The 55,432-nt window shown below is 53.6% G+C and carries 60 protein-coding genes, 1 tRNA gene and 1 pseudogene (1 of these 62 running past the window's edge); 38 read left to right on the forward strand and 24 right to left on the reverse strand.

Annotation, left to right across the window (positions count from 1 at the left end):
• The 5 genes and pseudogenes from NK55_RS13490 to NK55_RS06465 form a co-directional block, all read left to right on the forward strand.
• Positions 1-1,259, forward strand: a pseudogene (locus NK55_RS13490) (hypothetical protein); the annotation flags it as partial.
• Positions 1,260-1,365: 106 nt separating this feature from the next.
• The gene (gene rppA / locus NK55_RS06450) at positions 1,366-2,040 is read left to right on the forward strand and encodes a two-component system response regulator RppA (RefSeq protein ID WP_024124964.1); all 675 of its coding nucleotides are present in this window, start codon (positions 1,366-1,368) and stop codon (positions 2,038-2,040) included.
• Positions 2,041-2,051: 11 nt separating this feature from the next.
• The gene (locus tag NK55_RS06455) at positions 2,052-3,449 is read left to right on the forward strand and encodes a cell wall metabolism sensor histidine kinase WalK (RefSeq protein ID WP_024124965.1); all 1,398 of its coding nucleotides are present in this window, start codon (positions 2,052-2,054) and stop codon (positions 3,447-3,449) included.
• A gap of 112 nt (positions 3,450-3,561) precedes the next feature.
• The gene (locus NK55_RS06460; RefSeq protein WP_024124966.1) at positions 3,562-4,182 is read left to right on the forward strand and encodes a hypothetical protein; all 621 of its coding nucleotides are present in this window, start codon (positions 3,562-3,564) and stop codon (positions 4,180-4,182) included.
• 303 nt (positions 4,183-4,485) lie between these two features.
• Positions 4,486-5,106 (forward strand): bifunctional 4-hydroxy-2-oxoglutarate aldolase/2-dehydro-3-deoxy-phosphogluconate aldolase, encoded by a 621-nt coding sequence (locus NK55_RS06465; RefSeq protein ID WP_024124967.1) that lies wholly within the window; start codon positions 4,486-4,488, stop codon positions 5,104-5,106.
• Here the strand turns inward: NK55_RS06465 and NK55_RS06470 are convergent.
• Complete coding sequence (locus tag NK55_RS06470; protein WP_024124968.1) at positions 5,051-5,749, reverse strand: DUF1997 domain-containing protein; 699 nt, start codon at positions 5,747-5,749, stop codon at positions 5,051-5,053. The two genes, NK55_RS06465 and NK55_RS06470, sit on opposite strands and share 56 nt — an antisense overlap.
• Positions 5,750-5,825: 76 nt before the next feature.
• On the opposite strand from NK55_RS06470, the gene NK55_RS06475 reads away from it, so the two are divergent.
• Both NK55_RS06475 and NK55_RS06480 read left to right on the forward strand, forming a co-directional pair.
• The gene (locus tag NK55_RS06475) at positions 5,826-7,991 is read left to right on the forward strand and encodes a glycosyltransferase (RefSeq protein ID WP_162147173.1); all 2,166 of its coding nucleotides are present in this window, start codon (positions 5,826-5,828) and stop codon (positions 7,989-7,991) included.
• A gap of 71 nt (positions 7,992-8,062) precedes the next feature.
• Positions 8,063-8,455 (forward strand): DUF1823 family protein, encoded by a 393-nt coding sequence (locus tag NK55_RS06480; protein ID WP_024124970.1) that lies wholly within the window; start codon positions 8,063-8,065, stop codon positions 8,453-8,455.
• Here the strand turns inward: NK55_RS06480 and bioA are convergent.
• From bioA to NK55_RS06535, 11 genes are all read right to left on the reverse strand, one after another.
• Positions 8,443-9,741: an adenosylmethionine--8-amino-7-oxononanoate transaminase gene (bioA, locus tag NK55_RS06485; protein WP_024124971.1), complete on the reverse strand. Its 1,299-nt coding sequence runs from the start codon at positions 9,739-9,741 to the stop codon at positions 8,443-8,445. The genes NK55_RS06480 and bioA overlap by 13 nt on opposite strands.
• Positions 9,734-10,000, reverse strand: coding sequence for a YlxR family protein (locus NK55_RS06490; RefSeq protein WP_024124972.1), 267 nt, complete (start codon positions 9,998-10,000; stop codon positions 9,734-9,736). Before NK55_RS06490 ends, bioA begins: the two co-directional genes overlap by 8 nt.
• Before the next feature lie 2 nt (positions 10,001-10,002).
• A complete protein-coding gene (nusA, locus tag NK55_RS06495) occupies positions 10,003-11,202 on the reverse strand; it encodes a transcription termination factor NusA (protein WP_024124973.1) in 1,200 nt (399 codons plus the stop codon).
• A 40-nt stretch (positions 11,203-11,242) separates the two neighbouring features.
• Positions 11,243-11,716, reverse strand: coding sequence for a ribosome maturation factor RimP (rimP, locus tag NK55_RS06500; RefSeq protein ID WP_041429112.1), 474 nt, complete (start codon positions 11,714-11,716; stop codon positions 11,243-11,245).
• Positions 11,717-11,918: 202 nt separating this feature from the next.
• Positions 11,919-12,218, reverse strand: a complete 300-nt coding sequence (locus tag NK55_RS06505) for a hypothetical protein (RefSeq protein WP_024124975.1) — start codon at positions 12,216-12,218, stop codon at positions 11,919-11,921.
• A 156-nt stretch (positions 12,219-12,374) separates the two neighbouring features.
• On the reverse strand, positions 12,375-13,628 hold the full coding sequence (gene arsJ / locus NK55_RS06510) for an organoarsenical effux MFS transporter ArsJ (protein WP_024124976.1): 1,254 nt from the start codon (positions 13,626-13,628) through the stop codon (positions 12,375-12,377).
• Positions 13,629-13,638: 10 nt separating this feature from the next.
• Positions 13,639-14,649, reverse strand: coding sequence for an ArsJ-associated glyceraldehyde-3-phosphate dehydrogenase (locus tag NK55_RS06515; protein ID WP_024124977.1), 1,011 nt, complete (start codon positions 14,647-14,649; stop codon positions 13,639-13,641).
• A gap of 87 nt (positions 14,650-14,736) precedes the next feature.
• Positions 14,737-15,348 carry a DUF4033 domain-containing protein gene (locus NK55_RS06520; protein WP_024124978.1) on the reverse strand — a complete coding sequence of 204 codons (612 nt, stop codon included), beginning with the start codon at positions 15,346-15,348 and terminating at the stop codon, positions 14,737-14,739.
• The gene (locus NK55_RS06525) at positions 15,335-16,027 is read right to left on the reverse strand and encodes a hypothetical protein (RefSeq protein ID WP_024124979.1); all 693 of its coding nucleotides are present in this window, start codon (positions 16,025-16,027) and stop codon (positions 15,335-15,337) included. The genes NK55_RS06520 and NK55_RS06525 overlap by 14 nt, the downstream gene beginning before the upstream one ends.
• A gap of 44 nt (positions 16,028-16,071) precedes the next feature.
• Positions 16,072-17,421: a DNA methyltransferase gene (locus NK55_RS06530; RefSeq protein WP_024124980.1), complete on the reverse strand. Its 1,350-nt coding sequence runs from the start codon at positions 17,419-17,421 to the stop codon at positions 16,072-16,074.
• A gap of 153 nt (positions 17,422-17,574) precedes the next feature.
• On the reverse strand, positions 17,575-18,132 hold the full coding sequence (locus tag NK55_RS06535; protein ID WP_024124981.1) for an SPOR domain-containing protein: 558 nt from the start codon (positions 18,130-18,132) through the stop codon (positions 17,575-17,577).
• Between the two features lie 87 nt (positions 18,133-18,219).
• On the opposite strand from NK55_RS06535, the gene NK55_RS06540 reads away from it, so the two are divergent.
• From NK55_RS06540 to NK55_RS06580, 9 genes are all read left to right on the forward strand, one after another.
• Entirely contained in the window at positions 18,220-19,287 is a 1,068-nt protein-coding gene (locus tag NK55_RS06540) for a thiamine phosphate synthase (protein WP_024124982.1), read from the forward strand.
• Positions 19,271-20,455 carry a bifunctional 2-polyprenyl-6-hydroxyphenol methylase/3-demethylubiquinol 3-O-methyltransferase UbiG gene (locus NK55_RS06545; protein ID WP_024124983.1) on the forward strand — a complete coding sequence of 395 codons (1,185 nt, stop codon included), beginning with the start codon at positions 19,271-19,273 and terminating at the stop codon, positions 20,453-20,455. Before NK55_RS06540 ends, NK55_RS06545 begins: the two co-directional genes overlap by 17 nt.
• A 3-nt stretch (positions 20,456-20,458) precedes the next feature.
• Entirely contained in the window at positions 20,459-21,400 is a 942-nt protein-coding gene (locus NK55_RS06550) for a folate-binding protein YgfZ (protein ID WP_024124984.1), read from the forward strand.
• A 73-nt stretch (positions 21,401-21,473) separates the two neighbouring features.
• The gene (locus NK55_RS06555) at positions 21,474-21,884 is read left to right on the forward strand and encodes a Nif11-like leader peptide family natural product precursor (protein ID WP_024124985.1); all 411 of its coding nucleotides are present in this window, start codon (positions 21,474-21,476) and stop codon (positions 21,882-21,884) included.
• Positions 21,868-23,217: a gluconeogenesis factor YvcK family protein gene (gene yvcK / locus NK55_RS06560; protein WP_024124986.1), complete on the forward strand. Its 1,350-nt coding sequence runs from the start codon at positions 21,868-21,870 to the stop codon at positions 23,215-23,217. The genes NK55_RS06555 and yvcK overlap by 17 nt, the downstream gene beginning before the upstream one ends.
• Before the next feature lie 63 nt (positions 23,218-23,280).
• Positions 23,281-23,871 carry a DUF3177 family protein gene (locus NK55_RS06565; protein WP_024124987.1) on the forward strand — a complete coding sequence of 197 codons (591 nt, stop codon included), beginning with the start codon at positions 23,281-23,283 and terminating at the stop codon, positions 23,869-23,871.
• 2 nt (positions 23,872-23,873) lie between these two features.
• Positions 23,874-24,530 carry a class I SAM-dependent methyltransferase gene (locus NK55_RS06570; RefSeq protein ID WP_024124988.1) on the forward strand — a complete coding sequence of 219 codons (657 nt, stop codon included), beginning with the start codon at positions 23,874-23,876 and terminating at the stop codon, positions 24,528-24,530.
• Entirely contained in the window at positions 24,530-25,090 is a 561-nt protein-coding gene (locus tag NK55_RS06575; protein ID WP_024124989.1) for a 2'-5' RNA ligase family protein, read from the forward strand. Before NK55_RS06570 ends, NK55_RS06575 begins: the two co-directional genes overlap by 1 nt.
• 395 nt (positions 25,091-25,485) lie before the next feature.
• The gene (locus tag NK55_RS06580; RefSeq protein WP_024124990.1) at positions 25,486-25,851 is read left to right on the forward strand and encodes a PadR family transcriptional regulator; all 366 of its coding nucleotides are present in this window, start codon (positions 25,486-25,488) and stop codon (positions 25,849-25,851) included.
• On the opposite strand, the gene NK55_RS06585 is transcribed toward NK55_RS06580, so the two are convergent.
• Positions 25,848-26,555: a uracil-DNA glycosylase family protein gene (locus NK55_RS06585; RefSeq protein WP_024124991.1), complete on the reverse strand. Its 708-nt coding sequence runs from the start codon at positions 26,553-26,555 to the stop codon at positions 25,848-25,850. The genes NK55_RS06580 and NK55_RS06585 overlap by 4 nt on opposite strands.
• Before the next feature lie 441 nt (positions 26,556-26,996).
• On the opposite strand from NK55_RS06585, the gene NK55_RS06590 reads away from it, so the two are divergent.
• The 11 genes from NK55_RS06590 (at position 26,997) to psbZ (ending at position 34,493) form a co-directional block, all read left to right on the forward strand.
• On the forward strand, positions 26,997-27,515 hold the full coding sequence (locus NK55_RS06590; RefSeq protein WP_011057792.1) for a phycocyanin subunit beta: 519 nt from the start codon (positions 26,997-26,999) through the stop codon (positions 27,513-27,515).
• Positions 27,516-27,587: 72 nt separating this feature from the next.
• The gene (gene cpcA, locus NK55_RS06595; RefSeq protein ID WP_024124992.1) at positions 27,588-28,076 is read left to right on the forward strand and encodes a phycocyanin subunit alpha; all 489 of its coding nucleotides are present in this window, start codon (positions 27,588-27,590) and stop codon (positions 28,074-28,076) included.
• 113 nt (positions 28,077-28,189) lie between these two features.
• Complete coding sequence (locus NK55_RS06600) at positions 28,190-29,053, forward strand: phycobilisome linker polypeptide (protein WP_024124993.1); 864 nt, start codon at positions 28,190-28,192, stop codon at positions 29,051-29,053.
• A gap of 39 nt (positions 29,054-29,092) precedes the next feature.
• Positions 29,093-29,329, forward strand: coding sequence for a phycobilisome linker polypeptide (locus tag NK55_RS06605; RefSeq protein ID WP_024124994.1), 237 nt, complete (start codon positions 29,093-29,095; stop codon positions 29,327-29,329).
• Between the two features lie 7 nt (positions 29,330-29,336).
• On the forward strand, positions 29,337-30,167 hold the full coding sequence (locus NK55_RS06610; RefSeq protein WP_041429115.1) for a HEAT repeat domain-containing protein: 831 nt from the start codon (positions 29,337-29,339) through the stop codon (positions 30,165-30,167).
• Complete coding sequence (locus NK55_RS06615; protein WP_024124996.1) at positions 30,164-30,820, forward strand: HEAT repeat domain-containing protein; 657 nt, start codon at positions 30,164-30,166, stop codon at positions 30,818-30,820. The genes NK55_RS06610 and NK55_RS06615 overlap by 4 nt, the downstream gene beginning before the upstream one ends.
• A 15-nt stretch (positions 30,821-30,835) precedes the next feature.
• On the forward strand, positions 30,836-31,669 hold the full coding sequence (locus NK55_RS06620; protein WP_024124997.1) for a phycobilisome rod-core linker polypeptide: 834 nt from the start codon (positions 30,836-30,838) through the stop codon (positions 31,667-31,669).
• 3 nt (positions 31,670-31,672) lie between these two features.
• Positions 31,673-32,413 carry a phycobilisome rod-core linker polypeptide gene (locus NK55_RS06625; RefSeq protein WP_024124998.1) on the forward strand — a complete coding sequence of 247 codons (741 nt, stop codon included), beginning with the start codon at positions 31,673-31,675 and terminating at the stop codon, positions 32,411-32,413.
• 33 nt (positions 32,414-32,446) lie between these two features.
• On the forward strand, positions 32,447-33,202 hold the full coding sequence (locus NK55_RS06630) for a phycobilisome rod-core linker polypeptide (RefSeq protein ID WP_024124999.1): 756 nt from the start codon (positions 32,447-32,449) through the stop codon (positions 33,200-33,202).
• A 131-nt stretch (positions 33,203-33,333) separates the two neighbouring features.
• A complete protein-coding gene (locus tag NK55_RS06635; RefSeq protein ID WP_024125000.1) occupies positions 33,334-34,188 on the forward strand; it encodes a M23 family metallopeptidase in 855 nt (284 codons plus the stop codon).
• Positions 34,189-34,304: 116 nt separating this feature from the next.
• Entirely contained in the window at positions 34,305-34,493 is a 189-nt protein-coding gene (psbZ, locus tag NK55_RS06640) for a photosystem II reaction center protein PsbZ (RefSeq protein ID WP_024125001.1), read from the forward strand.
• Here psbZ and NK55_RS06645 read toward each other — a convergent pair.
• The 5 genes from NK55_RS06645 to NK55_RS06665 form a co-directional block, all read right to left on the reverse strand.
• Complete coding sequence (locus NK55_RS06645) at positions 34,490-35,266, reverse strand: RNA methyltransferase (protein ID WP_041429650.1); 777 nt, start codon at positions 35,264-35,266, stop codon at positions 34,490-34,492. The genes psbZ and NK55_RS06645 overlap by 4 nt on opposite strands.
• Complete coding sequence (locus NK55_RS06650) at positions 35,266-35,958, reverse strand: type 1 glutamine amidotransferase (RefSeq protein ID WP_024125003.1); 693 nt, start codon at positions 35,956-35,958, stop codon at positions 35,266-35,268. The genes NK55_RS06645 and NK55_RS06650 overlap by 1 nt, the downstream gene beginning before the upstream one ends.
• An 8-nt stretch (positions 35,959-35,966) precedes the next feature.
• Positions 35,967-36,437: a CAAD domain-containing protein gene (locus NK55_RS06655; RefSeq protein ID WP_024125004.1), complete on the reverse strand. Its 471-nt coding sequence runs from the start codon at positions 36,435-36,437 to the stop codon at positions 35,967-35,969.
• A 129-nt stretch (positions 36,438-36,566) separates the two neighbouring features.
• The gene (locus NK55_RS06660; protein WP_024125005.1) at positions 36,567-38,003 is read right to left on the reverse strand and encodes a circularly permuted type 2 ATP-grasp protein; all 1,437 of its coding nucleotides are present in this window, start codon (positions 38,001-38,003) and stop codon (positions 36,567-36,569) included.
• A gap of 25 nt (positions 38,004-38,028) precedes the next feature.
• The gene (locus NK55_RS06665; protein ID WP_024125006.1) at positions 38,029-38,256 is read right to left on the reverse strand and encodes a hypothetical protein; all 228 of its coding nucleotides are present in this window, start codon (positions 38,254-38,256) and stop codon (positions 38,029-38,031) included.
• Positions 38,257-38,513: 257 nt separating this feature from the next.
• Here NK55_RS06665 and ffh point away from each other — a divergent pair, with 257 nt between their 5' ends.
• Positions 38,514-39,923 carry a signal recognition particle protein gene (ffh, locus tag NK55_RS06670; RefSeq protein WP_024125007.1) on the forward strand — a complete coding sequence of 470 codons (1,410 nt, stop codon included), beginning with the start codon at positions 38,514-38,516 and terminating at the stop codon, positions 39,921-39,923.
• Positions 39,924-39,935: 12 nt separating this feature from the next.
• Here the strand turns inward: ffh and NK55_RS06675 are convergent, their stop codons facing one another.
• From NK55_RS06675 to NK55_RS06685, 3 genes are all read right to left on the reverse strand, one after another.
• Positions 39,936-41,525, reverse strand: coding sequence for a glycoside hydrolase family 57 protein (locus NK55_RS06675; RefSeq protein WP_024125008.1), 1,590 nt, complete (start codon positions 41,523-41,525; stop codon positions 39,936-39,938).
• 129 nt (positions 41,526-41,654) lie between these two features.
• On the reverse strand, positions 41,655-42,596 hold the full coding sequence (locus NK55_RS06680; protein ID WP_024125009.1) for a cobalamin-binding protein: 942 nt from the start codon (positions 42,594-42,596) through the stop codon (positions 41,655-41,657).
• An 11-nt stretch (positions 42,597-42,607) separates the two neighbouring features.
• A tRNA-Phe gene (locus tag NK55_RS06685) sits at positions 42,608-42,680 on the reverse strand.
• Between the two features lie 461 nt (positions 42,681-43,141).
• On the opposite strand from NK55_RS06685, the gene NK55_RS06690 reads away from it, so the two are divergent.
• From NK55_RS06690 to NK55_RS06710, 4 genes are all read left to right on the forward strand, one after another.
• On the forward strand, positions 43,142-44,776 hold the full coding sequence (locus NK55_RS06690) for an alpha-D-glucose phosphate-specific phosphoglucomutase (RefSeq protein WP_024125010.1): 1,635 nt from the start codon (positions 43,142-43,144) through the stop codon (positions 44,774-44,776).
• Positions 44,777-44,781: 5 nt separating this feature from the next.
• Complete coding sequence (sbcD, locus tag NK55_RS06695) at positions 44,782-46,071, forward strand: exonuclease subunit SbcD (RefSeq protein WP_024125011.1); 1,290 nt, start codon at positions 44,782-44,784, stop codon at positions 46,069-46,071.
• A gap of 700 nt (positions 46,072-46,771) precedes the next feature.
• Positions 46,772-47,659, forward strand: coding sequence for an MBL fold metallo-hydrolase (locus NK55_RS06705; RefSeq protein WP_051372811.1), 888 nt, complete (start codon positions 46,772-46,774; stop codon positions 47,657-47,659).
• 5 nt (positions 47,660-47,664) lie between these two features.
• The gene (locus tag NK55_RS06710) at positions 47,665-48,369 is read left to right on the forward strand and encodes a triacylglycerol lipase (protein ID WP_024125013.1); all 705 of its coding nucleotides are present in this window, start codon (positions 47,665-47,667) and stop codon (positions 48,367-48,369) included.
• On the opposite strand, the gene trmB is transcribed toward NK55_RS06710, so the two are convergent.
• Complete coding sequence (trmB, locus tag NK55_RS06715) at positions 48,366-49,007, reverse strand: tRNA (guanosine(46)-N7)-methyltransferase TrmB (RefSeq protein ID WP_024125014.1); 642 nt, start codon at positions 49,005-49,007, stop codon at positions 48,366-48,368. The two genes, NK55_RS06710 and trmB, sit on opposite strands and share 4 nt — an antisense overlap.
• A gap of 390 nt (positions 49,008-49,397) precedes the next feature.
• Between trmB and NK55_RS14020 the strand changes: the two genes are divergently transcribed.
• Complete coding sequence (locus NK55_RS14020; protein WP_200865500.1) at positions 49,398-49,553, forward strand: hypothetical protein; 156 nt, start codon at positions 49,398-49,400, stop codon at positions 49,551-49,553.
• 136 nt (positions 49,554-49,689) lie between these two features.
• On the opposite strand, the gene NK55_RS06725 is transcribed toward NK55_RS14020, so the two are convergent.
• Entirely contained in the window at positions 49,690-51,111 is a 1,422-nt protein-coding gene (locus tag NK55_RS06725; RefSeq protein ID WP_398508313.1) for an ammonium transporter, read from the reverse strand.
• Between the two features lie 297 nt (positions 51,112-51,408).
• Between NK55_RS06725 and NK55_RS06730 the strand changes: the two genes are divergently transcribed.
• Positions 51,409-52,272, forward strand: coding sequence for a Tab2/Atab2 family RNA-binding protein (locus tag NK55_RS06730; RefSeq protein ID WP_024125016.1), 864 nt, complete (start codon positions 51,409-51,411; stop codon positions 52,270-52,272).
• On the opposite strand, the gene dapB is transcribed toward NK55_RS06730, so the two are convergent.
• Positions 52,273-53,088 carry a 4-hydroxy-tetrahydrodipicolinate reductase gene (gene dapB, locus NK55_RS06735; protein WP_024125017.1) on the reverse strand — a complete coding sequence of 272 codons (816 nt, stop codon included), beginning with the start codon at positions 53,086-53,088 and terminating at the stop codon, positions 52,273-52,275.
• Positions 53,089-53,200: 112 nt separating this feature from the next.
• On the opposite strand from dapB, the gene NK55_RS12720 reads away from it, so the two are divergent.
• The 4 genes from NK55_RS12720 to NK55_RS06760 form a co-directional block, all read left to right on the forward strand.
• A complete protein-coding gene (locus NK55_RS12720; RefSeq protein ID WP_024125018.1) occupies positions 53,201-53,617 on the forward strand; it encodes a cupin domain-containing protein in 417 nt (138 codons plus the stop codon).
• 710 nt (positions 53,618-54,327) lie between these two features.
• Positions 54,328-54,882 (forward strand): protoglobin domain-containing protein, encoded by a 555-nt coding sequence (locus NK55_RS06750; protein ID WP_024125019.1) that lies wholly within the window; start codon positions 54,328-54,330, stop codon positions 54,880-54,882.
• Between the two features lie 63 nt (positions 54,883-54,945).
• On the forward strand, positions 54,946-55,341 hold the full coding sequence (locus NK55_RS06755; RefSeq protein ID WP_024125020.1) for a roadblock/LC7 domain-containing protein: 396 nt from the start codon (positions 54,946-54,948) through the stop codon (positions 55,339-55,341).
• 33 nt (positions 55,342-55,374) lie between these two features.
• Positions 55,375-55,432 carry the 5' portion of an ATP/GTP-binding protein gene (locus NK55_RS06760; protein ID WP_024125021.1) on the forward strand. It continues 509 nt past the right edge of the window, so only the first 58 of its 567 coding nucleotides appear in the window; the start codon lies at positions 55,375-55,377; its stop codon lies off the right edge, out of view.

The raw sequence follows: 55,432 nt of genomic DNA on the forward strand, positions 1-55,432 counted from the left end.
CAATTGTGGAGACAGGGAATACCCTGACCCTCAATGCCAACAGCAACCTCGGCAGTGGCAACCTCACCCTGATTAGCCAAGGGGGTGTGCAACAGAATGCAGGCGGCGGCATCACTGCCGGTGGCCTGGGCGTGAAAGGCAGTGGCACCTTTGACCTGAATAATGCCAGCAACGATGTGACCACCTTTGCTGCCAACGTCAGCGGCGGCGTCACCTTCAGCGATGGCAATGGGTTTAGCCTAGGTCAAGTCACAAGCAGTGTCCCTGGCAGCGGTGGGAATGATACCCAGACCACCACCGGCCTGACCACGAACAACAACGATGCCATTCTCGACAGTGGGACGGGTGGTCTGACCCTCAGTGCCAGCAGCAACCTCGGCAGTGGCAACCTCACCCTGATTAGCCAAGGGGGAGTGACGCAGTTTGGTACCGGTAGCATCACTGCCGGTGGCCTGGGCTTGCAAGGCACAGGCACCTTTGACCTGAACAACGCCAGCAACGATGTGACCACCTTTGCTGCCAACGTCAGCGGCGGCGTCACCTTCAGCGATGGCAATGGGTTTAGCGTAGGTCAAGTCACAAGCAGTGTCCCTGGCAGCGGTGGGAATGATACCCAGACCACCACCGGCCTGACCACGAACAACAACGATGCCATTCTCGACAGTGGGACGGGTGGACTGACCCTCAATGCCAGCAGCAACCTCGGCAGTGGCAACCTCACCCTGATTAGCCAAGGGGGTGTGCAACAGAATGCAGGCGGCGGCATCACTGCCGGTGGCCTGGGCGTGCAAGGCAACGGTACCTTTGACCTGAATAATGCACCCGTGATAACAGCAGTTTTTGCTGCTAATATAAATGGTAGTCTACTCTATAGTGGCTTGAATTCAGTTGCGATTGGTACAGTAGCTAGTACTGTTGGTAGTGATAGTGTTACAACCAGTGGATTGAATATTGGTGGTAGGCAGCTCCCCAGTAATAGCCAGGTTACTTCTGAAACGAAAGTAGAAATAGGAGGTAGCGCTACGGTAGCGACAGGAACAACCAAGATCAGTTGTTCTCGTAATATTGAGCAAGCTAAAGAGGAGAATCAGGAAAGTAAATCGAAGTCTCGTCTTGTCCTTATCAATGGCCGAGAAACCTCTGTTGACCCAGTCACACGACTTACAGTAGATGAAATTAACGAAAAGGAATCTACTGATTTTAATGATGATGGAAACTGCGTCAACCTTGAGCTAAATGCTGATAATGTGAGGCAGTAGCTTTCTCGGTGTTTGGAGACTGAGGCATACTGTAGGCTTATCGGTGATTGAATAAAGATGGCTTAAAGTGTTTTTCTCTTAGAGAAACTCAGCCACTGTTAGTTTTATGCGGATTCTATTTGTAGAAGATGATCCTGAGCAACTGGAGCCATTGAGTACTGCGCTCTCCCATAAGGGGCATTTGGTAGATGGAGTGCAAGAGGGAGAAACCGCTCAATGGTTGATTCAGGAGAAAACCTATGACCTGTTGATTTTGGACTGGATGTTGCCTAAGGTGAGTGGCGTTGAGTTGTGTACCCAGTGCCGCCAACAGGGAAAGAACACGCCAATTCTGTTGCTTACTGCCAAGGACACCACTGCCGATAAGGTGATGGGGCTCGATGCAGGCGCCGATGACTATCTGATTAAACCGGTGGATGTCATGGAATTGTTGGCACGAGTGCGTGCCCTTGGTCGGCGATCGCCCCAATGGCTGGGAGATCAACTGCATTTACAAGATTTAGTCCTTGATCTATCCTCGATGAAGTTAAAGCGGGGCGATCGCACCCTCTTACTCTCAAGACGGGAATACCAGTTTTTAGAATTTTTCCTGCGTCATCCAGGCCAAGTGATCACTCGTGAACAATTAGAGCTAAATCTTTGGGAGTGGGATAACCAACCAGAAAGCAATGCAGTGAGTACTCAAATTCGGCGGTTGCGCCTGCGTCTTGAGGAAGTGGGATGTGCCGATTGGCTAGAGACAATTTACGGCATGGGCTACCGCCTGCAGGCCAATTCCTAAAGAATCATCAAATGCTGCAGGAACTCCAGCTAGCAGCCCAGAGATGGCAGCAACTGCCCCCCACGCGGCGGGGGATAGTGATCATTGCGCTGCCAGTTTGTTGTCTTTTGGGTACCGTGGGGGTCCTGATGTGGTTCAGCGCCAGTATTGCTAGTTATGAGCGCTGGGTGCATCACACACAACGGGTGAAAATTGAAGGACGTGAACTATTAAATCTCCTCATTAATGCCAAAACGGGTGTACAGGGCTATCAACTGACTCGTCAGCCGGGTTTTTTGGGGCCCTATCATAGTGCTGTTGCTGAGCTACCCTTGACCCTAGAAAACCTAGAGAACCTAATCAGGGATAATCCTACACAACTGGCACACTTTCAGCAGCTCAAATCCCTAGTCACAAATGTCCTTGACATTCTGGCAAAACATGTTACGCTTCAGCTCAATCCATTCTCAGAGGATGCAACCCAACGCTACTACGTTGCTCAGCAACTGGAGCAGGCAGAACAAGCGATGGATCGCGCCCATGCAGCGATTGATGCATTTTTGATGGAAGAAGAACGGCTTTTGCTCGAACGCCAGCAACGCTCAGAAACATTGCGGCGAATGAATAGCTTTGTTATTGTTGTGGCGGTTGTTGTTGGACTAGGAAGTAGTGGCCTAGCCATATATTGGTTTCAACAGCTTCATCAGGAACTGGATCGACGGGGACGCCGCCTGGAGGCTGCGTGCGATCGCTTGGCTCGCTTTACGGCCAATGCGTCCCATGAATTGCGGGCACCCATTGCTGCTATCTTAAGCCATGCCCAAGTGGGACTCCTGCTGGCGCAAGAAGCCCCAGAGCAATGCCAACTTCGGCTAGAAAAAATAGCAACATTAGCCAAGTTCATGGGGCAACTAGTCAATGACTTATTGTTTCTCGCCCGCTATGAAGGAGCGTCATCTCCTAATTTTACAACATCTTTTGAATTAGTAACATTACTGGAACAAATTGCCCAAGAATGGCAAGAAACCTGCACAGCAAATCATGCGTTCCACCTTGAACTAGCCTCAATCTCTGCAGTGGTTAGGGGCGATCGCGACCTGATTAAACAAGCGATTCTTAATTTGCTCCATAATGCCCACCGCTATACGCCGGCGGGTGGAACAATTACCCTGCGCCTGGAAGTTGCAGAGCGTTTTGCTGTGATTGAGGTCAGGGATACCGGCATGGGCATTAGTGCCACGGCACTGCCCCACATTTTTGATTATTTCTACCGCGATGAACGGGTGCGGCAGCGGGGTATCCACGGTTCAGGACTAGGATTGGCAATTGTCCGCCAAATTGTGGATCTCCATCGAGGAAGGGTCGCTGTTGCCAGCCAAGAGGATCAAGGCTCAACCTTTAGCATTAGCCTACCCCTGGCCTCTAACTGAAGTTGTCATATTTGTGTCATTTTTGTTGGTTATCCTCAAGGTGTTCTGGAGAAAACACCAGGATTAAACACCCCTGAGCTATGACTTCTACCAGTTGAACGGAGGATAAAACATGCAGATTCAACGACTACAACCTCTGATGGTTGCCACCCTTACGGCCCTAGCGATCCCCCTGGCGATCGCCCCCCCTAGTCTTGCCCGTCCGGGTTGGGATGGGCCACCCATAATGGCGCGCGAAGCAGAAAAAGCATTTCGCGATCTTTCAAAAGCGGAATATGAAGGCACACGAGCCAAAGGCATCGGCGGTGCCGATACGACGCTCCTCAGTTTGGGCGATCGTCTGTTGGCCACGGCGCGCCAGCAGCAGCAAAGTAATAACTACTTCGCCGCCAAGGAAACAGCTAAGGCAGCTGCACGAGTTTATGAAGCTGCTCGTAACCTTGCCGAAGCTCGCACGGAGCAAGCTTTTCTTTCCCGGAGCTACTACGATGCTCCCTTCGTTGTCAGTCGTGAGTTAAGTCGCACCGAAGCAGAAATGGCCTACTATAAGGGTACTAACAGCACAATCCGCGACCTGTACAACCGGGGCCGCCAGCTCGCTCAACCAGCCACCGTCAGTGCAACTACACCCCCACAAACAAACGGGAACATTGCCTACTTGGCTACGAATCGCGCTGCTGTTCAACTCCTGAAAGCAGCCCGCCACCTGATGCGAGCCGAGCTAGGCTTTTAAAGCTTGATTAGATTAGTGGTAGGGGTAAGTGTCATCTTGCCCCTAGGGTTTTACCCCATTGCTCAGCCCCTCTCCCTAAATTACCCAAAAACTGGGTTTAATGTTTTACTCTGGGGGCTAGCCCTCGGTTTATAGAGCGGCACAAGAGTACCCATCCCCTTCAGGGGATATGGGAGCATCACGGTAAGGTAGGTACCAAGTTCTTGGTCAAGCCATCTTCCTTAGGATTTGGAGGGAACCTGCAATGGTCGGCAAGGTCACTGAACCCGTAACCAAATTTCGCCCTCTTTAGGGCAGGGGAGTATGTTAGCGCAGTTACAGTTCTTGCAGCCTTTGCCCTTGATTGCTGTGGTGCGCGCACCTGATCCGCTCCAAGCGATCGCCCGTGCTCAGGTCTATCTGCAAGCCGGTTTTACCTCTTTGGAGGTGACTTGGACAATTCCAGATGCCCCCATCGTGCTGCAACAACTGCGTCAAGACTATCCTCACTGCACAATCGGAGCCGCCAGCCTACAAACGCCACCCATGGTGGAGGAGGCGATCGCGGCGGGTGCCCAATTTTTAGTGACCCCCCATACAGCCATAGAGGTGGTGCCCCTTGCCAAGGATGCCAACTGTCCCCTGATTCTGGGTGCATTGACGCCCACGGAAGTTCTCTACGCTTGGCAATCTGGAGCAACGGCAGTGAAGGTTTTTCCAATCTTAGCAGTGGGGGGTGCGAGCTATCTACAGGCCTTGCGACCCTTGTTTGCTGAGATTCCCTTAATCCCCTGTGGAGGCATTGGTTGGGAAGATGTGGTGCCCCTCTGGCGTGCTGGAGCGATCGCCATCGCTATGGGCAGCCAACTGGGTACAGATTTGACGAGACTCAAACAGCAGGTGGCTCGGGCTCATCAGGCGTATCAGGCGCTGGGGCAGGGGTAAGGGTGCGCACCCGCTCAGCATGGAAACGTTTGCGTCGCCAGCGTTTGCCCATGTCCAAGCCAATGGTTTTGTGGAAGTCGTCTTGGACTTTGGCAGTTAGGCGGTAGGACACTTGGCGGACAATTTGAGCCAAGACGCGGTTACCGGTCCCCTGAATCAGACCATGGGGCAGACGGTAGATAAACCGCGGAAAGTACATTTTCACCCGCAAATCCAATTCCCAATTCACCCGGGTGTAGTCAAGGATGTTCAAGGCTAACAGGTCCCTGTCGGTTTCAGGTGTGGCTCGCATCGGTACCAAGGCCATAGCCGCTTGAAAATTCACCTCGTAGTTCAAAAACGGCTGCTCGGGCACCGGAATTGTTTCAATGCGATAGACCCCCTGCTCTTGGGGTAGCAGATGCAGTCCAATTTTAGGTTCCACTTCATAGCCATGGGAACCGTAGCGACCAATGGTGAGAATGTAGCCATGCTTGCCCACCGGCTCTACTTTCATGGGGTGGGCACAACGATGGAACCAGTCTTGATGGTTGTTGAGGTAGGTTTCATAGCGTAACACTGGAGCATAGACTTCCATCCAGCCTTGGAATTGGTTGTGAAAAATAAAAGGGGGTAGGTTCGTCCCGTACTGGGCGTCCGTCATAGCATTACATCAGCATTTGGTGATTTTGATCCTGACATACTGCTGGGGGCGATCGCTAGTGCGGGGAGCCTTGGAAATGTCATCTCTGTCCAACGGTTGGTTTAGATTTCGTTACATTACTATTCAGTTCATTGAGGCTCCACCGATGCCGCCTGTCACACCTTGGCTCGCCGTTGAACACTTAGACAAGCCATGGATTTTTTGGCCATTGTTCTTGATGGTGGTTCTCAGCAGTGTCGTTTTGCGCTGGGGAAACGTACAGCAGCAGTGGGCGCGGGTCATTGTTGTTGGCAGTTTGATAGCCTTAATGCTGCATTATCTGCTGTGGCGATCGCTAGCCACCCTCAATCTGCGCACTCCCCTAGAGGCTGCCCTTAGCCTACTCCTACTGGGCATTGAAGGTTTTATGATGGCGGGCTATGGGCTGCAACTCTACCTTCTCCTCCACATCAAAAATCGTCGTCCTGAAGCCGATGCCGCTGCCCTTGCGGTCAAAAGTGGCCACTATCAGCCTTGGGTGGATATTTTTATTCCCACCTACAACGAACCGCTGCCGATCCTACGGCGGACGATTGTTGGCTGCCAAGCCCTAGAGTACCCCCACAAACGCATCTATGTCCTTGACGATACCCGTCGGCCGGCGCTGCGGGAATTGGCCTGCGAATTGGGCTGTGAATACCTGAGTCGACCAGACAATCGCCATGCCAAAGCCGGCAATCTCAACCATGCCCTTGCCCAAACTCAGGGTGAACTCATTGCGGTCTTTGATGCCGATTTTGTTCCCACCCGCAACTTTCTCACCCGCACGGTGGGCTTTTTTCAGGCTCCCGATATCGGCCTTGTGCAAACCTACCAGAGCTTTTACAATCCTGACCCCATTGCCCGCAACCTTGGCCTAGAGGCGCATTTGCCCCAAGAGGTGGAGATCTTTTCGCGTCACTATCAAGTGCTGCGGGATGGCATCGAAACGGCGTTGTGCTACGGCAGTTCTTTTGTGGTGCGGCGATCGGCCCTAGAGGCCATTGGCGGCTTTGTCACTGCCTCCCTCAGTGAGGACTACTACACCGGAATCCAATTGGCAGCAGATGGTTATCGGCTGATTTACTTGAATGAAAGCCTGAGTGCGGGACTCTGTGCGGAGGACATGGCGGCTCACATTCGTCAACGCCAACGCTGGGCACGGGGGACGCTTCAGGGCTTTTTTATTGCCGCAAACCCGCTGCGGGTAGCCAATCTCACCTGGCTTCAGCGCCTTGCCCACCTAGAGGGCATGACCCAGTGGTTTCACAGTCCCCTGCGTTTGTTCTTGCTCCTGTTGCCCTTAATGGCTGCCTTTTGGGGGATCGTGCCCCTGGAAACAACCCTGCGGCAGTGGCTTTACTATTTTATGCCCTACTACTGGCTGCTACTGAGTACCTTCCGCTGGCTCAATGGTCAAAGCCGTTCAGCGGTGGTCTCAGATCTCTATGCCGTTGTCCAATGTGTGCCCCTGACATTGACCGTGATTCAGACGCTGTTGCGTCCCTTTGGTCATCGTTTTTGGGTAACACCGAAGGGGAGGCATGGCGATCGCTACCATTTTCAGTGGCACCTAGGGGCACCGCTACTCGTACTTTTTGTGCTCTCAGTTATGGCTGCTGTATTGAATTGGCAGGCGTTGCACACCAAGGGGCTACTCCTGGCTTGGGTCTGGAACCTTTACAATTTGCTGATTCTTGCCCTTGCCCTCTACAGCCTTATCGAACGCCCCCACCCCGATCCCTACGATTGGCTCAATGTACAGCAAACCGTTGAACTCCATCTAGCCTGGGATCAAACCACTGCCCTCTGGGGCAGGACGATTCGCCTTTGTGAAGGGGGGGCTCTCGTTCATCTGCATCAACCCCTCCCCCCCTCCGCAATGGGTGTGCCCCTCACCTGTCGGCTGTTGGAGGCCGGCATTGACCTCAGCGGCCAAATTGTGAACATGCCCAGTCCAACGACCCTCAAGATTGGCTTCGATCCCCTCACTCCGGCTCAATATCGGCAATTGATCACGTTCCTTTTCTGTGAACCCAACCGCTGGCAATGGCAACAAGCCCCCAGTGAATTGCAGACCCTATGGCTGCTCCTGCGAGCTCTCGTCTCGCCTCCCCTGAGTTGCCAGGGGCAGCACCGACACCCTGCCCCTCAAGCTAAGCAACATCAGGGCATTGTACCTGTTGCTATTGCCAAACAAAACCGTGGACGAGGCAACCATTAAATATAATAATTAATAATTAACTATAGAGTAATGACTCGGAGACCCCTCGGCGATCGCCAGCAGGACTAGCAATGAGCACTCCCGATTCGCAACTACCTCCCCTAACGGAAACGACCTTGTGGCAAATTCTCAATGAGGAACTGGATGATGCCACGGTCAATCGACTGCTGTGGCACTGCTTGGGCTATCGGTATGACGCCCACAGCCAAACTTGGCGGAGCGATCGCGTACCTCCAGAATGGCAGCAAGAGTATCCTCACCCCCCAGACTTCATTGGCAGCCGCCCCGCCATTGTCAAGCTCACCCGCTCTATTCCCCCTGCCCACAAACAACTTCTCAAGGAACAGTTGGGTTTTGGGGGTTACGAAATTAAGGAACTCAACCCCCGCCGTACCCGCCGTGCCACTGCTGTCAACTGGCTCCTCAGCTACATGGCCACTCAAGAGGAAGCTCAGGCAAAGTAACCCTCAGCCACCTCGATCGCCACTTGGCGGATAGCGCGATAGACGGTGGCCAGTTCCGCATCACTAATGCAGTAGGGGGGCAAGATATATAGGGTATTGCCCAAGGGTCGCAAAAGCACCCCCAGCTCAATAAAGCGGCGGCGCAGTTGGGGCACAAGGTCGCTAAAGTAGGAGGCCTCTGTTTCTAATTCCATGGCCGCGATCGTGCCACAGGTACGAAATTGCTTGAGATGACTCACATCCGCAAGATACCGTTGTTGACACTGCCAATGGCGCGCCTCCAGGCCTTGGTAAGATTCAGGGTCCGCAAGCAGCAACTGGAATGAAGCAACACTCACGGCACAGGCCAAGGGATTGCCCGTATAGGAATGACTGTGGAAGAAAGCACGGGCGGGGTCATCGGCATAAAAGGCTTGGTAAATTTCCTCCGTGGCCAATGTGACGGCAATGGGCAAGCACCCTCCCGATAGCCCTTTGGACAAACAGAGTAGATCCGGTTGCGTCGCTGCCTTTTCACAGGCAAAGAGGGCACCAGTGCGGCCAAACCCGGTCATCACCTCGTCATAGACAACTAAAACACCATAGGCTTTGGCCACCTCAGAAACTGCTCGCAAAAACTGGGGACGACACATGCGCATGCCGCCAGCTCCCTGTACCAGGGGCTCAATAAAGAGCGCTGCATAGGCGTCGGGGTCTGTTTTGAGGGTGGACTCCAGTTGAGCGATCGCCTGTGTCTCCTTGGTCTCGACCTCTGGATCTCCCGGATAGGTCGCTGGGTAGGGCAGAATCGTCAAGGGAGGGAGGAGCGGTTGAAAGGGTTGCCACCAAGGGGAACTTTGGCCGACAGTCATTGCCCCCAGCGTATCGCCATGGTACCCGCCGGCAAAGCCAATGAAGCGCGATCGCTGGGGCTGATCTCGCTGCTGCCAATACTGATAGGCCATCTTCAGCGCCACTTCCACAGCCGTTGAGCCATTGTCGGAAAAAAAGACCCGTTGTAATCCTGCTGGGGTGTGGGCACACAGGAGTTGAGCAAGCTGCTCCGCTGGCTCGTGGGTAAAGCCCGCAAAAATCACATGCTCAAGGGTTTGCGCCTGGGCGTAGAGCGCTTTTGCCAGCACAGGATGGCTATGGCCATGGAGCGTCACCCACCAACTGGAAATGGCATCAATAATCTGACGGCCATCGCTTAGTTCAAGGCAAGCCCCCTGGGCACGCACCACCTTGAGCGGCGGATCTGCGGTTTTCATTTGTGTAAAGGGTTGCCAAATGGGGGAGTCAGTCATGGTTGCAATGGGCAGCTAAACGAGCGGCAAGCGTCGTAAAAATATCTTCTGGAATGGGACAGCGGAGCGATCGCGCCAAGCGTTTTTTCTGCTGAGCCACCTTAAGACACTCAGCCGTGGGACACAGATAGGCCGATCGCCCCATTCCCCGATCCAATTGCACCTTTTGATCGGGCCAGCAGCGCACAATCCGCCAGAACTGCGAGCGATCGGCCACCCGGCCACAGGCAACACAGCGGCGCTGGGGAACAGCCATCATCCCTAACTGGCAACCTGTTCTTCGAGGGGTTCTTCAAGAGCAGCCATAGCCAAGCGATCCTCCTCTTCATAGTTGTATTGGGAGCTATCGCGCACCTCAATTTTCCAGCCCGTGAGGCGGCTTGCTAAGCGCACATTTTGGCCTTCTTTACCAATGGCTTGGGAGACCTTATCGGGGGCCACAAGCACATGGGCAATGCGGGCTTCGGGGTTGATGAGCCGCACCTCCTCCACCGGTGCCGGACTCAAGGAATTGGCAATATAGGTGGCTGGATCCGGTGACCAGCGGATCACATCAATTTTTTCCCCCCGTAGTTCATTCACCACTGCTTGAATGCGGGATCCCCGTGCCCCAATGCAGGCACCCACAGGATCGACATCCCGTTCTAAGGTATCCACCGCAATTTTGGTGCGCGGGCCGACTTTATGATTCGGGGGATTGGCTTCGCGGGCAATGGCCACAATCCGCACCACTTCATCCTCAATTTCTGGCACTTCATTGGCAAAGAGATAGACCACCAAGCCGGCATCGGCACGGGAAACCTCCAATTGGGGGCCGCGTTGGGGGCCTTCTTTGACGCGCTTGAGATACACCTTGAAGGTGGAGTTGGCGCGGTAGTTGTCGTTGGGAAGTTGTTCCCATTTCGGCAGTTCAGCCTCCACTTCCGGTTGACTAGCATCGCTGCGCACCGCCATAATCACCGATCGCCGCTCAAAACGGAGGACGCGGCCCATGAGAACGGTGCCCTCAAGCTCTTTGAATTCCTCTTGGACAAGGCGACGCTGCTGATCCCGTAATTTTTGTGCCAACACCTGCTTGGTTTGCATCGCAGCCATGCGGCCAAATTCTTGATGGTCGGGGGTGACATCCAACAGCACCGTATCGCCGACGCGGGCATCCTGTACCACCTCAATCACATCGGCAAGAGCAATCTCGCGATCGGGGTTCTCTACTGTTTCTTTAATGGTTTTGGTGGCCAAAATCCGAAAACCCTCCTGCTCCGTATCTAGTTCCACTTCAAAGTTGGCAAAGTGATCCTCCTCAAAGTGACTATGATCCGGGCGCAGACTGCGGCGATAGCGTTCGTATCCCTTCAGCAGTGCTTCCTTGAGGGCTTGATGCACTGCGTGCTTGGGCAAATTCCGCTCTTGGCTAATTTCATTGATCATGGCCCGTAGGCCGGGTAAGCGATAGATGGTCATCGTCTGTTACAACCTCGTTCTTTATGTAGATCAACTTCTGCTAAGGCTCACTGCTGGGGGTGTACAGTTGGACACTGGCAATGAGTGACCGCGGAATTGCCAGCGATCGCCCCCGTTGATTGAGATAGACATTCACCTCGTCACGGCGAATCAGGTTGCCCTCCCAAAGGGTTTTACCCCGATGGGGTGCGGTGGTCGTGACCCGTACAGGAAAGCCACGAAAGGCATCAAAGTCGCGATCGCTACTCAGGTAATCCGACAGACCAGGACTCGACACCTCGAGAACGTAGGCAAACTCCAACTCCGGCAGCCCATCCAAAGCCATCTCCAGTGCCCGACTCAGCCGCTCGCAATCCTCTAAGCTGGTGTCGTTCTCAGGATGGCGCACCTCCACCCGCAAAATGGGAGGCGATTGATGGGTAAGCCACTGCACACTCACCAGATCAAGGTTTTCTTGGTCGGCAACCTGCTGGGCAAGGGTTTGCACCACAGGCAAAAGTATCTGTATCTGCATAGGAAATAAAAAAGGCGGGACATTGCCCACCACACCCAAACAATCTCAAAAAGCGGCAACTCCTTTCCCTAACAGAAGGAGACTTGTGAATCGTTCAGAATAGAACGTTCCTGGGTGCTGCCAATAGACCACTGTTCGTGGTATTTAGTATAGCAGCTAATGGCGGGCGATCGCCACCCTGGTCAATACTCCCCCGGTGCTCCTAGCGATCGCTAAAATCGCCATTCGTCAGCTCATCACCGTCATAGTGCTCTTCCTCTAACTCCAAATCCTCCAAGACAGGATTCAAGAGCACTGCCCTCTCAGCCTCATGGTGAGTGAGCCACTGGCCTTGGGTGCGAAACCAGCGGGGCGGGTTAATGTAGCGAGCATAGTACCATGGCGGAGCAGTGGGCTGGCTAATTTCCGCCTGTACTCGAATTTTCTCACCCAGATAGTAGGCGTCTTCGGGTTCCACTTCTAACCACACTTTTTGGCCGATGATTTCTTGGGGGAGCATCATAATGGCAATTCCTCGGGGAACCTCTCCTACAACCCTTTTCTGGAAGTCCTACCCTGTCTCACACGTGCTTTGTGCTAAGGATACCCATCCTTGCGAAAAGAGCTGTACCTTACCTTCATTCTATTCAGTTGTAGCCAATCTGGGGAAATGTTGCACTTATTCAGCATCGCCCACCGTCAAGGAGAGGTAAGGCTGCGGCCGTTTTGGATCCTCGAGCTTTAAGGAAATGACTCCGGCACAGAGGACAAAGACCATTGAAACCCACAGACAGCCGACAATGCCCCCAATTTGATAAATAAGGCCAGAGAGGACAGTTCCCGCCAGTCGCCCCCCAGAGTTGGCCATGTAGTAGAAGCCAACATTCAAGGCCACTTTTTCATCGTCGGTATAGGCCAGCACCAAGTAGGAGTGGACTGCCGAATTCATGGCAAAAATCAAGCCAAAGAGAAACAACCCACCAATAATCACGGCATTGGGGTTCCAGTTGCTCATCAAGCCGAAAGCAATCACTGCTGGCACAACTGTCAGCGTAAACGTCCAAAACTGAATAGTAGCGGCTTGGGGAGGGCGACCGCGATTGAGGTATTTGAACAGAACGGGTGCTGAGGACTGGACACCGCCATAGCCAATGACCCACAGGGCAAGAAAGCCCCCCACTTCATAAAATGACCAGTTGAGGACGCTTTGCAAATAGACCGGCAGACCTACCACAAACCAGACATCCCGTGCCCCAAAGAGGAAAAAGCGGGCGGCTGAGAGAATGTTGATCTCCTTACTCTTGGAAAACAGTTGCCGAAATTTAATTGTCTTTTTGATCTGCCCCATCCCCCGCGGTAATAACCCCGCAGTGAATAGGATGAGCAGGAGGGCGATCGCCATGATCCACAGAGACGCTGTAAAGCCCACCAATGTTAACAACAAACTGCCAACAAAGAAGCCCACCCCCTTGAGGGCATTTTTAGAACCTGTAAGAATTGCCACCCACTTAAAAAGCCGCGACTCTGCCTCTTGGGGCACCACTAAGCGAATGGCACTCTTAGAACTCATCTTTGTCAGATCTTTGGCCACCCCCGACATTGCCTGTGCTGCCATCACATAGGGCACCGCAAACCACAGTGGCCATTGTTGGGTTAGGGGTGTGAGCATGATCAGCGAGATCACCTGCAAGCCAATGCCCGCGTAGAGGGTGACATTCAGTCCCCACCGGGAACCCATCCAGCCACCGAGAAAGTTGGTGACAATGCCAAAAACTTCATAAAAGAGAAATAGGAAGGCAATTTGCAGCGGTGTGTAGCCAATCTGGTTAAAGTAGAGTAGCACTAGCATCCGCAGTGCGCCATCGGTAATCGTGAACCCCCAATAGGCGAGGGTAACAATCATATAGTTGCGGACACTGGTGGACACAGCCATAGCAGACTCCCTAGGGCAAAGTAGTGGCAACACGACGAGCTAATTCAGCCATACGATTGCTGTAACCCCATTCGTTGTCATACCAGGCCAGAATTTTCACCTGCGTTTCATCCACAACCATGGTGGAGAGGGCATCGACAATGCTGGAACGGGGATCGTTGCAGTAGTCAATGGAAACAAGGGGGCGTTCCTCATAACCGAGGATTCCCTTGAGTTCGCCGGCTGCCGCGGCCTTGAGGGCTGCATTCACTGCGGCCACACTGGTGGGGCGGCTCACTTCAAAAACGCAGTCGGTGAGCGACGCATTCAACAGGGGCACCCGTACAGCTAGACCATTGAGTTTGCCTTGGAGTTCTGGATAAATGAGACCAATAGCGGTGGCTGAACCAGTCGTGGTCGGTACAAGGGACATGAGACTAGAGCGGGCCCGGCGCAAATCCTTGTGGGGGGCATCCACCAGCGTCTGGGTATTCGTGACATTGTGGATTGTGGTAATCAAGCCGTGGCGAATGCCAAAGGTTTCGTGAATAACTTTGACGACGGGGGCAAGGCAGTTTGTCGTACAGGAGGCGGCGGTGAGTAAGTGGTGGGCGTGGGGATTGTAGAGGTGATCATTGACACCCAGGACAATGTTGAGAGCCTGTTCCTTGACAGGGGCAGCAACAATCACTTTTTTCACCCCAACTGCAAAGTAGGCCGCCAGTTGCTCAGCGGTACGGAATTGACCCGAGCATTCCAGAACAATCTCGACTCCCCGTTCTTGCCAAGGTACCTCCGCCGGAGTTTTCGCTTCCGAAAAGCTAATGATCTGATCGTTGATGGCGATCGCCCCCTCCTTGGCTTGGATGGTCTGGCGCCAACGGCCATGAACCGAATCAAACTCCAGCAAATGGGCAGCAGCGGCTGTGCCTCCCTTAATCTCGTTGATGTGACGAAAATCCAGTTCGGGCCAACCCCATGCGGCACGCAAAACCAAGCGACCAATGCGGCCAAAGCCATTAATGCCAATGCCAACGCCCATGGTTTCTACTCCAGTGGGACATCCCTAAACTATTTCAAATAATCTTGAATTGTCAATCGGCAAAAATGCTTCCCCAAAAGCATGGGCTTAAACGTAAGGGCAGGGGGTTTGACTCGGATCCTGCCAACAGGGGAGCAGTGGCGGCTGAGGAATTGGCTGGGCGGGGGTACCAAAGACCATTTCGCAACTGTAGTCCCTAAAGTTCGGCGTCATTGTCAAAGGAATGCCCAGTCGCTGCCGAAAAAATTGCTCGGTGGGTTTTTTGCACAGGTTCATACACAACGCCATACATTGGGATTCAGCCAAGTAGCGGCATTTTTGGATGCGCACGCCACTGTATTGCCATTGGGGGAGTTGATCGGGGGGCATGACCTCGACCCAGTAGCGATCGCTGGCCCCCACTAACCAGCCCGTGAGGCGGGTAGCAAACCAGGCATTCCACTCACAGATCCAGCGGCTTGGTCGAAAGAGTGTGCGTATCAATGTACTCATCATTGGTGGGATAAGGCGATCAAAGACCGTGGCCACAATGGCCTGTTGCTGCGCGGGCGATCGCCCCCGTTTCAGCTGTCGGGTGATCTCAACAAAGCCAACATAGTCCCATCGCTGTGGCTCAACCCCAATGGCACTGGCGATCGCTCGGATCAGCCGAGCCAAGCACCACCGCTCTAGCCAGTTCAGGGACTCAGGCGGCATCATCAAGGTGATCGAGCACCTCAAGGGCAGCCCGGCGAACGACCGCATCCCTTTCCTGGGCCAGTAGCAGATATAGCGCCTCCTGCACCTGGCGACGCTCTGCCCCCTCAGAAACGCGAGCCAATTGGCGAATGGCCACTAGCCGGTGCAAAGGCTGCGGATGGGTCAGATCAGTCAACCACTGGGACACCTGCTGGGTCTGATGCTGCTGTTGCAGTTGACCAATGATTGTGCCGAGAAGGACGATGATGCCCACCAGGAGGATGCCAAGGATGACAAGAGCGACCACCAACCAGGGATCTGCTGTCTGTTGACCGATATGCAAGAGGGTATAGGTACCCAAAGAGGCTAGCAGCCCCCCCACCACCGTAAACGCAAAGGGATGATGTAACCATTGGTGCATCCGTTGGCAAAGGTTTTGCCATAGCGTCAAAAGTCGGCGTTGCCAGCGACTGAGGAGAAAAATCGTACCCACACCACTCAGGGTTGCTGCCATCAGGGGGGCATCCGTTTGCCACAGGAGCAGGCCTGCCCCCAGTGCACCAATGACCCGCAAAAGACGCTCAGACAGTAGATTAAAAACAAAAGATTTCCAGCGTAGCCGTTGCGATCGCCTTTGGCGCAGCGGAGCTGAGCGCCCGTGAGGTCGCGGCAATGACCATTTCGCCCAAGAGGTAACCATAGGGTGGGTGTACTGCCAATTTGATGCCTTATTCTACCGTAATTCTACTGCCCCTCAGCTGATCTGAATTGGCTGCATGAGCCTTTCCAGCGTAGGATCACGACTTCTTCTCGCAGTTGTTCCTGAGTGGCACTGGCAAACCGTGTTCGGAAAAGATCCGTGCGCACAACCTCATAGCCCAGCGCCTGAGCAATCTCAGCCAATAACTGACCTGTGGGAATCATCACCCGCAAGTATGAGGCTTGGTCACCAACTACATAGGCGAGTTGAGCATTGGGGCGCAGCAGCGATCGCAGGGCAGCCAAGTGACGGGCCATGCCACCAAAATAGAGTTTGGTGACTCTGCCGTAGAGTTTCTCAAAGCCGGAGGTCTTACCCAGTTGAATTCTGCGGCGTTCAATGGCATCTGCAATCGCCTGAATTTTAGGGTGATCTTGAATCCAGCGATCGTCATCATCGGCTTTATACACATTGCGAGTGTTAGAACGGATGAGACCCTTCTTAAGGGTTTGTAAATCAGCCTTGGTTTTAATGAAGCCTAAGATCACCGACTCGAGGCGGGTTGTTCTGGTGTAGTCCTTTTCGTTGGGGTAAGGGGGTGAGGTGATCACCGCATCAATCGACTGCGGGGGCAAGACCCTGTCAGGACCTCTTGCATCGGCCAGATAGACGTGGGCAGGGGTATCCTCCTGATCCTGTACCCGCCGCAAATCCTCCACCATTTCACCAATCTTGGCAAGCCAAGCACGAATTACTGGCACATCAACCTTGGCTTTAGCAACACCCACTTCAGGACCAAAGCGCAAATTACTGACGGCAAAAACGAGGGTGTGGGCGATCGCCAGCAATTGATGCCGATAGACCTTTTCCATTCTGTATTTCTCTAAGCAGTCAAGAAGTACCAATACCTTGTGTAAGGGAATTGGGCTGATCGACCCCGCAAGGATGAGTTGATGTTGCTCTGGAGAGAGTTGGCGTAGCGGTAGGCCAGCAACATCCGCCGCAAAAGGCACTGAGTCCTCTATCCCTTGCTGCCGCAGGATATTAAGGGCAAGTTCTGCCACCTCCCAGGAGTGACTGGACAGTAAATCAGGATCAACCCTCCAATCGGTCTTTACCGATGTCGCAAAATGGGCGAAGGGATTGGCTTCCATACCCAACGATGGAATGCCTTGGCGCTTCGACTCAACAAGCGTTGTCCCTGTGCCACAAAAGGGGTCTAGGATGACACTCCCTTCATTTAGGCCAAAGTCTTCTATGTAGCCCCTCACAAGGTGGGGTGGATAGGACAACACAAACCGATACCAGTCATGGAAGGGGCGGTCTTGCTCATTTATCTTGTTGATATTGCTGTTGTCCCTGGAGATTTTGGTATCCTTAGAATTTTGAGGCAACTCAACTCCTGTGGCAATTTGCTACTAATTCTCTAAGTGTATTTCTCTAAGTGTATGAAAAATTGACTGCTTGGGCAGGGGGCTATTTCCCTGCGCCAAAAAGCCTACAATACCTAGACCGCTTCGCGGCATTTCCGATCCGATTGAGGTCGTTTAGGGGAGACGTTGAATCTCAGCGCGAAAGCCATTGACCTCCATAAAGGCACGCATCTGGGTGGCATTGGCCTCGTTTCGGAAACTTCCCACCTGTAGGGCGCGGCGCTGGCCAAGGGTAATGGGGACAACTTCGGGAACCAACGATCGCAGGCGTTCTTGATTGGCCACATCCTCCTCCCGTAAATCCAAAACAATCACCCGAAACCACGTTTTGGGAGCTACAGGAGCTAGTATTGCTGAGTCGGCGTTAGAAATCTCTGGTGGGGGGGGCAATTGATTCATCGCGCGATCGCTCCCCACAAATCCCATCGGAATCGGGTCACTGGGCACCGGTAATCGTTCGCGGGAGCTGTCCAGCTGCGGCGGCGCTAGGGTGGGAATTGGAGCGGTACTCACCTCTGGGGCAGGGACGGGAATGGGGATGACGGTATTCACCTCTGGCGGTGGCACGGGGATGGGAATCGGTTCTGCCGCGAATACGGGCGTCCCCCAACCCATTAGGATCAAACATAGGTGACTCAACCACGGCTGGGAGTGAATGCTGAAACGGCTCATCAAAGACTTCATCATCGCTCTATCAACAACGCCGATGAACGGTGAACAGAACTGTGTTGATTCTTTTCTGTGGGGATCGGACGTGCTATGCAAAATTTAGCTCCCGAATCTGAGGGGCAACGCATCCGGCGGATTCTTGATGCCAACCTTGACCGTGCCCGCGAAGGTTTGCGGGTGATTGAGGAATGGTGCCGCTTTGGCCGCGAAGATGCTAACCTCAGTGCAGAATGCAAAGATTTGCGCCAAACCCTAGGTCGCTACCATACTGAGGAGTTGCGGGCAGCACGGCAGACGGATCAGGATCCGGGGACTGCCTTAAGTCATCCCCAGGAGCGCGATCGCCGGACCCTTAGCGCGGTGCTCACCGCCAACTTTGCCCGTGTTCAAGAAGCCCTACGGGTGATTGAGGAGTATGGGAAATTAACGGATACCGAGCTGAGTGAAACCGCTAAAGCTCTACGCTATCGCGTTTACATTCTGGAGCAGGCCCTGAGCCTCAACCCGCTTCAAGCTCGACTGCGGCAACTGCAAGGGGCAAAGCTTTATCTGGTGACCGCCCCCAGCGATCGCCTACTGGAAATTGTTGAAGCTGCATTAAAGGGAGGATTGCCCCTGGTGCAATATCGCGATAAAACCAGCGATGATCATACCCGCCTGACAACGGCTCGCCACTTGCAAGCACTCTGCCAACGCTACGGCGCCCTGTTCTTGGTCAACGATCGCGTGGATATTGCCCTTGGCGCCAACGCCGATGGCGTGCACCTTGGACAGACGGATATTCCCATGGAATTGGCGCGACAAATCCTAGGGCGCGATCGCCTGGTAGGACGTTCTACCACCAATGCGCAAGAACTGGAGCGGGCCATTGCCGAAGGTGCCGATTATGTCGGTGTTGGACCGATTTTTGCTACCCCCACCAAACCTGGTAAAGCAGCTGTTGGTTTTGACTATCTGCAATACGCCCGCAAACACGCCCCGATGCCCCAGTTTGCCATTGGCGGGATTGATCTGAGCAACATTGAGGAGGTCATCAAGGCAGGAGCCACCCAAGTGGCTGTTGTTCGCGCCATTATGGAGGCGACGGATCCGGAAGCGACAACGCGGGAGCTATTGCGACGCCTATCCCAAGGGAGGAACCATGACTTCGGCGGCTGAGATTACTGCTGCTGTGCGGCAACTGTATAATACCTATCCTTTTCCCCCGGAACCGCTCCTTGCTGGGCCACCGCCGGGGTATAACTGGCGCTGGTCTTGGCCAGCAGCCTATAGCTTTTGCACAGGGCGTTATCCTTCCCAATTAGATGTTGCCATTCTCGATGCCGGCTGTGGCACGGGTGTGGGGACGGAATATCTAGCCCATTTGAATCCGCAGGCAAAGATTACTGCTTTGGATCTCAGTGAGGGTGCTTTGGAAATTGCCCGCGAACGCTGCCGGCGATCGGGCGCCACCAATGTCCAATTTCACCACCTTAGCCTAGAGGACGTGGCGCAACTGGGGCAAACCTTCCAGATGATTAACTGTGTCGGGGTGCTGCACCACCTGCCGGAGCCGCAGCGGGGGATTCAAGCCCTTGCCGATGTCCTTGCCCCCGGCGGCATTTTTCATATCTTTGTCTATGGTGAATACGGTCGCTGGGAAATTAAGCTGATGCAGCAGGCCATTGCCCTTCTTCAGGGGAGCGATCGCCACAACTATCGCGAGGGAGTGGCTATTGGACGACAACTCTTTGCGGCATTGCCGGAGAACAATCGCCTGAAAAAGCGGGAGCAGGAGCGCTGGAGTCTTGAGAATCAGCGGGATGAATGCTTTGCCGATATGTATGTGCATCCCCAGGAAATTGACTATACGATCGCCGGCCTATTTGAGCTCATTCGTGCTTCAGGCTTAGAATTTATCGGCTTTTCCAACCCTCAAGTTTGGCAGCTAGAGCGGCTATTGGGCAGCCAGCCGGAACTGTTGCAACGGGCACAGCAACTCGACCCCATCCAGCAATATCAACTCATTGAGTGCCTTGACCCTGAGGCCATGACCCACTTTGAGTTCTTTTTGGCTAAGCCGCCACTGCCGCGTCACGATTGGGCAGCAGATCGGGACCTCTTGGCAGCGATTCCCTGGCGCCACCCCTGCATTGACAGTTGGCCAGGGGCCTGTGTCTTTAACTGCCACTACGAGGTGATCCACCTCAACCAGGCCGAACAACAGTTCTTGAACGCTGCCAGCGGTAAGGCAACTGTGGCTGAGTTATTGGCACAACAGCCAGACTTTGACCTAGCGGGGGTGCGATCGCTCCTTGAGCGGCACTTACTTCTCTTGGGAGTCTAAAGCATGACGGATCTACTGGAAACAGTCTCTACAAGTGGTGCGGTCTATGATTGCAGTCATTGGGGGCGGCTGCGCCTCACGGGGGGCGATCGCCTGAAGTTTTTGCACAATCAAAGCTCAAATCACTGCCTTGCCCTGCAACCCGGTCAAGGGGCTGACACCGTTTTCTTGACCTCAACCGCCCGCACCCTTGATCTTGTCACTCTCCTGGTCCATCAGGAGTGGGTGGATCTACTGGTATCACCGCAGCGCCGCGAGTTTCTCCTAAAGTGGCTTGATAAGTACATTTTCTTTGGCGATGATGTCCAACTCAGCGATCGCACCCCTGAGAGCTATTGCTATCGAGTTTTTGGGAGCGTTGCTGAAAAGATGACTGCCCAGTTTGGCCTAGGACCATTGGCCAATCCCTACGATCATGTCACCATCACCCATGAAGATGCCCCCTTAACCCTTGCTGCCACCAGTGGCTTAGCCATTCCCGGTTTAACCCTTTGGAGCGATCGCCCCCTCAGGGATCTCCTGAGCCCCTATCCCCAACTCAGTGATACCGACTGGGAGCACCTGCGCATCCGCCAAGGTCGACCCGCTGCCGATGCCGAACTCACCGAAGCGTACAACCCCCTGGAAGGACGGTTAGGGCATACCATTTCTTTTAATAAGGGCTGCTATATCGGCCAAGAGACAATCGCTCGTCTGAACACCTACCAAGGAGTCAAACAACACCTCTGGGGACTGGAATTCACCGCGGCAGTGACACCACCTACACCCTTAATCCTAGAGGGTGAAAAAGTGGGTCTTGTTACCAGTTGCACTCCCCTAGGGAGGGGTGCCTTTGGCCTTGGGTATGTGCGCACAAAAGTTGGTGGGGCTGGCCTAACGTTGCACACCCCAGAGGGCGTCATGGCCCAGGTAGTTGAGGTACCCTTCTTAAGAACTGTTGTCTAAAAATACTCTCATTAGAGAATGTTATAATCCAATCGGCTCGTGCAGACATTTACTGAGCGAAGGAAGGAAGCCTATGGCCACGGCACAGGTACTAGCGTTCATGCAAAAGACCGCTGAGGATGCCCAACTGCGGGATGAATTGGAAAAACTGCTGGGGGTCGGAGATGGCAACATTAGTGGGGCTGCCGAACTAGATGCCGAGGAGCTGGCGGCGCTGCGGGGAGAAATGGCGCCGAAAGTAGTGGATTTTGCCAGTCAGCATGGGTTTGAATTTTCCACCGATGAGCTAATTCAGGTGGTTGATTCCTTTGCCCAGCACCAAGCAGGGGAAATGAGCGATGAGGAATTTTCAGGGATTTTAGGGGTTCCGGTGAACAGGGATCACGCTGAACACAAAACTAAAGTGACCAATCCGCTTCAGCGCCTCGCCCGCTACCTTAGTAAAACCTATTTGGGTATAGGTGCGGATGAGGAGAGCGAATAAGGCTCAACAACTCTCAGTGAGACTGCGTCCGGCACGTCGTAAAATCCGCTTGTGGTCCCAATGGCTTCTGCCTGGGCTACTGGTGAAGCGATGGCTCCTCATTAGTGCCGTTGGGGTTTTGCTTGCTAGTCTGGGCTTTGCCATTAGCATCAATCTCACCCCTATTTTTTACTTCTTGCAATTTCTGGAGCAGTTCCTCCAGAGTGTGGCGCGTTTTGTGCCCAGTTACATCAGTGGCCCTTTACTGCTCCTTGGGGGGTTGGCACTGATTGCTTGGGGTTATGCGCGTACCCTGGGTTCCATTACCGAAGTGCTGTTGCCAGAAGATGATCAAGCCCTGGTGGAGCGACTCCTCACCTATCGGCGCCTGGGGCGAGGACCGAAAATTGTTGCCATTGGGGGTGGGACGGGGCTGTCAACGCTCCTGCGGGGACTAAAGCTTTATAGTTCCAATATCACCGCCATTGTGACGATGGCCGATGATGGTGGCTCATCCGGGCGACTGCGGCGGGAAATCGGGGTGCTGCCACCGGGGGATATTCGCAACTGCTTGGCGGCTTTGGCGGATGAGGAAAAAATTGTTACTGAACTGTTTCAGTATCGCTTTGAGGCGGGGGATGGCTTGGCGGGACATAGTTTTGGCAATTTGTTTCTGACGGCGATGACAAATATCACCGGGGATCTGGAGCGGGCGATCGCCACCAGCTCAGCAGTCTTAGCCATTCGCGGTCAAGTGTTGCCAGCCACCCTAACAGATATGACCCTTTGGGCCCGTCTTGCCGATGGTCGCCTTATCCATGGAGAGTCGAACATTACCGCCGCCCGGGGCAAAATTGTCGAAATTGGCTGCTCGCCCCCAGCCCCCAAAGCTCTGCCCCGCGCTATTCAAGCCCTCCGTGACGCCGACTACATTATTCTTGGCCCCGGCAGTCTCTATACCAGTATCATTCCCAATCTCTTGGTGCCTGAGATTGCCCAAGCCCTAGCAGAACGCCAGTGCCCCTGTGTGTATGTCTGCAACATTATGACGCAGCCGGGGGAAACCGATGGCTATACCGTTGGTGACCATGTGCGTGCTCTCGATACCGTTACGGGCGATCGCCTGTTCGATGCCGTGCTGGTGCAAAAATATCCCCCCAGTGCCGCTCACCGTGAACGCTATGCGCAGCAGGGCAGTACCGTTGTGGCCATTGATCGGGAAGAACTCGCTCGCCAAAACTGCCGGCTGATCCTTGCGGATGTCATGGATGAATCCACGCCCACCGTGCGCCATCATTCGCAAAAGTTAGCGGCGATTCTGATGCGCTGGTATCAGCGGGTGCGATCGCTCTAGCCTTGTGCCCTGGGAAGGTGATCCTTAATAATAGAACCGTTGCCCTTGGGTGTGTGGCCTGCCATGTCCTTGGAACTTCTGCGATCGCTGGTGTGGATGGACTACCGCCTTGCGGTCCTCTTTACCGTGGTTATTCCCTTGATCCTGCTGCTGTGGTCAACGATTAAAAACGTACCAGCGATTACCCAACTCCTGATTATCTACTGGCGAGTCTCTAGTCTGTTGGCAATTACCGTGTATCTGATGATGCCACAGTGGCCAGTGGCCTACGTCACAGGATTTATGGCCTTGGTGTTGATTCCCATTAGCCTCTGGTTTTGGGTCGATCTCAATGAAGAAATTAGCGATCGCCAAGATTTGATTGGTCAGGTCTTTAGTAGCTGGCGCTGGGGGGTAACGCTCTACTGCGTTCTTGCCGCCATTGGTCAGGCCTTCTATCTGCGCTGTGGGTTTGTTGCTGGCGCGGTTCAGACCCCCAGCTGCCAAGTCTGGCTCGAGCCACCCCTGATGTTCAAAGGGATTTTCCATGCCCAAGCTCGCGCTGGCACCCTTGGCTTCTTTGCGGCAGTTGCCCTTGTCATGTATATGCTCTATCTCAGCTACTTTGTTTTTGTGCGCTTACCCAAGCAGGGGCGATCGGCCACGGGGCTATAGCCATGCCGCTGCCACGCATTCTTGAACCCGAGGTCATGGAGACACCAGAAACCGCTGCTGCCTATGACGCAATGGATTTTACTGCTGTTAACACTGCCTTCTGTGAAGATTTAGCCGCGGTCTTGCCCACTGTGGAGCAACCTCTAAGGGTTTTGGATGTGGGTACAGGGAACGGGCGAATTCTGCAAATGCTGCATCAACGGTACCCCCATTGGCAACTGACAGGGATTGACCTCAGTCCAGCCATGTTGGCGATCGCTCGCCACCACAGTCCACAATTAACCTTTATTGAAGGGGACGCCAAAACTTTGCCCTTTGCCGCAGCCCGCTTTGATGTGGTCATCAGCAATAGCCTTGTCCACCACCTAGCCGACCCTCAGCCCGCCCTAGGGGAAATGCTGCGGGTGCTCCGTCCCCAGGGTACCCTATTTATTCGCGATCTCTGTCGTCCGCAAACGCTGGCAGAACTGCAAGCCTTGGTTGAGCAATATGCTGGCCAAGACACACCTGAACAGCAGCAACTTTTTGCTGACTCCCTCCATGCGGCACTGACCCTAAGGGAAATGAGTGATCTCTTGAGAACATTGCCGCAGCCGCCGCAGCAGTGGCAAGCCACCCTCACCTCTGATCGCCATTGGACCGTCGTGGCACAGCGCTAATGAACCGACGGCAATACTTTATGGCTTTGTTGCCCAATGCCAAAATTCAGGCTGAAGTGACCTGCCTCAAGCAGTATTGTTGCGATCGCTACCAAAGCCAAGCGGCCCTGCGCTCTCCTCCCCATGTCACCCTCTATCCCCCCTTTTGGTGGCCGGATGCGGCAGTAGCAGCTCTGGAGCAGGCCCTAGAAACCTTTTCCTACCAAGCCGCTCCCGTGGAATTAATCTTCGATGGCTTTGCTGCCTTTGCGCCGCGAGTCATTTATATTCACGTGGCACCCACCCCAGCCCTAAAAGACCTCCAAGCACAGCTCGTCAAAGCAGTAGTGAAGCCCCTGAACCTTCCCCCGACGCAACGCCATCCCTTTACCCCCCACATGACGATTGCCTTTCGCGATTTAACCAAGGAGAACTTTCGCCACGCCTGGGCCGAATTTCAGGAGAAACCCTTTACTGCCCGCTGTTGGGTATCCCACCTCACACTGCTGGTGCACAATGGCCGACGCTGGCAGATCTATCGTGAATTTTTGTTAAGAAATTTTGCCCCTGCTGCCCCTTGAAATCAATTGGCAACAAGTCAATGACTTGATTTTTGCCAACCGCGGAATTATGATGCAAGGAACACTTTTCTCTCAGACTTCCTAAAATCAGAAGTAGAGCCCTTTGCCCAAGGATGGCACACGCTCAAAACTGTGAAAGCCCCGGGGGGAGAGAATTGTCTTTCCTAATATTTTAGATATTTTAGATAAAGGGTTGTAAGAGAATATTAAAACCTTGGTAGCGATAAATACTTAGTTACTTTCATGCTATGGGACCTGAGGAAAGTGCTGATATGAGGGGGATAGTTGTGTTTTCTGTCCTTTGGAACAACAGAGTTGAATTCAGCCCCTTCCATGATCTGAGGAATTTTAGGGAGTCAATGTATCAGCAGTAGCCCATTGCTGAGGACAAGGTTATGAAACTGGAAGATATCTACACCTTTTTCCGCCAACCACCGCCCGTTTACCTGAGTAAGGAAGTTGCAGTGTGCTATGTGCTTTATACCCTTGTGGAAAAAGGGGATTCCTATGGCACGGCACTGATTCAAGCCATTGAAAATGAATATCCCCTCTACCGCCTATCCGATACTGTTCTCTACAGTGCCCTCAAATTCCTAGAAGATGAGGGGATTATTGATGGCTATTGGAAAAAGGTCGAAGGTCGCGGTCGGCCTCGGCGGATGTACCACATTGTCGGCGAAAAGGAGCAACAGGCGCGAGAACTTTCGGAGCTTTGGCTGCGCTATTTGCAGGAACATCCCCACCGTCAGGAATCATCTTAGGAGTCGAGCTGGCGCAGGCGATCGCGCACGGCTTGGATATCCTGCCACGTCAACCATTTGGGGCTGCCCGGCTCCCGCGAGTTATTGCGCAATAGATAGGCTGGATGAAAGATGGGCATACACCAGCGCCCCTGCCATTCAATCCACTGGCCACGAATTTTTGTAATCCCGCGATTATCTTTCAGCAATCCAGACACAGCCGTTGCCCCCGCCAGCAGAATAATGCGGGGGTTGACCAAGCGAATCTGCTCTAATAAGTAGGGTATACAGGCCGCTGCTTCAATGGGTGTTGGGACACGGTTGCCAGGAGGACGGCATTTAACAATGTTGCAGATATAGGCGTCCCGCTCACTGTCGAGATTGACCGAAGCAAGGATTTTATCGAGGAGTTGCCCCGCCTTACCAACAAAGGGGCGGCCACTTTCATCCTCTGCTTGACCTGGTCCTTCCCCAATAATCATCAACTTGGCAGCAGGATTACCCCGGCTGACCACCACATGGGTACGGCTGGCTGCTAAATCACAGCGTTGACACTGCTGACAATGTGCCGCAAGGGCCTGCAAGTTGCGGTAGGTGCCAGCGGGGATGGGCACCTCAGCCCGTAGGGGAATTTGATCATAGGTGGCAGCATCCAGGGGCGTCGCTGGTGCAGGTTCAGCTTCTGTGGGGCTGTCAAATAAGCTAAATTGCAACGGCTCACTCATGCAGATCGTAAATTCCTGAGAATAATGTTAAAGAAACTTCACGAAACTTAGGAAAAACTTAGGACAAGTCACACCAATTTTATGGCGATCGCCAGAACCTTAATTTATCTCACAAAAGTATTTTACAAATTAATAACTACGACGAAACAGGTTTCCCACTGCATTGTATAAAAAATACCTGAAGGGTTTAACAACACGGCCGTTGTTTCCCAGGCCCCTTTGCGGAACAACCCATCAGTGATCGTTAGACCTTTCCGTCACGCCAAGAGCGTTGCACGTTTTTTAAAAAACACACCAAGGATCAGCTTGGTCGCTCTCGGGTTGCTTGACACAGCCCTTAGGGAGTTGCTGATCAACCCCCTAAAAATCCTGCCTTTTCTCTGTGGGCAGGAATGTCAAGAAGGTCTCACTTCTTTAATAACCTTTAAGGAGAATTGATCCATGCTAGATGCATTTGCCAAAGTTGTCGCTCAGGCCGATGCCCGGGGTGAATTCCTCACCAACGCCCAGTTCGATGCCCTGTCCAACTTGGTGAAAGAAGGCAACAAGCGTCTGGATGCTGTCAACCGCATCACCAGCAATGCCTCCACGATCGTTGCTAACGCAGCTCGTGCCCTCTTTGCAGAGCAACCCCAACTGATCCAACCCGGTGGGAATGCCTACACCAACCGTCGTATGGCTGCTTGCCTGCGCGACATGGAAATCATCTTGCGCTATGTGACCTACGCCATTTTGGCCGGTGACTCCAGCGTGCTGGATGATCGCTGCTTGAACGGTCTGCGGGAAACCTACCAAGCCCTGGGGACGCCCGGTTCCTCTGTGGCTGTGGCCATTCAGAAAATGAAAGATGCCGCGATCGCGATCGCCAATGATCCCAATGGCATCACCCCTGGCGATTGCAGCGCCCTGATGTCTGAAATCGCTGGCTACTTTGATCGGGCCGCTGCCGCTGTTGCCTAAGTAAGGCACCTTCGACGTTCTCTAACTTTGACCGTTCTGAACACGCACATTTTTTAGGGAGATATTTTATCCATGAAAACGCCGATTACTGAAGCTATTGCCGCCGCCGATACCCAAGGTCGTTTCCTCAGCAACACCGAACTGCAAGCGGTGGATGGTCGCTTCAAGCGCGCTGTGGCCAGCATGGAAGCGGCTCGCGCTCTGACCAACAATGCCCAGAGCCTGATTGACGGCGCAGCCCAAGCGGTGTATCAAAAATTCCCCTACACCACCACCATGCAAGGCTCTCAGTATGCCTCGACCCCCGAGGGCAAAGCCAAGTGCGCCCGTGACATCGGCTACTATCTGCGGATGATCACCTACTGCCTCGTAGCGGGTGGCACCGGTCCGATGGACGAGTACCTGATTGCCGGCTTGTCTGAAATCAACAGCACCTTTGATCTGTCGCCAAGCTGGTATATCGAAGCTCTGAAATACATCAAAGCCAACCATGGCTTGACCGGCCAAGCTGCGGTGGAAGCCAACGCCTACATCGACTACGCCATTAACGCCCTCAGCTAATAGGCGTTTCCCTTTGTTGCCCGGTGAGGTAAGCAGATGTTGTCGGCGTTGGGCTGACCCTTTGTTTACAACACCGGGCTTGTTTGTACCCTCGATATTTAGGAGTTTGTACCGTGGCTATTACTGCTGCTGCTTCGCGCTTGGGTACCTCCGCCTTCAGTGATGCTCCGCGGGTGGAGCTGCGTGCCAACTGGAGCGAGGAAGATTTGGAGACTGTTATCCGTGCCGTTTACCGCCAGGTCTTGGGCAATGACTATGTCATGGCATCGGAGCGTTTGGTGAGTGCGGAGTCACTGTTGCGCAATGGCAAAATTACCGTGCGGGAGTTTGTGCGCGCAGTGGCTAAGTCGGAACTATACAAAGAGAAGTTTCTCTACGGCAATTTTCAAACCCGTGTCATTGAACTGAACTATAAACATTTGTTGGGGCGGGCACCCTACGACGAGTCAGAAGTGATCTTCCACTTGGATCTCTACGAAAATGAAGGCTTTGATGCCGACATTGACTCCTACATTGATTCCCCTGAATACACCAATAGCTTTGGGGATTGGGTGGTGCCCTACTATCGCGGGTTTAATACCCAGCCAGGTCAGAAAACCGTCGGCTTTAACCGCATGTTTCGTCTCTATCGCGGCTATGCCAATAGCGATCGCGCCCAAGCGGAAGGCAGCATGTCCCGTTTAGCACGGGATTTGGCCACCAACCGTGCCAATACGGTGGTGCCACCTTCCAATAGTGATACGGCCTTTGCCTACTACACCCCCAGTGCCGATGTCCCCCCACGGGCTTGCTTAGGCGGTTCCTTTGGTGAAAGTGGCCGCGTCTATCGCATTGAAGTGGCGGGGATTCGCCAGCCGGGCTATCCAGGGGTGCGCCGCAGTAGTACCGCCTTCTTGGTGCCCTATGAGCAACTGTCAGCAAAAATGCAGCAGCTTCAGCGGACGGGTGCTCGCATTGTCAGTGTCAATCCTGCTTAGGAATATTTAGCGTCCTTTTGAGATTGGGAGTCAGGTGTCATGTTTGGTCAAACTGCGTCTGGAAGTGCTGCCCTTAGCCCCTCCGGCGCGCGGGTTTTCCGCTACGAGGTTGTGGGTCTACGTCAAAACGAAGAAACCGACAAAATGGGGTTTCCAATTCGGCGCAGCGGCAGCACCTTTATTACGGTGCCCTACAGCCGCATGAATGAAGAGATGCAGCGCATTACCCGCATGGGGGGCAAAATCGTTTCTATTACCCCAGTGGTTGCCTCCTAGGTAGCTGATGTCAGGAGAGGGAATGACGGCGGTCTCTGAACCGGTACAGCTTACGGTTTCCCAAATGCTGGCGCAGCTTCAGGGGGCGGATACCAGTCTTCGCTACTATGCGGCGTGGTGGCTGGGGAAGTTTGGCCTAGAAACAGCAACGGCAGCGGAGCGGCAGGCTATTGTCAGCGCTTTGATTGCGGCTTTGGCCGATGAAGCCGATCGCACAGAATTGGGGGGCTACCCCCTACGGCGAAATGCCGCCCGGGCATTGGGTAAGCTCGGCGATCGCCAGGCCGTGCCGGCGTTAATTGAGTGCCTGCGCTGTGAGGATTTTTATGTCCGGGAGGCAGCAGCCATTGCCCTCGGTCAATTGGGAGATCCGCGGGCGATCGCTCCCCTACAATCGCTCCTAGAAGGCGGTGTGGCAATGGCGCGGCTGGTCCCCGGTCGCCCGCATCTGGTGCAGCCAGTGGCAGCCGTGATTGAAAGCCTGGGTCACCTTGGCGCCACCGAAGCCATTGCCCTCATTGAGCCCTTCTTGACCCATGAAATGCCGCAAGTGCAATTTGCCGCTGCGCGGGCACTCTTTCAGCTGACGGGGGACGCGGTGTATGGCGATCGCCTCCTAGCCGCTCTCACCAGTGAAGATGTGCAACTGCGGCGGACAGCTCTTCTGGATTTGGGAGCGATGGGGTATCTGCCAGCAGCGGAGGCTATTTTGCAGGCGGGTGTTGAGGCCAGCTTCAAGCTCATTGCCCTCCACGGCATCCTAGCACAGCAATTGCAGCAGGCTGCCCCAGCCGAACAGACCCTCTCCCTCTTTCAAGGATTGGATCAACTGCTGTGAGTGATCTCCACGCCTATATCCATGCCGTTGAGACCGCCAGCTCTGCGCCGGCGTTGCGGGAGGCGGTGGTTCAGCTTGCCCAGCAAAAAAACACCGCTGCCATTCCAACGCTGATTGCCGTTTTGGGGTACAACAACCCCGCTGCTGCCCAAGCTGCTGTAGAAGGTCTCATTGCCCTTGGGGATGCTGTAGTAGAGCCCCTGTTGGCAGAGTTGGATGGGTATAACTACGGTGCCCGTGCCTATGGGGTGCGTGTCTTGGGGAGTATTGGTCATCCGGCCGCCCTGCAGGTCCTATTGGCTGCTGCGCAGTCGGATTTTGCCCCCAGTGTTCGCCGCGCCGCCACAAAGGCCTTGGGAACGCTCCGCTGGCAGTTAATCCCTGAGGAGGCGGCAAAAGAGGCCCAGTTAAAGGAAGCACTGGCGGTTCTGCAGCGCAACAGTGGAGCAGCGGATTGGGCAGTTCGCTATGCCGTGGGGGTTGCCCTTGATCATCTGTATCAGCAGGCAGCGGCCCGCGCGATTCGGGAAGCTGTGCGTTCACTCCTGAATCATTTGAGCGATCGCGACCCCGATATTGTTGTGCGTTCCCGTTGTCAACTTGCCCTCCAGAGGGACTCTCTATCCATGCACACCTCATCCATGCACACCTAAAAGGATTGAAAAGTTATGTCGTTACCCTTGCTGGCTGTGAAGCCCAGAACCCTTGACCAGCGGGTGGTCAGTTATGAAGTCCCCGCCGAGGATGATCCCGTCATCTACCGCCTCACCGATGCCACCGATGCCGCAGACGTGGATGCCCTGATTTGGGCAGCCTATCGCCAGATTTTCAGCGAGCACTTGATTTTGGCCTCCTACCGTCAGCCCTTCCTAGAATCTCAACTCCGCAATCGTGCCATTTCCGTACGGGATTTTATCCGTGGCTTGGGTAAGTCGGAGGTCTATCGCGAGCAGGTGGCAGCCGTCAACTCCAATTACCGCCTTGTGGATATTTCCTTCAAGCGATTCCTTGGCCGCCCCACCTATGGCCAGCAGGAGCAAATTGCCTGGTCGATTATCCTTGCAACCCGTGGTCTAGAAGGGTTTATTGATGCCCTCGTGGACAGTGACGAGTACCAGCAAAACTTTGGTGCCGATATTGTCCCCTACCAACGGCGGCGGCGCATGGCCCGTCCTTTTAACCTCGTTAATCCCCGCTACAGCGACTACTGGCGCAACAAGGAAATCTCCCTGGGTGGCCGTTCTTACTATCAAGCGCGCTACTACGGTTCAGGGCCACTCGACAAGCAAATTGTCCGAGGCGCAATTCCAGCCAACTTCCTTTCTATGGCGCGTTCAATCGTGGTGCCCACCCTCGATACGCAACGCCATGTGGCACGGGCCACCTCAAGTTTGGTGAAGGTTCCCAGCACTGCCCAAGAACGGGATTTGCCGCCCACCCCCGTCAAACCAGTGCCTGTTGCGTTGCCCTACCGTTATTTGCCCTCTCAACCAAAGGTGTAAGCCATGACGATTCCCTTGCTGAGCTATGCCCCCAGTTCTCAAAATCAGCGGGTACCGGGCTACGAAGTACCCAATGAAGAAACCCCCTGGCGCTATTCCCTTGAGGATGCAGTGGATCAGTCGGATATTGATGAACTGATTTGGGCAGCCTATCGCCAGGTATTTAGTGAACACGTGGTCCTCAAGAGTACCCGCCAGCCCCATTTGGAATCACAACTGGCCAATCGTGCCATTTCGGTACGGGATTTTATTCGCGGCTTGGCCAAATCAGAGACATTCCGCCGCCTAGTGGTGGAGACGAACTCCAACTATCGCTTGGTGGAAATTGCCCTGAAGCGGCTGCTTGGGCGTGCTCCCTACAACAAAGATGAAGAACTGGCGTGGTCCATTCGCATTGCCACCGATGGTTGGCAGAAATTTGTGGATACCCTTGTGGACAGCGACGAATATACGCAAAACTTTGGCGATAACACCGTGCCCTATCAGCGTCGTCGCTACAAAGATCGCCCGTTTAATTTGGTTACCCCTCGCTATAGTGACTACTGGCGCGATAAGTTAGAAAGCAGTCGCTACAAGTGGGGTGACATCCGCAACTTCCTAGAGATGGCACGATCGGTCAAGGTGACGCCCGTGCAATTCAAGCCGGTCTCCACGGCCAATGTGCAAATCCCTGATACCACGCGGCGCGATCGCCCGACTGTCCCGGCCTCGATCAACCCGACGGCGAGCTTTCCGCTGCGCTAGCTATTGTTTCACTCTTTGACTTGGGAGAGATCCATGGACTTACCTCTAATTGCCTACAAGCCCACGACTCAAAACCACCGCGTCGCTAGCTTTGGCATTGCCGATCAAAACGAAGATACCCCCTATATCTATCGTCTTGAGGATGCGGCCTCCTACTCGGAAATCCGGGAGGTAATCTGGGCCTGCTATCGGCAGGTGTTTAGTGAGCATGCCACCTTGGCTTTTAACCGTCAAATCACTTTGGAATCGCAATTAGTGAACCGAGTGATTACGGTGCGGGACTTTATTCGCGGTTTGGCCAAATCAGAGCGCTTCTACAATACAGTGGTGGTCGTAAACGACAACTACCGTTTAGTGGATGTTTGCCTACGGCGGTTTTTGGGGCGCAGTGCCTACAATGAAGAGGAAAAAATTGCTTGGTCAATTAAAATTGGCACCCTTGGCTTCTATGGCTTTGTCGATGCCCTACTCGACAGTGAGGAATACACCAATGCCTTTGGTGACTTTACGGTGCCCTACCAGCGCAAGCGGATGGAGGGACGTCCCTTTAACCTTGTGACACCGCGCTATGGTTTTGAATATCGCGACAAAGTGGGCACCACCAAGACAGATTGGCGGTTTACGCTGGAGAAATTCTACGATCGCAAGTTCCAGGAGCGGCGGCTACCGGAGGGCGATCCCCGCAAATACCGCGATTTGGCAGCAGCGATCGCACCCAAAACTCGCTATGCTCAACAGTTGCGGGCCGCTGATGTTGACTACCTTGCCAAAGTGCCCCGCCGGCGTTAAAGCGCACTGATCATTAAATGTCCTCTAGTGGTTGAGCCGTCGGTCATACTACTGGCGGCTTTTTTCCATGGTGGTTCTTTTGAAACCCAATCTATGAGCATCTCGCATGGAGGTTGGTTCTTTCTTGAACTATGGGCAATCACCTTCTCCCCTGGCTGGTCAGCGCCCTTATCACTGCCACCGTTGTACCGGCCAGTAGTCAAGTTACGATTCCATTTACAGTCAGCGTCAGTCCCGATCGCCCTGTTTTAGGAGATACGCTGGCTATTGTGATCAACACTTCCGAAGAGCCTACCGCCGAAGTGGCGGGCAAAGCACTGCCGGTGTTCTCCATTGGCCCACAGCAATGGCGTGCTTTTGTGGCAACAACACCGCTCCAGACCCCCGGCCGCCGTTCCTTAGTGGTTCGGGCAGGAAATCAAACCCGCAACCTGCTGCTTTGGGTGGGCGATCGCGCCTTTCCTGTGCAACGCATTTGGCTACCACCGGGCAAGGACGCCTCAGGAACAGATTTTGAATTTGATCGCGTGGATGCCTTTAAGGCACTGGTCACCCCCCAACGACTCTGGCAAGGTGCCTTTCGCCGCCCCAACAGTGGTCCTGTAACCACCCCTTACGGTGTGCAGCGATATTACAACGGCGTTTTTGCCAAGGACTATTTCCATCGCGGTTTGGACTATGCAGGCCCCAAGGGATCACCGGTAGTGGCAGCTCAGCGGGGACGGGTTGCTCTCGTGGGACGAGAGTCTCAAGGGTTTCTGATCCATGGCAACACGGTCGGTATTGATCATGGACAGGGGGTGCTGACGATTTACCTGCACCTTGATCAAATCCGCGTTCAAGAGGGACAACTGGTTGAGGCAGGGGAAGTCATTGGCACCGTTGGCAATACGGGTGCCGCCACAGGCCCCCATCTCCACTGGGGACTCTACGTCAATGGCGAGTGCGTCGATCCGAGATCGTGGCTAGCTCAGGGGTGGCAGTAGTTGTTACAGGAACTCCACTCCCTGCCTAGTTTAGGGTCAAGAAATGGGGGATAATGCTACTTCAGAGGTAGTCACTTACTACCGTTGCCGCTGATAAGATTTGGGAGTTAGCAACAATGACCATTTTGTTTCAACTGGCCTTGGCTGCCCTCGTCATCCTGTCCTTTGTGATGCTGATTGGTGTACCCGTGGCCTATGCCTCTCCCCAGGATTGGGATCGCTCAAAGCAGTTAATTTTCCTTGGCTCCGGGCTATGGATTGCCCTAGTGCTGGTGGTGGGCGTTCTCAACTTTTTTGTGGTTTAGTCCCGCCAGCGTTGGCGATAGACTTCATACAAGAGCACTGCCGTGGCGATCGCCACATTCAGGGATTCGACAGTTGGCTCCTGAGGAATCCGCAGAGCAGTAAAGCTGAGATCTTGGTAGGCCGGGGGTAACCCTTGGCCTTCATTGCCCATGACCAACAAGGTGGGTTGACGGAAATCCCCTTGCCAGTAGATCAGGGGCGCAGTCGGTAATGTGACAACAATTTGCCATCCTTGGGCTTGATAGGCCTTGAGGGTTGCCAAACCGTCGGTAACAGTTTGCATGGGTAGGCGAAACCACTGACCGGCACTAGCGCGCAACACTTTCGGATGAGTCATGTCGACGCAATCGGCAGTCAGCAATAGACCCTCAACCCCCACTGCGGCAGCGGTGCGAATAATCGCTCCCAAATTGCCCGGATCTTGAAGGGTCACTAAACACAGGCCCAAAGACTGGAGCGGCAATGCAGGCAGGGGTGTATAGTCGGCAACGGCGACGACGCCATCGGGGGTGGTTGTTGTACAAAGGGCAGCAAGGACTTCTTCACTGACTTCAAGGGCGCGATCGCTGCTGTGGAGAAGCTGCTGCCAAAATGTTGGAGATTGTTTTGCTTGCCAAGCGCTGGTATAGCAAACCACAGATAAGTGATAGCCACTTGCCAGTGCCTCTTGGATCAAATGAGTCCCCTCTAAAAGCAAGTGCCCTTGGCGATATTTGCGGTGGTGCAGCTTACGAATCGAGCGCACCAGCTGATTCTGGCGACTGGTAATGATCACTGCTGAATCCAGCGCTCAAGAAAACGTTCCAGATAGGGAGCCAAGAGTGCTGTTTGAGCCGCTTGGGCCTGAATTTCTGCTGCCGATTGAACATAGCGATCGGGGACCAGCTCGTGCTGACAGTGCTGAATCAACTCCCCCAGACCTGCAGGGGTCACTTCTAGGTGAAACTGAAGACCAACAACGCGATCGCCCCACAGGAATCCCTGCTGTGGACAAGCGGCACTTTTGGCGAGGAGAATCGCGCCCGTGGGTAGGCTAAACATATCCCCATGCCAATGCAGCACCGTCAGTTGGGGTGGCCAATCCTGAAACCAGGGATGGGCTTGGGCGGCTGCTGTGAGTTCAATGGGAAACCAGCCGATTTCCTTCGTAGGTGCAGCGGTGACCGTTGCCCCTAAGACATGTGCCAACAGTTGAGCACCGAGACAAATCCCTAAAATGGGTAAGCCATTGGCGATCGCCTGCCGCAAAAAGGCTTTTTCAGCCCCCAACCAGGGATAGAGCGCCTCATCGTATACCCCCATGGGGCCACCCATGACGATCAGGGCATCTACCTCCGTCAATGCGGGTAGCGGCTCGCCCGCATAGAGATGACTGCCTTGCCAATCAAAACCACGGGCGATTGCCCACTGCGCAATATGGGCGGGGGTCTCAAAGGGCACATGCTGGAGGTAGTGCAGCCGCATGCATCCCCTTAAGAAGAACTACCGCCTTGATTGCCAAGGATACGGGATTTATACTCGTTGACCCTTTGACCCAATTCCCGGCGACCCGATTCAAAGAGGACATAGCGATAGAGAAACCAACAGGTGTAGCCAAAGCCGACGAGTTCACAGGTTGGCCCTAGGAGGGGAATCGCATTCACCACTTCCAAAATGGCAACCGCTAGTGCCACAAAAGGAACAGTGGCGAGAATAATGAGAAGAGTACGCAGGGACTGCTGGTATTCGCCCAGAAATTCACTCACCTGATCGGGAAAGACTGTGAGGAGCCAATAGAGTTTTTCGCGAGCCTGTTGCCACTGTTCATCCGTGAGACCACCCACCTTTGGCGTCGTTGTCTGAGACTCTACTTCCGCTAAGGGTGCTGCCGGCGGTGTTGGTTCAAAAATGGGCTTTTCTGTATGGGTGGTTTCTGTGGTTGGGGATATCTCAAATTCATTCATGGGCTTAAGTTCCTTCAGTACCTCAGCAAGTTTAGGCTAAGTTCACCGATCAGCGTTGGCTAACAGCTAATAATTGTTTAACATAGGTGGTGCCTTACCGCTAGCATCCCATTGTCTCAAAAAACGGCGCTACTCATTGAGCACCCAAGTATCCTTGCTCCCTCCCCCTTGGGATGAATTCACCACCAATGAGCCGCGCTTCATGGCCACCCGCGTCAGGCCACCAGGATGGACATAAATTTCCTTGCCATACAGAATATAGGGGCGTAAATCCACATGGCAGCCAACAATTTCATCCCCCAAAAGGGTGGGCACCCGCGACAGCGAAAGCGTGGGCTGGGCAATGTAGTTGCGGGGATTGGCTTTGATGCGTTCGGCAAATTCTGCCCGCTGTTCAGCCGTAGCTTGACCACCAATCAGCATGCCATAGCCACCGGACTCGTTGGCAGATTTTACCACGAGGGAATCGAGGTTCTTGAGCACATGGTCCAACTGTTGGGGCTCCCAGCACAGGTACGTGGGCACATTCGGCAGTAGGGGTTCCTCACGGAGGTAATAGCGAATCATTTGCGGCACATAGGCATAAATTACCTTGTCATCGGCCACACCAGTTCCGAGGGCATTGGCGATCGCCACCCGCCCTTGGCGATAGACTTCCATCAGACCCCTGACCCCCAGCACCGACTCCGGACGAAATACCGCTGGATCAATAAAGTCATCATCAATGCGGCGATAGACCACATCCACCCGCTCAAGCCCCTTGGTGGTGCGCATTTGGAGGTAACCATCGGCCACTACCAGATCCCGCCCTTCCACAAGCGTCACCCCCATTTGCTGCGCAAGGAAGGAATGCTCAAAATAGGCGGAGTTGTATATTCCCGGCGTCAGTACCACCACCGTCGCATCCGGTAGGCCGGGGGGGGCAAGGTTCAACAGGGTTTCTAGTAGATGGCTGGGGTACTCGTCCACAGGTTGAATGTGCAGTTCTTTGAAAAGCAGGGGAAAGGTGCTTTTCATCACTCGGCGGTTTTCCAGCACATAGGAGACCCCCGAAGGACAGCGCAAGTTATCCTCTAGAACATAGAATGTGCCATCGCGATCGCGCACTAAATCGGTCCCCGTAATATGGCACCAGATCCCTCCTGGGGGCTTCAGGTCATGGCAGGGACGTAAATAGCCCTTAGCTGACTCAATTAACTCCCGGGGCATGACACCATCCTTAATAATTTTTTGATCGCCATAGACATCAGCAATAAATGTATTGAGTGCTACAACCCGTTGCTTTAGACCCCGTTCAAGGGCTTGCCACTCTTGGGCTGGAATGACCCGCGGCAGAATATCAAAGGGCATGATCCGCTCGATGCCCTCAGCAGCACCATAGACCGTGAATGTGGCGCCAATATTAAACATTACCTGCTGTGCTGTTTTTTGGCGCTGCTGGAGCTGTCCCGCTGGGAGCGATCGCACCCGTTGCAACAGCGGTTCAATAAAAGGTCGTGGCTGTTCTTTGGCAAGAAACCACTCGTCGTAAAAATCTCCCGGATCGTAGTTGTCAAATTCCCGCATTGATATTCCTTTGTGGCAATTTCCCTCAATGGTCTTGCTCTAGAGGCGTGGGCAAATCGGAAACCGCCACTAGATGAAACCCCATTTGACAACGAAAATGTTGGCATCCCGCTTCAGCGGTACTCCCTAGAGGCGCCCCACAACGAAGCTGACCCTCCTGCCAGCGGGGTTGGCCTTGGCGATCGGCAAACAAGCAGGATTGACACACAGACTGTGACGGTAAAATCTGGTTTTGGGTGAGGATCACCAGCATCGGACACCTCCCACGGATCAGAGCCTTTAGTAGAGAGTCTTTATAGAACCTGGCCGAAAAAAGACTCCAACCCTAGTGCTTTCATTTTATCGTGAAAGCCTAGCGGATATAGTTGACTGCAACTGCTAACTTTGCTACAAATTGCAACTCACAGTCCGCTGCTTAAATCGGCAGCAAAGACTGTATGGGGAAGAGGGTTTGCTAGGATAAATAGGCTAAGACTAATAGAATGATTGTCACCCCTTGAGCTGTAATCCATGTTTGACGCCCTTGCCGAACGCCTTGAATCTGCTTGGAAAACCCTACGGGGTCAAGACAAAATTACGGAAAACAATATCCAGGAAGCTCTTAGGGAAGTGCGGCGCGCCCTATTAGAGGCCGATGTCAACCTACAGGTCGCCAAAGACTTTATTGAAAACGTCCGTCAGCGGGCGATCGGTGCCACAGTCATTGCCGGGGTTCGTCCCGATCAGCAATTTATCAAAATTGTTTATGATGCCCTCGTTGAGGTCATGGGGGAATCCCACAGTCCCCTTGCTCACGGGGAGTCACCACCCACGATTATTCTCATGGCGGGTTTACAGGGAACGGGGAAAACCACCGCCACCGCAAAGTTAGCTCTGCACCTACGCAAAGAAGGCCGCAGTGCTCTGTTGGTGGCTACCGATGTCTATCGTCCCGCTGCCATTGACCAGTTGATGACCCTTGGCAAACAAATTGATGTGCCCGTGTTTGAAATGGGTACAGAGGTTAGCCCTGTGGAAATTGCTCGCCAAGGGGTGGCCAAAGCCAAGGAACTGGGTGTGGATACCGTGATTATTGACACTGCGGGGCGCCTACAAATTGATGCCGAGATGATGGCAGAACTGGCGGCCATTAAGGAAGCAGTACAACCCCACGAAACCCTCTTGGTGGTGGATGCGATGACCGGGCAAGAGGCGGCCAACCTCACCCGTGCTTTCCATGAGCAGGTGGGGATTACGGGGGCCATTCTCACCAAGCTAGATGGCGATACACGCGGTGGCGCAGCTCTCTCGGTGCGTCAGGTCTCTGGACAGCCGATTAAGTTTATTGGTGTTGGTGAAAAAGTCGAAGCTCTCCAGCCTTTCTATCCCGATCGCTTGGCTTCGCGCATCTTGGGGATGGGGGATGTCCTCACCCTTGTCGAAAAAGCCCAAGAGGAAGTGGACTTGGCCGATGCCGAAAAAATGTCCCGCAAAATCCTCGAAGCCCAGTTTGACTTTGATGACTTCCTCAAGCAACTGCGCTTGCTAAAAAATATGGGTTCCCTGGCGGGAATTATGAAGCTCATCCCCGGCATGAATAAAATTTCAACGGAGCAACTCCAGCAGGGGGAACAGCAACTGAAGCGGGCAGAAGCAATGATTAACTCCATGACCCGCGAAGAGCGCCGCAATCCTGAACTTCTTGCCAGTTCCCCCAGTCGCCGTGAACGGGTGGCCAAAGGTTCCGGTTATCAAGTAGCCGATGTTACAAAGTTGGTCAGCGATTTCCAACGCATGCGATCGCTGATGCAGCAGATGGGTCAAGGGAGCTTTCCGGGAATGGGGATGCCGGGTCTGAACCCAATGGGTCGAGGGGGACGTGCCCAGACTGCCAAAAAGCCCAAGAAGCAAAAGAAACGCAAGGGCTTTGGTGTTCTCTAAGCACTGCCCTGACTACAAGGGGCGATAGACCCGATAGTTAATGTGGGGGAAGATATTGTCAATCGCTTCCACCTTTTCCAGCCAGCCGGCATCAATTTTTTGTGCCTTGATGTCATCGTAGAGCTTGTGGAAGCGCATCAGGTGGCTACGGGTGCGGCGAACCGCATAGGGCACCATCGTTCCCGTCCGCATAATAAAGGCCCAGTCGGAGGATTGGGCAAGGAGCAATTCCCGTGCCGCTTGGTTGAGGGCACGCCAACTCAGTTCATCCCACGGCTCCCCTTTGGCCAGTTCGATCATCCGTTCAGCAGCCTTATGGAGGTGAGGGTAAATCCAAGCATTGGTGTCATTCAGCCAATATTCATGAAAGCCCTTGTAGCCCCAACTGGACTGGGAAGGACGGCACACCTGCTGGGTGGGATGGGCGCGCAGATAGTCTGCCAAGTGGGTCATGGTAAAGGTGTCTTGGTCAAACCAGACCTTGCGGAAGAGAAAGTCAAGGAACCAAGGCCCTTCATACCACCAGTGGCCATAGAGTTCAGCATCGTAGGGAGAGACCACAATCGGCGGACGCTGCATCAGTTGGTACAGGTAGCGAATTTGGTTTTCGCGGTTGAACATGAAATTGGCAGCGTGTTCGGCAGCTTTTTCCCGTGCCCAGTAGGGGTCATAGAGCTGCTTATCCCCTAGACCAAGGCCACGCCCAGTAATTTTGTGGTACTTAATCCCGGTATTTTTGCGTTGGCCATTGGGCATGATATAGGGCTTGATGTATTCGTAGTCCGCTTCCCAACCCAAGTCCTTGTAAAACTCACGGTATTCAGGTGCCCCCGGATAGCCCACCTCCGATGACCACACCTGCTGGGAGGATTCGTGATCACGGCCAAAGGCAGCCACCCCAGTTTCGGTAAAAATGGGGGCATAGGTGCCAAAGCGAGGGCGGGGACGAGCATAGAGAATACCGTGGCCATCGGTAATGAAATAGCGCAAACCAGCATCCGCCAGCATTCGCTCTAGGCCTTCGTAGTAGGCGCACTCTGGTAGCCAGATGCCCTTGGGTGGACGCCCAAAGGTTTGCTCGTAGTGCTCACAGGCCACCTGTAGTTGTGCCCACACCGCTTGGGGATACATTTTCATTAGGGGCAGGTAGCCGTGGGTGGCACCACAGGTAATGATTTCCAGGTTATTAGTGTCTTGAAACTGCTTAAAGGCCTTGATGAGGTCGCGATCGTAGTTTTCCCATGTCTGCCGTACGCGGTTGAATTCTTGGGCATAGTGCTCGGCTAGGTAGCGGATATGGCCATTGTAGGTATTGTGCTCTACCTCTAGTTCCGCCAGTTCCTCTAGTTTTGCCAAGTGCTGATCGTAGCGTTCCTGCAACAGCGGATCCCGCAGCATTGAAATTAATGGCGGCGTCATACTCATTGTGATTTTGAAGTCTACGCCGTCACGCTTTAGCCCCTCAAACATCCGGATCAGGGGCACATAGGTTTCCGTAATCGCCTCAAAGAGCCACTCTTCTTCTAAAACGTAGTCACTCTCGGGGTGGCGGACAAAGGGGAGGTGAGCATGCAAAACCAGCGCTAAATAACCAATTGCCATAGGAAGTTTGCCTATTGATGTATTTGGGACAACGGCGGGGGATCAATGAGATCAGTTGAGTTTCCCCCATCTTAGGCGAAATAGCCAAATCTGCAACGGGTCATTTTTATCTTTTCTTCACATTTATCGTTAGTCTGACATTTTTGCCATGGAGGGTACTACGTATGGCCGGTATGGCCGCCAACCCACGCCGCAGAATTTCGGTTCTGGGCAGGGATGGAGAATCTCAACCAGAATTTCTAGGGAATCCACTAGGCGAGGCCCCGGACGGTTGAAATAGGCGTTGCCATCCACAATGTACAGTTGACCGGTTTGCAGGGCACGCAATTGCTGCCACTGGGGATGGGTTTGCAATGCTTGGTCAAGCTCTTGCTGGGTGCGTTCCAGGTCAAAACCACAGGGCATGACAAGGATTACTTCGGGGTCGATCGTCAGCAGGGTTGACCACTCAATGTAGGGGGAATGCTTGCCGGCGGTACCCAGCAGATTTTCACCGCCCGCCAGTGCAATTAATTCTGGGATCCAGTTGCCACTGGCCATGAGGGGGTCAATCCATTCAATAGTTACCACCTGGCGGCGGGGGCGATCGCTCACCCGGCTTTGACAGGCGCGAATCCTCGCTTTCAGGTCACTCAGCAGGGGGTCTGGAGCAACCCCAAGGATCAGACCCACCCGTCGGATATCTTCCCAGACATCCTCAAGGCAATGGGGTTGGAGAGAAATTAACTGCGGTGGCGGCTCCAGAAGTTCGGCGATCGCCCGCTGGACCTCTGCCAAGGTAACCGCACACACATCGCATTGATCTTGGGTAATAATGTGGGTGGGTTTTAGCGCTTGCAGAGTCGCCAGGTCTAAGTCATAAATGCCCAAGGCCGCTTGCAGCAGATCCTGAACCGCTCGATCAATGGCTAAACTCGACTGTTGGGCATCTAACCTAGCCCGGGTACAGACAGGCAATGCCTTGACTGCAGGCGGATAGTCACACTCATGGCTGCGACCCACAAGAAACGGCAGCAACCCCAGAGCAGCAACAATTTCTGTGGCACTGGGCAGAAGAGAAACAAGGCGCATTTTAGGGCTAATGCCAGGAGCCAGAATTGAACTGGCGACACGAGGATTTTCAGTCCTCTGCTCTACCAACTGAGCTATCCCGGCTTGAAAGTGCTTTATGATTTTAGCAAGCGTCTAGGTGCGATGACAAGTCTCTCGGGCAATCATTTCTAGGAATGCCACCATGTCTCGCCTGAAGTGTCTGACCATGCTTGATCGCTTACAACCTTAGAAGACCCCTGCGCCGAACATCTGCTAGAGGCTCCACTCCTTATCTGTGTTCGGTTTTAGAACAACACCGCCTATCGAGCGACGCTCCTATTGAGGAGGATGCTGCTCGGATTCAGAACAACGATGTACCTAAAAGCTTTGGGGTGATTCGTGGCTAACCCTGAATCTCCTCCGTCAGGACACCTTTGTCGAAGGGCCTCAGGGCAAAAGGTTTGAGGGCAGGGGAGGAGGATGACTACCCCGCTCCTGGTTACTGCCTGAGTCTGGGGCTTGACCACAATTCGCGAGCCCACTAAGCTGCCCTTATAGTGACAGTCCCCTTGTGGAGTCTCCTAATGGGTATTCAAGTTATTGCCACCACTCCCTTCAAGGATCAAAAACCCGGTACCTCTGGCTTACGTAAGCCAGTACCTGTTTTTCAGCAGCGCCACTACCTGGAAAACTTTATTCAAGCAATTTTTGACACCATTGAGGCACCGCAGGGGCAGACCCTTGTCCTCGGGGGTGATGGTCGCTACTTCAATGCCGAAGCGATTCAAGTCATCCTCAAAATGGCGGCAGCCAATGGTTTTGCACGGGTCAAGGTGGGGCAGAATGGGATTCTTTCAACCCCAGCCGCCTCCTGCGTGATCCGCAAGTATGGGGCAGTGGGGGGCATTATTCTCTCAGCCAGTCACAACCCCGCAGGGCCACAGGGAGATTTTGGCGTCAAGTTCAACATTGCCAATGGGGGACCTGCTCCCGAAAAAGTCACTAATGCGATCTATGAGCGCAGCCTTGCCCTCACCCACTACAAAATCTACACCGCACCCGATGTGAATCTGCACACCCTTGGGGAGTTTCCCTTGGGTGAAATGATTGTTGAAGTCATTGACCCCGTGGCTGATTATCAAGCGCTGCTGGAGACCCTTTTTGACTTTGATCGCATTGCCGAGGTGATCCGTACAGGGAAGCTGCGCCTTGTCTTTGATGCCATGCACGCGGTTACAGGACCCTACGCCCAGCAAATTCTGGAAAAGCGCTTGGGAGCACCCCCAGGCACGGTTCAAAATGGTGTGCCGCTACCGGACTTTGGCGGTGGGCATCCCGACCCCAATTTGGTTTATGCCCATGACTTGGTGCAGCAACTCTTTGGTGAGCATCCGCCGGATTTTGGGGCTGCCTCCGATGGCGATGGCGATCGCAACATGATTTTGGGGGCAAACTGTTTTGTAACCCCCAGTGATAGCCTAGCTATTCTGGCGGCCAATGCCCAACTTGTGCCCGGCTACAAAGATGGATTAGCGGGGATTGCCCGTTCGATGCCCACCAGTCAAGCGGCCGATCGCGTTGCTGCTAAGCTTGGTATTGACTGTTACGAAACCCCCACAGGCTGGAAGTTCTTTGGTAATCTCCTCGATGCCGGTAAAGCAACCCTCTGCGGTGAGGAGAGTTTTGGCACTGGCTCCAACCACGTGCGCGAAAAAGATGGCCTCTGGGCTGTGCTCTTTTGGTTGAATATCTTGGCCGTCCGCCAAACCTCTGTGGCCGAGATTGTCAAAGCTCACTGGCAAACCTATGGCCGCAACTATTATTCGCGCCATGACTATGAGGGCATCGACAGCGATCGCGCCCACACGCTGATGAGCCAACTAGAGCAAAAACTTCCCAGCCTAGTGGGTCAGACCTTGGGTGCCTACACAGTGGCCACTGCTGATAACTTTAGCTACACCGATCCAGTGGATCACAGCGTCAGCCAAAACCAAGGCATTCGGCTCGTTTTTGAAGATGGCAGCCGCATTGTCTATCGCCTGTCAGGAACAGGAACCCAGGGGGCAACGCTGCGGGTCTATTTGGAGCGCTTTGAACCCCATCCTGCCCAGCAACACCTCGATGCCCAAGCGGCACTTGCCGATTTAATTCAACTGGCCAATGAAGTGGCAAATATCCAAGGCTTAACGGGTCGCGATCGCCCCACCGTCATTACCTGATTGGTATGAAAATTCTCCATGTGTCTGATATCCACCTTGGCAGTGGCCTCAGTCATGGCCACATTAACCCTGCCACGGGCTTGAATACGCGCCTTGAGGATTTTATTGCTGCTCTGGCCACCTGTATTGACCGTGCTCTGAGTGAACCCGTTGATTTGGTGCTTTTTGGGGGCGATGCCTTTCCCGATGCAACACCACCCCCCCTCGTCCATGAAGCCTTTGCCAGCCAATTTCGCCGCTTGGCAGATGCCCACATTCCCACAGTTTTGCTGGTGGGCAACCACGATCAGCACGCCCAAGGACAGGGGGGCGCCAGCCTCAGTCTCTATCGCACCCTGGGGGTACCCGGCTTTATTGTTGGCGATCGCTTGGCCACCCATCGCATTGACACTCCCCAGGGCAGTGTTCAAGTCATGACCCTCCCTTGGTTAACGCGATCGACACTCCTCACGCGGCCGGAAACCAGTGGCCTTTCCCTTGCGGATGTGCATCAACTGCTCCTAGAGCGGCTTCGCCTTGCCCTTGAGGGGGAAATTCGCCAACTCGATCCTGCCTTACCTACCGTCTTACTTGCCCATGCTATGGTGGACACCGCCCAGTACGGCTCTGAACGCTATTTGAGTGCGGGCAAAGGCTTTACAATTCCCCTGGGTTTCTTGGCACGCCCCTGTTTTGATTACGTTGCCCTTGGTCATGTCCATCGCCATCAAGTCCTGTGTCACGATCCACCCGTGGTCTATTCCGGCAGTATTGAGCGGGTGGATTTTGGCGAAGAGGGGGAAGAAAAGGGCTATGTCTTAGTAAACCTCGTCAAAGGGAAAACAGAATTTCAGTTTTGTCCCCTCCCCACCCGCCCCTTCCGCACAATTCGTGTGGACTTAACCGAGGTGGAACGCAATCCCCAAGCTGCCCTCTTGGCGGCGATCGCCAGCGTGGACATCAGCGAAGCCGTGGTGCGGGTCATGTATCAACTGCGCCCCGATCAAATTCCCCTGATTAACCTCCATGAATTGGAAAAGGCTCTTGAAAGCGCCCATAGCATCAGCCTCCTGCCCCAACTTGCCAATAGTGAGCCCATTGGCCGGCTGCCAGAAGTTGCCCTCGAACAATGCCTTGACCCCAGCCATGCGCTGCAACTGTATCTAGATCACCGCCCCGATCTTGAACCCCTGCGGCAGGATCTGCTAGCGGCACTCCAAACCCTTGCGGGCAATCCTGAACAGGAGCGTCAAGACGGGCCACAGATACCGCGATCGCCCGAACCTGTGATTGAGCAACTGCAATTGCTCTCCTAGGCTAAAACTCCCCTCAGCTTGAGCAACCTTTCTAGCGGCTTGGCATCCGAGGGCAAAAGAGGACCCGGGAGCCTGGGCAAACTTTTTCTCCGAAATTATTGACATTTTTTCTCATCTGGCATAGGCTAAGTCTTAGTGTTCTCCTCTCTGAGGAATCGGCAGGCGGGGTCAGTCATTGCGACGACCCCTTTTTTCTTGAGGCGGACTGTTGATTCTCAAAAAACCCCGAACCCAACCCTCTCTAGGGGCAGTGAACTATTGCTAAAAATTTGCAAATTTTTGGCAGGGAATATGGCGGCTACAGCACCACAGCACGATATAGGGGGCCAGGGTTCTTCTTGGGCCTTGAGAACAGCAATTTTTTGGCAAACCCACGGGATGACTGCGGTTGAGATGTAAGGGGTTAGGGGCTGCTGCAATTCATCGAGAGCTGTGAGGCCAGTAGAAGCCAAGAACATCTGGGGTTTCCTGTTCTTTGCTTCCTAAGGCATATTTCCTCTTCTTTGCCGACACAATCCTCTATTCACTTATCCAGTGATGTTTTTGCAAATATGCACTCGCGGATTTTAGAAAAGATTTTTTCTCAAGCTTGGGGGCACCTAGGCCCTACTCTATCAACTCCTAGCGTCACAGCAGGAGGATGATCCATATCACAAGTCAAGTGTGTTTGCTGTGGCACACTACGATCAAAGTTTGCGATATGCCCATGTTTAACCCACTTACCATTCGGTTTTGGGGTGTGCGCGGCAGTGTTCCCTGTCCCGGTTCCCACACTGTCCGCTATGGTGGTAACACCCCCTGCGTGGAAATTCAAGCCAATGGTCAACGGATCATCCTTGACGGCGGTACAGGTTTGCGGGTTCTTGGGGAGCACCTAATGGGTCAACAGCCAGTGACGGCACACTTATTCTTTACCCATACCCACTGGGATCATATTCAGGGGTTTCCCTTCTTTCAACCCGCTTTTGTACCGGGAAATCAGTTCCATATCTACGCAGTGCCGGGGAAAAATGGTCAGGGCATTGAACGACGACTGAATGATCAAATGCTGCACCCCAACTTTCCCGTTCCGTTGCAAATTATGGGGGGAGATTTACGTTTTTATGACTTGGAGGCGGGCGAGCGGGTGTACCTAGACGGCGGTGTAGTGGTGAGTAATGAGGCTCTGAATCATCCGGGCGGGGGGGTGGGCTACCGTGTCAGTTGGCAGGGCATTCATGTGGCCTATATTACAGACACGGAGCATTTGCCGGATAGGTTACATCCAGGGGCGTTTGCCTTGGCGGATCGCGCGGATGTGATGATTTACGATGCCACTTATACCGATGAAGAATACTATCACCCGCAGCAGAGCAAGGTGGGGTGGGGGCATTCCACATGGCAGGAGGCGGTTAAGCTTGCCCAAGCGGCCCAGGTCAAGCAACTGATTTTGTTTCACCATGATCCCAGCCATGATGATGACTGTTTAGATCGCATTGGCGAGTTGGCACGGGCACAATTTCCGCAGACGCTGCTTGCTCGCGAGGGACTCATTATTTCCGTCTATCCAAATGTGATACACTTCCCGGCAACGCCTCAAGCAAGTTAGCGCCTGTGCTGCCTGTCGTTGTTTTACCGGGATATTTAGCGGCTGCCCCTGACTACTACCCCTTGCGGGATGATCTGCGGCAGTTGGGGTTTGTGGTGGAGGTGGTCCCCCTTAGGGGACGCTCGTGGTTGCCGACATTGGGGGGGCGATCGGTGGCGCCAATTCTCCGGGCTCTCGATACCACCATTCAGAGTGTTCTGAATGAAACAGGGGCCCCTTCTGTGCATCTCATTGGTCATTCAGCGGGGGGCTGGATTAGCCGCATTTACCTAGGGGATCAACCCTATGATGGCAAAGTTTGGGCGGGTCACAAATGGGTGCACACGCTAATTACGTTGGGTACTCCCCACCGGAGTCAGGAGCGTTGGACGCGTCGCAATCTGGACTTTGTTAACACCACGTACCCCGGTGCCTATTACGGGCAAATTCGCTATGTGTGTCTGGCGGGCAAAGCAATCTATGGGACATCACGCGGCTCCTTTGCCAATTGGTTGACGTATCAAAGCTATAAACTCACCTGTGGCGAGGGTGCCTGTTGGGGGGATGGGGTGACACCAGTGGCAGCCGCCCACCTCGAAGGGGCAGAGAATCTGGTCTATGAAAATGTGCTTCATGCGCCTCGCCGCCGTTTGCGCGATCGCCCCGATGCCCCTTGGTACGGCTCCCCAGAAATTGTTGCTCATTGGCAGCAGTATCTCAGGGCCAGTTAGACAGCCCACCGCTCAAATTGCCAGCGGTAAACGGCCAATCCTTTATTGAGAACACATTTTTCCCGTTCTGTCGCGATGGGCCAAGGACTCTGGGGTAACCAATCTGTACAGGTTGAGCGAAAGGCGCCATGGGCACGAAACTGTTGCACCATTGATGCAGCCACTTCAAAAACATCCGACTGAAGGACAACACGTCCACCAGCGGGCAGGAGTTCAGCAAGAATGGCCACCAGTTCAGGGGTGACGACGCGGCGTTTATGGTGACGGCGCTTGAACCACGGATCTGGAAACTGGATCGTGACGGTGTGCAGGGGGAGGCCGCCGAGAATTTTGGGCAAGTGGACATTGGCATTGCCCCAAAGATAGTGGAGGTTCCGAAGTTGCTGGCGATCGCGCCGCTCATTGGCGGCGACCACTAACGGGTAGCGAATTTCCAGACCCAGAAAATTTTGCTCTGGGTAAAGTGCTGCCATTTCTAGCAAGAATGTCCCCCTTGCACAGCCAATATCCAGATGTAAAGGCTGCGAGGGTTGCTCGTAAATCCTTGACCAATCGGGAACAGCAATGTCCTGCTGGAATTTTTGACTAAGAGGGTTAACGTGTTGTCGCACCCGTACCGCCATGGCGCGATCGCTCATCCAAAACTCCCTAATGCACTGCTGCTATAGGGTAGCTTATCTCAGAGGAAAATACTGTCTCTCGGGATCCCGAAAATGCCTCCCTTAAAGCTGGGGGCTGAGTTGATGGGACAAACTTTGACGGCATGTTTCTGGGTTGCAAATACACCATTCGGGCAATGGGTGGTCCTGGCTCGATACATTCACATCTCCCCACGTTCAGGTCCTGTTGGCATACCGGCAGCCGCTGCCTAGGCGTCAAGTAAAGCCGCCGTTGGCAACCCCACTAAAACCATTGCCTTGTATTGCGCTGAGCAAGGGATGAACGTGCGTTCCCATTCTATTCACCCAGCAGCAATCCTTATCCCCCTGTGAGAACCCATCCTTGGCACTGGCTCAAAGAGTATGGCCATGTTGGATACGTCCTTAAGAGGGTTTGGACTGCCGGCGGAAGTCGCTGCAGTAGCTGTCATCTTTGGTGCTGATGAGTTCAGTTGGACCACTGGAGCAGAAATCAATATTGACAGCGATGCTCTGGCAGCATCTGCAGCAATCCCCTCACAGTAGATCACTTCCCCCTCGGTTGATGGTCAAAAGCAGAGATTAAAAAAACTGCCCTCAAAAGCTGAGGACAGCAAAAACCACCTAGGACAATGGGATCGTCCAGCGGCATGGTACGACCCCAAACTTATTGGCGGGCGAGTTACTCCTTCAAGAAACCGCTGTAGGCTTCCATGCCATGCTCGCCGATGTCCAAGCCTTTGAGTTCCTCTTCTTCGGAAACACGAATGCCAAGGGTTTGTTTTAAGGCTAGCCAAAAGATACTGGTCAGGAGCACAGTAAAGCCACCGATGGTCAAGATACCGATGATCTGAGCAATCAATTGAGTGACCCCATGGCCGGTGAGCAAGCCTAACTCTTTGTCAAACAAGCCAACGGCTAGGGTGCCCCAAGTGCCACAGACTAAGTGAACAGAGGTGGCACCGACGGGATCATCAATTTTGATGCGGTCAAAGAAGAGAACAGAATAGACCACAATGACGCCGCCAATGGCACCAATGATTACGGCACTCCAGTAAGATACACCTGCACAGCCTGCTGTAATGGACACTAGGCCCGCCAGAATACCGTTGATAATCATGGAAAGATCGGGCTTACCAATAGCTAGCCAAGCGGTAATTGTTGCCGCAATCCCACCGGCCGCCGCCGCCAAGTTGGTGGTTACAGCAATGTAGGGGACTGCTTGGTCGGCAGCCAGTTGTGAGCCAGGATTAAAGCCAAACCAACCAATCCAAAGAATCAAACACCCCAGCATGGCAAAGCCCATGTTGTGCCCCGGTAAGGCTTGGGGGGTACCGTCGGCGGCATATTTGCCAATCCGTGGCCCCAAAAAAGCGGCCCCCATTAACGCAGACCAACCGCCCACTGCATGGACAACGGTTGAACCGGCAAAATCCTTGAAAGCCACCCCCTCGCCCAGGAAGCTGATATTACTGAGCAGGCCACCTCCCCACACCCAATGACCGGTAATGGGATAGGAGATTCCTGTCAGCAGCAGACTAAAAATCAAAAAGTCGATGAATTTAATGCGCTCCGCCACGGCACCGGAGACAATCGTCGCCGCTGTGCCTGCAAAGGCTGCCTGGAAGAGGAAAGCCACTGAAATGACCAATCCCTCTGGAAAGGGCTTCAGGCCATAGGTTTCTGGGTTTTCACTGCTGAGGAAGAAGCCCCCTGAGCCGATAAAGGCATTGCCCTCCGTACCAAACATAAAGGAGAAACCAACTGCCCAGTAGGCAAGGGTGGCCAAGGCAAAAACAATTAGGTTTTTAGAAAGAATGTTGACAGCATTTTTCTGGCGGCAGAAGCCAGTTTCCAACATGCCGAAGCCAGCATTCATGAAAATCACGAGAATTGCTGCCACCAATACCCAAATAGTATTGAGCACTCCTTGAACGTCTTCAGGGGTGAGGGGTTTATCCTGGGCCTGAGCAGCCACTCCCCAAACAGTCACAATGATTAAAGCTAGGGGAATGCAGGCGACCAGGGCGGGCGATCGCCAACGAAAATTGGGCTGCCAGTCGAGGTTTAGTAACGGGCGCTTTTGCCGTCTAGCACGTTTCAGTTTTAACTTGGACATCGCTTTCATTCTCAACGGTTATAACGGTTATGGAGTCGAGTTGCGCATGAGTTCAGCGGAGGAGAAATCGCAGTTGCAGCACCATTGCACCAGAAAGTCATCTGGCTGCTGTTTGACTTGAGCCAAGCGAAGCATTGACCCGCAGTTAGTTTCTGATTGCATCAGTTCTCAGATTGGAAAATCTGTATCGCGTTATACATTTACCTTGATGACCAAAACCGCCTATCCTTAGGAAAGGCAAGTCCCATCAAGTTTGCAGCTAACGTTCCTAACTAGGTGTGAATGGATACGATCTGGGAGTTGGATTTTTATTCCCGTCCCCTGGTGGATGAAAACAACAAGAAAATCTGGGAGCTGCTGGTTTGCGATCGCCAGCAACAATTTCAGTTCAGCAAAACCTGTGCAGGAGCTGAAGCCAATGCCCGCTGGTTAGCGGCGGCGCTTAAGGAAGCCATGGTTGAATGGCGACAGCAACTGGGCCTGGCAGAGGGGGTTCAACCCCAGCGAGTGCGTTTTTTTCGCCGAGCCATGACCAGCATTATTACGCGGGGGGGAGAAGCTGCAGGATTAGTGATGGTACCGAGTCGGCGCACGTTTGCCCTCTATGATTGGCTGCGCGATCGCGCCACAAACTTCTATCCAACCCTACCCAACTACCAAGCGGAGCTGGCAACGCCACCCCAGTTGATGCCCCCTGCACCGCAACCTCTACCATCAGCTCTGCGGGGGGATCGCTGGCAATTTAGTGCTCTCCCTCTTGGGGAAATTAAAACGGCCCCTGAATGGGAACTGCCCTTTGGTGAGGTACCACCTCTGCCCTTTTTGACCCTCAGCGACGATGTGCTACTGCCGGGGTTAATTATCTATTCGCAGCGGGCACTGCCCTTGGCGGGTTGGCTATCGGGGTTAGAGCCGGCCTCTCTCAGTTTTGAGGAGACACCGCAGCCGTTGCTGATTTTGGAAACGGGGGCGAGCGATCGCTGGGTTCTCATTAGTGGCCGCAATCCTCAGATTCAAAAGGAACTGGCGGCCTTTAAGGACGCCTGCACCCAAAGCCAAGGACTGCACTTTATCGCAGTCAAGGAACAACCGACACAGGAGACCCTGCAGGGCTTTTGGTTGTTGCAGCAAACTCCTGAAATTTGATTAGAGCAGCTTCTCAAGGCCATAGATCAAGCGTTTAAGTTGCCTGACTTTGCGAATGGCAAGCAGTACCCCCGGCATATAGCACTGGCGATCGCTCGTGTCATGGCGTAGGGTATAAATTTGCCCCGGTGCCCCAAAAATCACCTCCTGATGGGCAATTAATCCCGGCAGGCGAACACTGTGGATGCGAATCTCAGCCGCGGCACAGGCCCCCCGCGCCCCCGTCAGATGTTCCGATTCCTGCACCTGGGGCAGGTTAAAGGTTTTGCCCAATTCAGCTAAACGCTGTGCGGTTTGCAGGGCAGTACCACTGGGGGCATCGGCTTTTTGATTGTGGTGGAGTTCAATGATCTCCACATGGTCAAAGTATTGGCTGGCGCGGATGGCCGCCTCTTGGAGCAGCACCATGCCAATGGAGAAATTCGGCGCAATCACCACCCCCAGATCGGCCTTGTCGGCAAACTCGGCCAGTTCCTCAATTTGTTCAGGACTCAGACCTGTTGTGCCCACCACCGGATACACCCCATAGGCGATCGCCATGCGCACATTCTCGTACACTGCTTGGGGATGGGTGAAGTCCACCATGACCACGGGTTGTTTTTCTTGGGCAGCCGCCACACACACCTCTTGCAAGCTGCCACTAATGGGAATTTCTAATGCCCCTAGCCCCAAAGCCTTGCCAATATCTTCTCCCACCTGCTTGCGATCGACGACGGCATAGAGCGCTGTGTCGGGTGCTTGGTGTACAGCCTTAACAACTTCGCGCCCCATCTTACCGAGGGCGCCAACAACAATGACTGGAATAGGTGTACTCATGCAAAACTCCGACACAGACCAGAGGCTAGGATAGCGCGATCGCTTAGCGATACAATAACCCAGTGGTGAAGATTTGTCCTGAAAAGCCAATGTTAGTTTTTCTTTTCCTGAGTTGGTTGAGCGCTGTCAAACTTGGACACCCAAGCGGCCTGGCTATGCCGTTTGTCCCTTGGATCACCATAACCCTGAACTGGCCTCTAGCCTCTACCGCATCGAACCAGGACAAGCCAATTATCCCCACTACCACCAGCGGGGCGATGATATTTTCCTGATTGTGTCGGGTGTGGGTGAGCTCATTACCTGCCCCATGACACCCCCTGCTAACTCGGTGGCTGCCACAGCGTTGAGACGCACTCCCGTAGAAACTGGCTCCTATGTCCATGTGGATGCCCAATGTCTGCATTGGCTGCGGAACTTATCCCCTGATCAGCCCCTGTATTACTTAAATATTGCACCGCTGTCCCACGAGAGCGATCGCGTCGATGTAACCATCGAGGGCTGGAACCCCAAAAGTACTTACTCGTGCTAACTGACTGGCTGCTTCCTCAAAGGCCTTGCTCCACTCCTCCCACGCGTCCTCAAACCCCGCTTTGATGGACTCCCAAGCATCATCTCCCCCTGCTTTGAGGGCAGCCAATTGTTGAGTGAGTTTATCGCCCTTGGCCTTCAAGGCCTCAATTTTGGCTTCAATATCTGCTTTGACATCTTCATCAGCTTGATCTGCCCTTGCTTTGGGTTGGTCAAGTTGGGCACCGAGCTGTTGCAGCTTGGCTTTTATTTCCCCCGGCTAGGTCAAGGGATCGGACGTACAACTATCTTCCCGTTTTCAAGATAAATACCCATCATTGCCCAAGAATTGCTAGATGAATAACAATGCAAGGGTGTCATATTTCCTAGAATGGGGTCAAGGCAGTGGGGATATTTTGTAAAAAGCTGCTTTCATTTCTACACAAAAATAAACTAAAAATCTAAAGAATAATTAAAAAATACATCTAATTATTTGATTTTGTGTAGTGTACCCAGGGATACAGTCAAAAACCAAAGAGTAAAGCTATTCTTTCCATTAGAGAGTTAGGGGGATACTCTGCATAAACAACCTGTTTCTACGCTAGTTTCTACGCTAGAGGGTTATCAGTGAGCCGGTTTCACACTTCCTAGCTTCATTGACAGCTTTGACTGCCGTATTGAAGTGATATCTAAATTCATTCAGCAGTTATTCAGTCTTTCGAGGTAAAGGAGATGACAATTGAGCCAATCAATTTCATGGCAACAATGGTACGACGAGTCCAGTTGACCGATGAAGACAAATCGCTGTTAGCTGAGGCCGCCCCTTGGGGGAAAGAAATTGCTCCGCAAATGGCGGATATTTTTTATGACTATCTAGGCCGTGACGAAGAAATGAACGCTATCCTCAATGCCACGGAGGGGCGAATCCATCGTCTGCACCAAACCTTTGTGGACTGGTTTTATGAAATGTTCACAGGAATGGACAGTTGGGGCAAAGCCTATGCTGAGCGACGCTGGAAAATTGGCCTTGTCCATGTGCGCATTGGAATTGGCCCGCAGCACGTGGTGCCTGCAATGGCAGTTGTGGTGAATGCCGTACGCCAAAAATTAAGGGAAGCCAACAAATCCGAAGCCCTCAGTGACGCCCTTGGCAAAATTTGCATGATTGATCTTGCCTTTATTGAGCAGGCCTACTTTGAAGTTTCTTCCCAAGCAGTGCTCAAAGAAACCGGTTGGACACAGGCACTGTTTCAGCGACTCATTGCCACCGGTGCTGCTGCTATGTAGATCTCCCGACAAGGAGAGCTAACTGTTCAAAATTCTGCAGGAGTATTTTAAGAGGATTCAACCATGCCGATTAACGCTGCAAAACTGGAAGCCACACTGCAAAACTTTGTTGCCAATGCCAGTAATGTCCAAGGGGCAGCCCTTGTATCTCCCGATGGTCTGACGCTGGCCGCAACCTTGCCGGGGGGAATGGACGATGAACGGGTGGCTGCAATGTCAGCCGCAATGCTGTCCCTAGGAGAGCGGATTGGCCGAGAACTGAGTCGTGGCCAAGTGGAACGAATTTTGGTTGAGGGAAGCAATGGCTATGGCATTCTCACTAGTTGTACTGAAGATGCGGTCTTTCTGGTGCTAGCGGATGCCTCTGCCAAGTTGGGAATTATCAACCTTGAAATTAAAAATGTGTTGGCCGAGCTGCAAAACCAACTCACGGCTGTGAGTTCGGCAGTGAATGTTTAAGCCACCCTGACTGGCAAAATCGAGGTGCAATCTATGGAAATTATGCGCATTGTCATTACAGGGCCTGTAGGGGCAGGCAAGTCCACATTCA

It is taken from the genome of Thermosynechococcus sp. NK55a, from assembly GCF_000505665.1.
GTDB lineage: Bacteria > Cyanobacteriota > Cyanobacteriia > Thermosynechococcales > Thermosynechococcaceae > Thermosynechococcus.

Excerpts from the sequence above, each read along its gene's own strand:
- yvcK (WP_024124986.1), top strand. The coding sequence starts at position 21,868 with ATGAGGAGAGCGAATAAGGCTCAACAACTCTCAGTGAGACTGCGTCCG.
- NK55_RS06525 (WP_024124979.1), bottom strand. The coding sequence starts at position 16,027 with ATGGTTACCTCTTGGGCGAAATGGTCATTGCCGCGACCTCACGGGCGC.
- NK55_RS06520 (WP_024124978.1), bottom strand. The coding sequence starts at position 15,348 with ATGATGCCGCCTGAGTCCCTGAACTGGCTAGAGCGGTGGTGCTTGGCT.
- ffh (WP_024125007.1), top strand. The coding sequence starts at position 38,514 with ATGTTTGACGCCCTTGCCGAACGCCTTGAATCTGCTTGGAAAACCCTA.
- NK55_RS06750 (WP_024125019.1), top strand. The coding sequence starts at position 54,328 with ATGACAATTGAGCCAATCAATTTCATGGCAACAATGGTACGACGAGTC.
- NK55_RS06455 (WP_024124965.1), top strand. The coding sequence starts at position 2,052 with ATGCTGCAGGAACTCCAGCTAGCAGCCCAGAGATGGCAGCAACTGCCC.
- NK55_RS06570 (WP_024124988.1), top strand. The coding sequence starts at position 23,874 with ATGCCGCTGCCACGCATTCTTGAACCCGAGGTCATGGAGACACCAGAA.
- psbZ (WP_024125001.1), top strand. The coding sequence starts at position 34,305 with ATGACCATTTTGTTTCAACTGGCCTTGGCTGCCCTCGTCATCCTGTCC.
- NK55_RS06545 (WP_024124983.1), top strand. The coding sequence starts at position 19,271 with ATGACTTCGGCGGCTGAGATTACTGCTGCTGTGCGGCAACTGTATAAT.
- NK55_RS06580 (WP_024124990.1), top strand. The coding sequence starts at position 25,486 with ATGAAACTGGAAGATATCTACACCTTTTTCCGCCAACCACCGCCCGTT.
- NK55_RS06680 (WP_024125009.1), bottom strand. The coding sequence starts at position 42,596 with ATGCGCCTTGTTTCTCTTCTGCCCAGTGCCACAGAAATTGTTGCTGCT.
- NK55_RS06575 (WP_024124989.1), top strand. The coding sequence starts at position 24,530 with ATGAACCGACGGCAATACTTTATGGCTTTGTTGCCCAATGCCAAAATT.
- NK55_RS06555 (WP_024124985.1), top strand. The coding sequence starts at position 21,474 with ATGGCCACGGCACAGGTACTAGCGTTCATGCAAAAGACCGCTGAGGAT.
- NK55_RS06535 (WP_024124981.1), bottom strand. The coding sequence starts at position 18,132 with ATGAGCCGTTTCAGCATTCACTCCCAGCCGTGGTTGAGTCACCTATGT.
- NK55_RS06650 (WP_024125003.1), bottom strand. The coding sequence starts at position 35,958 with ATGCGGCTGCACTACCTCCAGCATGTGCCCTTTGAGACCCCCGCCCAT.
- NK55_RS06630 (WP_024124999.1), top strand. The coding sequence starts at position 32,447 with ATGGACTTACCTCTAATTGCCTACAAGCCCACGACTCAAAACCACCGC.
- NK55_RS06465 (WP_024124967.1), top strand. The coding sequence starts at position 4,486 with ATGTTAGCGCAGTTACAGTTCTTGCAGCCTTTGCCCTTGATTGCTGTG.
- rimP (WP_041429112.1), bottom strand. The coding sequence starts at position 11,716 with ATGCAGATACAGATACTTTTGCCTGTGGTGCAAACCCTTGCCCAGCAG.
- NK55_RS06665 (WP_024125006.1), bottom strand. The coding sequence starts at position 38,256 with ATGCTGGTGATCCTCACCCAAAACCAGATTTTACCGTCACAGTCTGTG.
- arsJ (WP_024124976.1), bottom strand. The coding sequence starts at position 13,628 with ATGGCTGTGTCCACCAGTGTCCGCAACTATATGATTGTTACCCTCGCC.
- NK55_RS06490 (WP_024124972.1), bottom strand. The coding sequence starts at position 10,000 with ATGATGGCTGTTCCCCAGCGCCGCTGTGTTGCCTGTGGCCGGGTGGCC.
- NK55_RS06690 (WP_024125010.1), top strand. The coding sequence starts at position 43,142 with ATGGGTATTCAAGTTATTGCCACCACTCCCTTCAAGGATCAAAAACCC.
- sbcD (WP_024125011.1), top strand. The coding sequence starts at position 44,782 with ATGAAAATTCTCCATGTGTCTGATATCCACCTTGGCAGTGGCCTCAGT.
- NK55_RS06635 (WP_024125000.1), top strand. The coding sequence starts at position 33,334 with ATGGGCAATCACCTTCTCCCCTGGCTGGTCAGCGCCCTTATCACTGCC.
- NK55_RS06755 (WP_024125020.1), top strand. The coding sequence starts at position 54,946 with ATGCCGATTAACGCTGCAAAACTGGAAGCCACACTGCAAAACTTTGTT.
- NK55_RS06550 (WP_024124984.1), top strand. The coding sequence starts at position 20,459 with ATGACGGATCTACTGGAAACAGTCTCTACAAGTGGTGCGGTCTATGAT.
- NK55_RS06610 (WP_041429115.1), top strand. The coding sequence starts at position 29,337 with ATGTCAGGAGAGGGAATGACGGCGGTCTCTGAACCGGTACAGCTTACG.
- NK55_RS06625 (WP_024124998.1), top strand. The coding sequence starts at position 31,673 with ATGACGATTCCCTTGCTGAGCTATGCCCCCAGTTCTCAAAATCAGCGG.
- dapB (WP_024125017.1), bottom strand. The coding sequence starts at position 53,088 with ATGAGTACACCTATTCCAGTCATTGTTGTTGGCGCCCTCGGTAAGATG.
- NK55_RS06470 (WP_024124968.1), bottom strand. The coding sequence starts at position 5,749 with ATGACGGACGCCCAGTACGGGACGAACCTACCCCCTTTTATTTTTCAC.
- NK55_RS06585 (WP_024124991.1), bottom strand. The coding sequence starts at position 26,555 with ATGAGTGAGCCGTTGCAATTTAGCTTATTTGACAGCCCCACAGAAGCT.
- NK55_RS06660 (WP_024125005.1), bottom strand. The coding sequence starts at position 38,003 with ATGCGGGAATTTGACAACTACGATCCGGGAGATTTTTACGACGAGTGG.
- cpcA (WP_024124992.1), top strand. The coding sequence starts at position 27,588 with ATGAAAACGCCGATTACTGAAGCTATTGCCGCCGCCGATACCCAAGGT.
- NK55_RS06480 (WP_024124970.1), top strand. The coding sequence starts at position 8,063 with ATGAGCACTCCCGATTCGCAACTACCTCCCCTAACGGAAACGACCTTG.
- NK55_RS06515 (WP_024124977.1), bottom strand. The coding sequence starts at position 14,649 with ATGGGCGTTGGCATTGGCATTAATGGCTTTGGCCGCATTGGTCGCTTG.
- NK55_RS06540 (WP_024124982.1), top strand. The coding sequence starts at position 18,220 with ATGCAAAATTTAGCTCCCGAATCTGAGGGGCAACGCATCCGGCGGATT.
- NK55_RS14020 (WP_200865500.1), top strand. The coding sequence starts at position 49,398 with ATGTTGGATACGTCCTTAAGAGGGTTTGGACTGCCGGCGGAAGTCGCT.
- trmB (WP_024125014.1), bottom strand. The coding sequence starts at position 49,007 with ATGAGCGATCGCGCCATGGCGGTACGGGTGCGACAACACGTTAACCCT.
- NK55_RS06620 (WP_024124997.1), top strand. The coding sequence starts at position 30,836 with ATGTCGTTACCCTTGCTGGCTGTGAAGCCCAGAACCCTTGACCAGCGG.
- NK55_RS06475 (WP_162147173.1), top strand. The coding sequence starts at position 5,826 with ATGTCATCTCTGTCCAACGGTTGGTTTAGATTTCGTTACATTACTATT.
- NK55_RS06565 (WP_024124987.1), top strand. The coding sequence starts at position 23,281 with ATGTCCTTGGAACTTCTGCGATCGCTGGTGTGGATGGACTACCGCCTT.
- bioA (WP_024124971.1), bottom strand. The coding sequence starts at position 9,741 with ATGACTGACTCCCCCATTTGGCAACCCTTTACACAAATGAAAACCGCA.
- NK55_RS06655 (WP_024125004.1), bottom strand. The coding sequence starts at position 36,437 with ATGAATGAATTTGAGATATCCCCAACCACAGAAACCACCCATACAGAA.
- NK55_RS06730 (WP_024125016.1), top strand. The coding sequence starts at position 51,409 with ATGGATACGATCTGGGAGTTGGATTTTTATTCCCGTCCCCTGGTGGAT.
- rppA (WP_024124964.1), top strand. The coding sequence starts at position 1,366 with ATGCGGATTCTATTTGTAGAAGATGATCCTGAGCAACTGGAGCCATTG.
- NK55_RS06675 (WP_024125008.1), bottom strand. The coding sequence starts at position 41,525 with ATGGCAATTGGTTATTTAGCGCTGGTTTTGCATGCTCACCTCCCCTTT.
- NK55_RS06590 (WP_011057792.1), top strand. The coding sequence starts at position 26,997 with ATGCTAGATGCATTTGCCAAAGTTGTCGCTCAGGCCGATGCCCGGGGT.
- NK55_RS06505 (WP_024124975.1), bottom strand. The coding sequence starts at position 12,218 with ATGATGCTCCCCCAAGAAATCATCGGCCAAAAAGTGTGGTTAGAAGTG.
- NK55_RS06460 (WP_024124966.1), top strand. The coding sequence starts at position 3,562 with ATGCAGATTCAACGACTACAACCTCTGATGGTTGCCACCCTTACGGCC.
- nusA (WP_024124973.1), bottom strand. The coding sequence starts at position 11,202 with ATGACCATCTATCGCTTACCCGGCCTACGGGCCATGATCAATGAAATT.
- NK55_RS06605 (WP_024124994.1), top strand. The coding sequence starts at position 29,093 with ATGTTTGGTCAAACTGCGTCTGGAAGTGCTGCCCTTAGCCCCTCCGGC.
- NK55_RS06705 (WP_051372811.1), top strand. The coding sequence starts at position 46,772 with ATGCCCATGTTTAACCCACTTACCATTCGGTTTTGGGGTGTGCGCGGC.